58 protein-coding genes, 3 pseudogenes and 1 other annotated feature (1 of these 62 only partly in view) are annotated in these 56982 nt (G+C 66.1%); of the genes and pseudogenes, 34 read left to right on the top strand and 27 right to left on the bottom strand.

What is annotated here, in order from left to right:
* On the bottom strand, window positions 1-110 hold part of the coding region annotated (locus E5679_RS18720) for a Gfo/Idh/MocA family protein (RefSeq protein WP_138418720.1) (this coding region is incomplete at its 3' end). Its footprint begins 456 nt before the window's first position; 110 of 566 annotated nt are visible.
* 323 nt (window positions 111-433) lie between these two features.
* Between E5679_RS18720 and E5679_RS18715 the strand changes: the two genes are divergently transcribed.
* From E5679_RS18715 to E5679_RS18705, 4 genes are all read left to right on the top strand, one after another.
* Window positions 434-1462, top strand: coding sequence for a zinc-dependent alcohol dehydrogenase (locus E5679_RS18715; RefSeq protein ID WP_212747006.1), 1029 nt, complete (start codon window positions 434-436; stop codon window positions 1460-1462).
* Entirely contained in the window at window positions 1462-2208 is a 747-nt protein-coding gene (locus E5679_RS18710) for a ThuA domain-containing protein (RefSeq protein ID WP_138418718.1), read from the top strand. Before E5679_RS18715 ends, E5679_RS18710 begins: the two co-directional genes overlap by 1 nt.
* 450 nt (window positions 2209-2658) lie before the next feature.
* Entirely contained in the window at window positions 2659-2823 is a 165-nt protein-coding gene (locus tag E5679_RS20980; protein WP_171042461.1) for a hypothetical protein, read from the top strand.
* Window positions 2820-3062 (top strand): hypothetical protein, encoded by a 243-nt coding sequence (locus tag E5679_RS18705; protein ID WP_138418716.1) that lies wholly within the window; start codon window positions 2820-2822, stop codon window positions 3060-3062. Before E5679_RS20980 ends, E5679_RS18705 begins: the two co-directional genes overlap by 4 nt.
* Before the next feature lie 325 nt (window positions 3063-3387).
* On the opposite strand, the gene E5679_RS21650 is transcribed toward E5679_RS18705, so the two are convergent.
* Window positions 3388-3561 (bottom strand): response regulator transcription factor, encoded by a 174-nt coding sequence (locus tag E5679_RS21650; protein WP_138418714.1) that lies wholly within the window; start codon window positions 3559-3561, stop codon window positions 3388-3390.
* A 45-nt stretch (window positions 3562-3606) separates the two neighbouring features.
* Window positions 3607-4098 carry a hypothetical protein gene (locus tag E5679_RS18695; RefSeq protein WP_138418712.1) on the bottom strand — a complete coding sequence of 164 codons (492 nt, stop codon included), beginning with the start codon at window positions 4096-4098 and terminating at the stop codon, window positions 3607-3609.
* A 236-nt stretch (window positions 4099-4334) separates the two neighbouring features.
* On the opposite strand from E5679_RS18695, the gene E5679_RS18690 reads away from it, so the two are divergent.
* The 3 genes from E5679_RS18690 (at window position 4335) to E5679_RS20975 (ending at window position 6130) form a co-directional block, all read left to right on the top strand.
* Window positions 4335-5060 (top strand): hypothetical protein, encoded by a 726-nt coding sequence (locus tag E5679_RS18690; protein ID WP_138418710.1) that lies wholly within the window; start codon window positions 4335-4337, stop codon window positions 5058-5060.
* Between the two features lie 88 nt (window positions 5061-5148).
* Window positions 5149-5625 (top strand): SRPBCC family protein, encoded by a 477-nt coding sequence (locus tag E5679_RS18685; protein ID WP_138418708.1) that lies wholly within the window; start codon window positions 5149-5151, stop codon window positions 5623-5625.
* Window positions 5626-5983: 358 nt separating this feature from the next.
* A complete protein-coding gene (locus E5679_RS20975) occupies window positions 5984-6130 on the top strand; it encodes a hypothetical protein (protein ID WP_171042460.1) in 147 nt (48 codons plus the stop codon).
* Between the two features lie 60 nt (window positions 6131-6190).
* Here E5679_RS20975 and E5679_RS18680 read toward each other — a convergent pair whose 3' ends face one another.
* From E5679_RS18680 to E5679_RS18670, 4 genes are all read right to left on the bottom strand, one after another.
* Window positions 6191-6955, bottom strand: a complete 765-nt coding sequence (locus tag E5679_RS18680) for a metallophosphoesterase (RefSeq protein WP_138418706.1) — start codon at window positions 6953-6955, stop codon at window positions 6191-6193.
* 428 nt (window positions 6956-7383) lie between these two features.
* Complete coding sequence (locus E5679_RS20970) at window positions 7384-7578, bottom strand: type 2 periplasmic-binding domain-containing protein (protein WP_171042459.1); 195 nt, start codon at window positions 7576-7578, stop codon at window positions 7384-7386.
* 9 nt (window positions 7579-7587) lie between these two features.
* Window positions 7588-8034 (bottom strand): hypothetical protein, encoded by a 447-nt coding sequence (locus tag E5679_RS18675; protein ID WP_171042458.1) that lies wholly within the window; start codon window positions 8032-8034, stop codon window positions 7588-7590.
* 374 nt (window positions 8035-8408) lie between these two features.
* On the bottom strand, window positions 8409-8804 hold the full coding sequence (locus E5679_RS18670) for a hypothetical protein (protein ID WP_212747004.1): 396 nt from the start codon (window positions 8802-8804) through the stop codon (window positions 8409-8411).
* Between the two features lie 518 nt (window positions 8805-9322).
* Between E5679_RS18670 and E5679_RS18665 the strand changes: the two genes are divergently transcribed.
* Both E5679_RS18665 and E5679_RS18660 read left to right on the top strand, forming a co-directional pair.
* Window positions 9323-10090, top strand: coding sequence for a DUF2637 domain-containing protein (locus tag E5679_RS18665; protein ID WP_138418702.1), 768 nt, complete (start codon window positions 9323-9325; stop codon window positions 10088-10090).
* 70 nt (window positions 10091-10160) lie between these two features.
* Window positions 10161-10820, top strand: coding sequence for a DUF3841 domain-containing protein (locus E5679_RS18660; RefSeq protein WP_171042457.1), 660 nt, complete (start codon window positions 10161-10163; stop codon window positions 10818-10820).
* Between the two features lie 1094 nt (window positions 10821-11914).
* On the opposite strand, the gene E5679_RS18655 is transcribed toward E5679_RS18660, so the two are convergent.
* The 3 genes from E5679_RS18655 to E5679_RS18645 form a co-directional block, all read right to left on the bottom strand.
* Complete coding sequence (locus tag E5679_RS18655) at window positions 11915-12184, bottom strand: CopG family ribbon-helix-helix protein (RefSeq protein ID WP_249336229.1); 270 nt, start codon at window positions 12182-12184, stop codon at window positions 11915-11917.
* Window positions 12185-12235: 51 nt separating this feature from the next.
* Complete coding sequence (locus E5679_RS18650; RefSeq protein ID WP_138418698.1) at window positions 12236-12964, bottom strand: hypothetical protein; 729 nt, start codon at window positions 12962-12964, stop codon at window positions 12236-12238.
* Window positions 12965-13244: 280 nt separating this feature from the next.
* Window positions 13245-13658 (bottom strand): hypothetical protein, encoded by a 414-nt coding sequence (locus E5679_RS18645; protein ID WP_138418696.1) that lies wholly within the window; start codon window positions 13656-13658, stop codon window positions 13245-13247.
* A gap of 447 nt (window positions 13659-14105) precedes the next feature.
* Here E5679_RS18645 and E5679_RS18640 point away from each other — a divergent pair, with 447 nt between their 5' ends.
* The 3 genes from E5679_RS18640 to E5679_RS18625 all read left to right on the top strand — a co-directional run bounded on the left by E5679_RS18640 (window position 14106) and on the right by E5679_RS18625 (window position 19520).
* On the top strand, window positions 14106-17219 hold the full coding sequence (locus E5679_RS18640; protein WP_138418694.1) for a hypothetical protein: 3114 nt from the start codon (window positions 14106-14108) through the stop codon (window positions 17217-17219).
* Window positions 17220-17955: 736 nt separating this feature from the next.
* Window positions 17956-18303, top strand: coding sequence for a DUF6804 family protein (locus E5679_RS18630; RefSeq protein WP_138418692.1), 348 nt, complete (start codon window positions 17956-17958; stop codon window positions 18301-18303).
* 212 nt (window positions 18304-18515) lie between these two features.
* A complete protein-coding gene (locus E5679_RS18625; RefSeq protein WP_138418690.1) occupies window positions 18516-19520 on the top strand; it encodes a PASTA domain-containing protein in 1005 nt (334 codons plus the stop codon).
* A gap of 209 nt (window positions 19521-19729) precedes the next feature.
* Here the strand turns inward: E5679_RS18625 and E5679_RS18620 are convergent, their stop codons facing one another.
* The 6 genes from E5679_RS18620 to E5679_RS18590 all read right to left on the bottom strand — a co-directional run bounded on the left by E5679_RS18620 (window position 19730) and on the right by E5679_RS18590 (window position 24009).
* Window positions 19730-19945, bottom strand: a complete 216-nt coding sequence (locus tag E5679_RS18620; protein ID WP_138418688.1) for a hypothetical protein — start codon at window positions 19943-19945, stop codon at window positions 19730-19732.
* Between the two features lie 123 nt (window positions 19946-20068).
* Window positions 20069-20872: a Clp protease N-terminal domain-containing protein gene (locus E5679_RS18615; protein ID WP_171042456.1), complete on the bottom strand. Its 804-nt coding sequence runs from the start codon at window positions 20870-20872 to the stop codon at window positions 20069-20071.
* Window positions 20865-21356: a hypothetical protein gene (locus tag E5679_RS18610; protein ID WP_138418684.1), complete on the bottom strand. Its 492-nt coding sequence runs from the start codon at window positions 21354-21356 to the stop codon at window positions 20865-20867. Before E5679_RS18610 ends, E5679_RS18615 begins: the two co-directional genes overlap by 8 nt.
* A 49-nt stretch (window positions 21357-21405) precedes the next feature.
* Window positions 21406-22266, bottom strand: coding sequence for a DUF3592 domain-containing protein (locus E5679_RS18605; protein ID WP_171042455.1), 861 nt, complete (start codon window positions 22264-22266; stop codon window positions 21406-21408).
* Between the two features lie 241 nt (window positions 22267-22507).
* Window positions 22508-23278: a hypothetical protein gene (locus E5679_RS18600; RefSeq protein ID WP_171042454.1), complete on the bottom strand. Its 771-nt coding sequence runs from the start codon at window positions 23276-23278 to the stop codon at window positions 22508-22510.
* 485 nt (window positions 23279-23763) lie between these two features.
* Window positions 23764-24009, bottom strand: coding sequence for a helix-turn-helix domain-containing protein (locus tag E5679_RS18590; RefSeq protein WP_171042453.1), 246 nt, complete (start codon window positions 24007-24009; stop codon window positions 23764-23766).
* 91 nt (window positions 24010-24100) lie between these two features.
* On the opposite strand from E5679_RS18590, the gene E5679_RS18585 reads away from it, so the two are divergent.
* The 4 genes and pseudogenes from E5679_RS18585 (at window position 24101) to E5679_RS18570 (ending at window position 26512) form a co-directional block, all read left to right on the top strand.
* Window positions 24101-24445 (top strand): hypothetical protein, encoded by a 345-nt coding sequence (locus E5679_RS18585; RefSeq protein WP_138418675.1) that lies wholly within the window; start codon window positions 24101-24103, stop codon window positions 24443-24445.
* A gap of 104 nt (window positions 24446-24549) precedes the next feature.
* A pseudogene (locus E5679_RS18580) lies at window positions 24550-25351 on the top strand (DDE-type integrase/transposase/recombinase); the annotation flags it as partial.
* A gap of 223 nt (window positions 25352-25574) precedes the next feature.
* Window positions 25575-25880 carry a hypothetical protein gene (locus E5679_RS18575; protein ID WP_138418672.1) on the top strand — a complete coding sequence of 102 codons (306 nt, stop codon included), beginning with the start codon at window positions 25575-25577 and terminating at the stop codon, window positions 25878-25880.
* Between the two features lie 146 nt (window positions 25881-26026).
* Window positions 26027-26512 (top strand): hypothetical protein, encoded by a 486-nt coding sequence (locus tag E5679_RS18570; RefSeq protein ID WP_138418670.1) that lies wholly within the window; start codon window positions 26027-26029, stop codon window positions 26510-26512.
* Between the two features lie 640 nt (window positions 26513-27152).
* Here E5679_RS18570 and E5679_RS18565 read toward each other — a convergent pair.
* A pseudogene (locus E5679_RS18565) lies at window positions 27153-28380 on the bottom strand (IS3 family transposase).
* Window positions 27989-28102: a sequence feature (AL1L pseudoknot), on the bottom strand. Its footprint overlaps the pseudogene before it by 114 nt.
* A gap of 726 nt (window positions 28381-29106) precedes the next feature.
* Here E5679_RS18565 and E5679_RS18560 point away from each other — a divergent pair.
* The 3 genes from E5679_RS18560 to E5679_RS18545 all read left to right on the top strand — a co-directional run bounded on the left by E5679_RS18560 (window position 29107) and on the right by E5679_RS18545 (window position 34356).
* Window positions 29107-31578, top strand: a complete 2472-nt coding sequence (locus tag E5679_RS18560) for a type IV secretory system conjugative DNA transfer family protein (protein WP_138418668.1) — start codon at window positions 29107-29109, stop codon at window positions 31576-31578.
* Between the two features lie 1348 nt (window positions 31579-32926).
* Window positions 32927-33394 carry a DUF2127 domain-containing protein gene (locus E5679_RS21645; protein ID WP_420821089.1) on the top strand — a complete coding sequence of 156 codons (468 nt, stop codon included), beginning with the start codon at window positions 32927-32929 and terminating at the stop codon, window positions 33392-33394.
* 422 nt (window positions 33395-33816) lie between these two features.
* Window positions 33817-34356 (top strand): DUF805 domain-containing protein, encoded by a 540-nt coding sequence (locus tag E5679_RS18545; protein WP_138418663.1) that lies wholly within the window; start codon window positions 33817-33819, stop codon window positions 34354-34356.
* A gap of 876 nt (window positions 34357-35232) precedes the next feature.
* Here E5679_RS18545 and E5679_RS18540 read toward each other — a convergent pair.
* The 3 genes from E5679_RS18540 to E5679_RS18530 all read right to left on the bottom strand — a co-directional run bounded on the left by E5679_RS18540 (window position 35233) and on the right by E5679_RS18530 (window position 36687).
* Window positions 35233-35481, bottom strand: coding sequence for a hypothetical protein (locus E5679_RS18540; RefSeq protein ID WP_138418661.1), 249 nt, complete (start codon window positions 35479-35481; stop codon window positions 35233-35235).
* Window positions 35482-35583: 102 nt separating this feature from the next.
* Window positions 35584-35949: a hypothetical protein gene (locus tag E5679_RS18535; protein ID WP_138418659.1), complete on the bottom strand. Its 366-nt coding sequence runs from the start codon at window positions 35947-35949 to the stop codon at window positions 35584-35586.
* A gap of 84 nt (window positions 35950-36033) precedes the next feature.
* A complete protein-coding gene (locus E5679_RS18530; RefSeq protein ID WP_138418657.1) occupies window positions 36034-36687 on the bottom strand; it encodes a hypothetical protein in 654 nt (217 codons plus the stop codon).
* A gap of 496 nt (window positions 36688-37183) precedes the next feature.
* Between E5679_RS18530 and E5679_RS18525 the strand changes: the two genes are divergently transcribed.
* The 5 genes from E5679_RS18525 (at window position 37184) to E5679_RS18505 (ending at window position 41134) form a co-directional block, all read left to right on the top strand.
* Window positions 37184-37696, top strand: coding sequence for a hypothetical protein (locus E5679_RS18525; RefSeq protein WP_138418655.1), 513 nt, complete (start codon window positions 37184-37186; stop codon window positions 37694-37696).
* Window positions 37697-37759: 63 nt separating this feature from the next.
* Complete coding sequence (locus E5679_RS18520; RefSeq protein WP_138418653.1) at window positions 37760-38044, top strand: hypothetical protein; 285 nt, start codon at window positions 37760-37762, stop codon at window positions 38042-38044.
* Between the two features lie 209 nt (window positions 38045-38253).
* A complete protein-coding gene (locus tag E5679_RS18515) occupies window positions 38254-38982 on the top strand; it encodes a response regulator transcription factor (protein ID WP_171042452.1) in 729 nt (242 codons plus the stop codon).
* 11 nt (window positions 38983-38993) lie between these two features.
* Window positions 38994-40160 (top strand): sensor histidine kinase, encoded by a 1167-nt coding sequence (locus E5679_RS18510; RefSeq protein ID WP_171042451.1) that lies wholly within the window; start codon window positions 38994-38996, stop codon window positions 40158-40160.
* The gene (locus E5679_RS18505) at window positions 40157-41134 is read left to right on the top strand and encodes a hypothetical protein (RefSeq protein ID WP_138418648.1); all 978 of its coding nucleotides are present in this window, start codon (window positions 40157-40159) and stop codon (window positions 41132-41134) included. Before E5679_RS18510 ends, E5679_RS18505 begins: the two co-directional genes overlap by 4 nt.
* A gap of 43 nt (window positions 41135-41177) precedes the next feature.
* Here E5679_RS18505 and E5679_RS18500 read toward each other — a convergent pair whose 3' ends face one another.
* A complete protein-coding gene (locus tag E5679_RS18500; RefSeq protein WP_138418646.1) occupies window positions 41178-41774 on the bottom strand; it encodes a hypothetical protein in 597 nt (198 codons plus the stop codon).
* Window positions 41775-42122: 348 nt separating this feature from the next.
* Between E5679_RS18500 and E5679_RS20965 the strand changes: the two genes are divergently transcribed.
* The 7 genes and pseudogenes from E5679_RS20965 to E5679_RS18475 all read left to right on the top strand — a co-directional run bounded on the left by E5679_RS20965 (window position 42123) and on the right by E5679_RS18475 (window position 50176).
* Window positions 42123-42365 (top strand): hypothetical protein, encoded by a 243-nt coding sequence (locus E5679_RS20965; protein WP_171042450.1) that lies wholly within the window; start codon window positions 42123-42125, stop codon window positions 42363-42365.
* Window positions 42366-42496: 131 nt separating this feature from the next.
* A complete protein-coding gene (locus E5679_RS18495) occupies window positions 42497-43216 on the top strand; it encodes a class I SAM-dependent methyltransferase (RefSeq protein ID WP_171042449.1) in 720 nt (239 codons plus the stop codon).
* A gap of 247 nt (window positions 43217-43463) precedes the next feature.
* Entirely contained in the window at window positions 43464-44597 is a 1134-nt protein-coding gene (locus tag E5679_RS18490; RefSeq protein WP_138418642.1) for a hypothetical protein, read from the top strand.
* 243 nt (window positions 44598-44840) lie between these two features.
* Window positions 44841-44945: pseudogene (locus E5679_RS21640) on the top strand (zinc-ribbon domain-containing protein); the annotation flags it as partial.
* Window positions 44946-45278: 333 nt separating this feature from the next.
* Window positions 45279-46847, top strand: coding sequence for a hypothetical protein (locus E5679_RS18485; RefSeq protein WP_138418640.1), 1569 nt, complete (start codon window positions 45279-45281; stop codon window positions 46845-46847).
* Between the two features lie 333 nt (window positions 46848-47180).
* Window positions 47181-47900 (top strand): GDSL-type esterase/lipase family protein, encoded by a 720-nt coding sequence (locus E5679_RS18480; protein ID WP_171042448.1) that lies wholly within the window; start codon window positions 47181-47183, stop codon window positions 47898-47900.
* 536 nt (window positions 47901-48436) lie between these two features.
* Window positions 48437-50176, top strand: a complete 1740-nt coding sequence (locus E5679_RS18475; RefSeq protein WP_171042447.1) for an NPCBM/NEW2 domain-containing protein — start codon at window positions 48437-48439, stop codon at window positions 50174-50176.
* Window positions 50177-50520: 344 nt separating this feature from the next.
* Here the strand turns inward: E5679_RS18475 and E5679_RS18470 are convergent, their stop codons facing one another.
* The gene (locus E5679_RS18470) at window positions 50521-51075 is read right to left on the bottom strand and encodes a hypothetical protein (RefSeq protein ID WP_138418634.1); all 555 of its coding nucleotides are present in this window, start codon (window positions 51073-51075) and stop codon (window positions 50521-50523) included.
* A 517-nt stretch (window positions 51076-51592) separates the two neighbouring features.
* Between E5679_RS18470 and E5679_RS18465 the strand changes: the two genes are divergently transcribed.
* Both E5679_RS18465 and E5679_RS18460 read left to right on the top strand, forming a co-directional pair.
* On the top strand, window positions 51593-52165 hold the full coding sequence (locus E5679_RS18465) for a metal-dependent hydrolase (protein WP_249336227.1): 573 nt from the start codon (window positions 51593-51595) through the stop codon (window positions 52163-52165).
* A gap of 343 nt (window positions 52166-52508) precedes the next feature.
* Entirely contained in the window at window positions 52509-53420 is a 912-nt protein-coding gene (locus E5679_RS18460) for a hypothetical protein (RefSeq protein WP_138418632.1), read from the top strand.
* Here E5679_RS18460 and E5679_RS18455 read toward each other — a convergent pair.
* From E5679_RS18455 to E5679_RS18445, 4 genes are all read right to left on the bottom strand, one after another.
* Window positions 53348-53794 (bottom strand): hypothetical protein, encoded by a 447-nt coding sequence (locus E5679_RS18455; protein ID WP_138418630.1) that lies wholly within the window; start codon window positions 53792-53794, stop codon window positions 53348-53350. The two genes, E5679_RS18460 and E5679_RS18455, sit on opposite strands and share 73 nt — an antisense overlap.
* A 91-nt stretch (window positions 53795-53885) precedes the next feature.
* Window positions 53886-54173, bottom strand: a complete 288-nt coding sequence (locus E5679_RS18450) for a hypothetical protein (RefSeq protein WP_171042446.1) — start codon at window positions 54171-54173, stop codon at window positions 53886-53888.
* Between the two features lie 754 nt (window positions 54174-54927).
* Entirely contained in the window at window positions 54928-55095 is a 168-nt protein-coding gene (locus E5679_RS20960; RefSeq protein ID WP_171042445.1) for a hypothetical protein, read from the bottom strand.
* A 117-nt stretch (window positions 55096-55212) separates the two neighbouring features.
* The gene (locus E5679_RS18445; protein ID WP_171042444.1) at window positions 55213-55494 is read right to left on the bottom strand and encodes a hypothetical protein; all 282 of its coding nucleotides are present in this window, start codon (window positions 55492-55494) and stop codon (window positions 55213-55215) included.
* 156 nt (window positions 55495-55650) lie between these two features.
* Between E5679_RS18445 and E5679_RS18440 the strand changes: the two genes are divergently transcribed.
* The gene (locus tag E5679_RS18440; protein WP_138418623.1) at window positions 55651-56310 is read left to right on the top strand and encodes a hypothetical protein; all 660 of its coding nucleotides are present in this window, start codon (window positions 55651-55653) and stop codon (window positions 56308-56310) included.
* A 72-nt stretch (window positions 56311-56382) separates the two neighbouring features.
* Here the strand turns inward: E5679_RS18440 and E5679_RS18435 are convergent, their stop codons facing one another.
* Window positions 56383-56586 (bottom strand): cold-shock protein, encoded by a 204-nt coding sequence (locus tag E5679_RS18435; protein WP_138413956.1) that lies wholly within the window; start codon window positions 56584-56586, stop codon window positions 56383-56385.
* Window positions 56587-56982: the final 396 nt, after the last annotated feature.

Here is a 56982-nt window from a genome sequence, read left to right as displayed (position 1 = left end):
GGAAGTTCGAAGAAGCGCGGCGCCGTCCGCCACGCCTGCGAGTGCGCCGCGCCCATGAAGGCGTACCCGACCATGCCCACCCGCAGGGAAGGGCTTCTGCCAGAAGTCATAGATGTCTCCGGTGTTGTGGGTTGGGGTTCTATGAGCACCGTCACATCGATGCCGTCCGGGAAAACGTACCTTCTGCTCCGCTCATAAATCCAGACTTCTGGCGAAATTTTTTTTACGTACCAAAAGTGGTTCACAGGACGTTCTGCGGGTCCTAGGATCACTTTCTGACTGGTGTTCTTCCCGCTATCCCAGCCTCAACTCGCGGGGTTACCAGACATAAGTTGTCTCGGACAGCTTTTCCTTCGCCCTCGCGGTTCAGCTCTGGACAGCGGGGGCGTCCCACTGCGCCGCAGGACGGTGCATCAGCAGAAACGAGCATTCAGTGAAGGCAGCAGCGATCACCGCGCCCCGCCGCGTCGAGGTCCTCGACCAGCCGCGGCCGGCCTCAAGCCGCGACCTTGTCGTGGTCAAGATCCTCATCTCCCCCATGTGCACCGAGTTCAAGCACCGCCACGGCGGCCCCGCCCAGGACGTCCTGGGCCACGAGGCCGCGGGCATCGTCGTCGACGCCGGCCATTCGGGCCGGGTCAGCGTCGGGGACCGCGTGGCGGTCATGCCCCACTACGGATGCGGCACGTGCCCCCTGTGCACCGCGGGGGACTACATGTACTGCCCGAACCAGCGCGATGTGCTGGCCGAGACGAACCAGCCCTACGGCACCGCAACCTACGCAGAGTACGTCCTCAAGCCCGACTGGCTCCTGGCCCCCATCCCCGACGACATCCCCCTCCGCCACGGCGCCCTCGCCTGCTGCGGGCTCGGCCCCAGCTTCAACGCCATGCAGCGGATGCAGGTCAACGCCCTCGACACCCTCCTGGTCTCAGGCTGCGGGCCCGTCGGCCTCGGGGCTATCGTGCAGGGAGCAGTTCGTGGCGCCCGCGTCCTGGCGATCGAAACCCATCCCTACCGGGCCGAGCTCGCCCACAAGCTGGGAGCCGAACGCGTCTTCGACCCGCGCGATCCCGAGATGGTCGAGCAGATCCGCCAGGCAACCGGAGGCCGCGGGGTCGATGCCGCAGTCGAGACCAGCGGCGCGCCCGGCGCCTCCCGCACCCTGGCCCTCGCCACCCGCGCCCGGGGACAGGTCAGCTTCGTCTCCTGGGGCAACGACATCGACCTGCCACCCCTCGTTCCGCTTGGGCTGGACATCCACGGCTGCTGGCACTGGAACCACCTGCGGGACGCCCCCCTCATGTGGGACACCATCCGCAAGGCCTCCAGTCTCCTCGACACGATGGTCACCCACACCATGGACCTCGACGACGTAGCCGCCGCCATGGACATCCAGGACACCGGTGCCTGCGGCAAGATCTTCCTCCTCCCCCACGGAAAGACCAAGGAGACCGAATAATGACAAAGATCGTGTTCCTCGTCGGCGAAGGCGAGTACGAGTCAGACCGCACGATGCGGCCGATCGCCGACCACCTCGCAGCGGCCCTCGGGGCCGAGGTCGTCTACAAGACCCCCGACGTCCTCGAGGACATGCCGAACTTCCCCAAGCAGAGCTTCGGGGACCTCTCGGACCTCGACGACGCCGACCTCCTGGTCGTCTACACCCGGTGGCGGCAGCTCCCCGACGCCGAGATGCGCCACATCGTGGACTACTGCGACCGTGGAGGCCACGTGATCGGCCTGCGCACCTCGAGCCACGCGTTCCACTACCCGCCCGAGAGCGAGTGGGCCGAATGGAATGACGGATTCGGCCGCGACGTCCTCGGCTCGCCATGGATCAGCCACCACGGGCATTCCTCCAGCACCGACGTCACCTGGGCGAGCAAGGAAGGCCACCCCATCCTCGAGGGAATCCCCGAGTCCTTCCATCTGCGCGCCTGGCTGTACCGGACGGACCTGAGCGAAGGGTGCGTGCCGATCCTCTGGGGCGAGCCGGTGGATCCCGAAAACGAGCCGACACCGTCGGCTGTCGCCTGGACCCGGGAGCGCCCGAACGGTCAGCGCACCGTCTACACGAACATGGGGCACCCCTCCGACCTGCGCCAGTCCATCGTCAAGACCTTCCTCGCCAATGCCGCGAAGTGGTGTCTGCAATCCGGGGCGGCCGACGCTGATCACGACCTCAGCCGCTCCCTCAGCCGCTGAGGTTCGACCCCCCGTGCCGCGGTTCGGTGCCGTTCCGGGACAGCTCGGACGGCGCCGATCCCGGCGGACACAGAAAGGATCCCGCGGACACAGAAAGCTCGAATGCTGAGGAGCCGCAAGGACATGACGGTCTTCCCCGGCACCGGTCAACGGTGGCGCTACCGCCGCTTCCTGATGCTGAGTTCGACGCTCCCGGCGTCCCGGGTCTAAAGGAACTGAGGCTCTCGCCTACGACCGCCATCGACTGGGAGCGGCGTCCGAAGAAGCATCTGGCCACCGAAGACGGCCGGCGGCAGAAGGCACACCTCGAGGGCGTCCGGGAGGCACGCCGCTTCGCCGAGCGCGTCGCTACGCCCATGTCCCCGGCTCAGTCGCGGAGGGCGTTGAGGACTACACGCCACTGGGAACTCGTGGATGCCGGTGCTTCCAACGCTCAGGCCTGCAGGATGCTTGGCCAAAACCCCCTCGGTCGACCTGAACACCATCAGACATCTCGCCGAGGACCGTATCGACATGGTCGCCAACGCCGCCGGGAAGCACCTTGGCCTCAAGCCCCGATTCGTCCTGCCTCGGATCCCGCGCATCGGCCTCGCAACGGGTAGGGTCATCAGGTGAGCGGCTCAGACGCCGCCCTCCGCCCGGTCCGCAGCGTCCGCACCGAGAACCAGCTCGGCTCACTCGCCGCCGACTCGATCGTCTGCGGCACCCACGACCCCGGCCACGTGTTCCAGGCCGGCGGGAACGGCGACTGGTTCGAGCCCCGCAGCGAGGAGCCGTTCACGACCGCGGCGCTGTGGGAGTTCCTGACCGGCGCCTACGAGACGATCATCGTCGATGAGGACCGCGAAGGGTGAGTGCTCTACGACGCTGCCCAGAAGCACAAAGTCGCCCGACCCAAGCGCACCCTCGCACTTCTACGTCTCGGGCTTACGCGACCGACAGCCATGCTGGGTGACCCACGAGACCCTCGCCGAGGCCCTGCGCGCATCGAGGACCGCCTCGCCGAGGGCCCGGCGAGCAGGCATCTCAATATCGGGTGGCGGTTTGACGCTCAGCTCGACTTCCACTCGATCGAGGTCATCCAACCCGCCACCCTTCTGGATCAGCTCCCCTGGCGGGCTGGCGGAGGTTTTGGGGCCTTGAGCGGTTTGCCACAGGCGTAGGACGCCGCCGGGCTTGCTACCCGTTCAGCAGCCGGAGGGCGTCGATCCGGTTCGTACAGCCGAGCTTCGCGTAGGCATGTTCTAGGTGCTTCGCCACGGTTCGTGGACTGATACCGAGCAAGTGACCGACGGAGACGCCAGTGAGGCCCCTTCCGATAAGCTGCAAGATCTCATGCTCCCGCGAGGTCAACGAGTAAGGCTCACCGCGCTTACGGTCCTCGGCGTGGCTCCCACCCTAAGCCTGCTCGAGAAGGCGCAACACCGGCTGAATCCGTCGAGCCAACTCGACCTCAGCGTCAGAAAAGTCGTTCGGCCAACGGTTCATTGACCACCCGGTGAAACGATATGGGCTCAGATCGGACGTGAGGAATATGAGCTGCCGGTTGACCTCCAGCCTCGACAGTCCCTCCCGAAAGGCTCTCGTCTGATAGAGCTGGCTGTCCGAAACAAGGTCGCTGAGACGCCTCAGGCCATCGCTGGGCTCCCGCCGGAAGCTGATGACCGCCGGATGCACAGCGAACAGATCAAGCAGCATCTTCGGAATATCGACCCCGGTAAGCTCCGGGTACACTCGAACGTCCGAATACCTGGTTCGTGCGTCAACGTCGTTCCAAGCCGCGTGATCCGAAGGGAAGAGCCTCAGCAGCAGCTCGCTGGCGGCGCGGAGGTACTCGTCGCGGCCATCGAGGTGATTCAGCTGGGCAGCTAGGTCGGCGGCCGGTTCCATGGCTCCCCCCTTTGCTCGTGGGAAGGCTGTCAGGAGGGTAGGACGGTGGCGCAATACGCACAAGAGCGTATTCAGCAGAAGTTGCCGAGGCAGGATTATGGTCCTGTCCGGCGGGACACCCGTCAGACCACGGTTTCCAGAGAGGGGCAGCTCTGGGGAGGGCGGCGCTGGGCCTGCCTATCAGCTAGACCAACAGGCGGACGGTCTCGGCCGCCATCCCACCCCGGGAGCCCGCCATGCTCAAAGCTCTCCGCCGCGCCACGGCCATCACGGACGCGGCGTTGCTGTGCCTCTTCGCCACGCAGCCCACTCAGGCGTCCGTACCCACCCAAGACTCCGTGACGGGTTCAGGCACGGCGAACAACGGATCGGCGTCGTTCTCGATCAACGCCGTCAGCGGCCCCTCAGGGCAAAACCCCTCCGGGACCGTGTACATCACGACCGGCATCGGAACCCTGAACGGGAGCGTTACGTGCCTCGACGTCAGCGGCAGTCAGGCCGCGATCGGAGTCCTGGCAGATTCGACCACAACCGCTGAGGCCCCGGGTAGCGCCTTCCTGGTCACCGTCCAGGACAACGCCGTCAGCGGGACGCCGGACCTCATCCGGGTGCAGACGAACACCTACAGCTGCGACCTCATCGACCTGACCTTCGCAAGCCGCGTCAGCTCCGGTGACATCGCCGTGGTGGACGCCCCTGATCCCGTCGCGCTGACGAACACCCTGACGAAGGCGGTGCAGAACTCCGGCTTGGACAAGAACGTCGCCTCCCAGCTGCTCTCAACCCTCAGCGATGTCACCAGCGCCCTTGCCCAGTCACCGGTCGACACCGGGAAAGCCTGCAACGGATTGACGGACTTCGCCTCGTACGTGACCAAGTGGGCTGGCGGCAAGATCCCCCAGGCGACGGCCGATGACTGGCTGAAGCAGGCGTCACTGATCCGGCAGTCGATCAGCTGCTGACCTAGCACATTTGGGAACATCCCATGAACTCAGGGCTTGCCCGCATCCTCCGGTGGGATCGCCCCATGCCGAAAGAATTGAGCCAGCCATGCCAATCGTCGACGAGAGCATCGTCATTCCTGTCCCGCCGGAAGAGGTCTTCGACTACATCGTCGAGCCCGCGAACGTGCCGGCCTTCCAAGCTACCGTCCAGAGCTGCGAACTCCTCACCGACGGGCCTGTTGGTGTCGGCTCCCACATCAAGGGCACCAGTAAAGTCCTCGGCTTCAGCTTCGAGTGGACGGCCGAAGTCACCGAACACAACAGGCCCAGCCGGTGGGTGAGCAAGACCATCGCGGGCAAGCTCCCCTTCACCGTCACCTACACGATCACCGCGGAGGACAACGGAACCCGGATGAGGTACCACATCGAATCGCCAACCGGACTCGGCGGGGTATTCGGGAAGCTCGCCGATGCCGCGGTCACCCGGTCCTACACCCACCAAGTTCGATCGGACCTCGCGACTCTTTCGGAGATCCCCATCCATCAGCACGACCAGCACGGGCGTGGAACTGCCACGGGCTGATCCATCACACAGAGCACCTGGAGTTACTGTGGGCAGCACCCACATCGGCTGACGGCGCTCCGCCCTTCCACCTCGACTGCGGACAGCAGCGGCCGCCACCCCCCCCGCACACGGCGCGGAGTGGTCCGCGTCACGAGGGGCGCCCTTCTTACTGTTCTGACGGCCTCCCCGCTGCCTCTCCCGCTCTGGCCTTTCGCTGATGACCCGGGGCAACCGGCAGCTTTGCGAACGGGCAAGATCGCAGCATGGGGGAAATTGCCATCACGGGCACCCGCTCGCGCTATCAGCCCTTGTCGACCAAGTGATGCGAGCATGAACTCGTCCACCTGACGCGCCGGGGGCCGTCGTCGCCGCGATCGTGGACGTACAGCAGCTTCGTCAGCTCCTAGAGGACGCAGAGGAGCTCGCGGACATCCGAGCTGTGGGTGCACCATGGGACGAGGCGCAGCGCCTGGACGAGACGCCCATCCTGTGGAACGAGGCAGAGCGAGACATCCTCGAATGAGCGGCGACGCTCGAGATCCCTGCGGTTCAAGACGATCCACGGCCCGATCTTCGAAGCCAGTCATGTCGGGAATGTCAGCTGGATCTTCAGCGTTCTCACCTCGACCTCTCCGTCGGCGTCCACGCACACCTCCACGAGATTTCCCGCCCAGCTCTGCTCCGCAGCCAGGACCTCGACCATCGTGCTGCCGTCATCCCACTTGAGCTCGCAACGCAGTCTCTGGTGCCAGTGGCCGGCGAACAGTGCTTTGGGCCGGATCTTCTCGACAGTCTCCTGAAGGAGTATCCGTGTCTGGTTGGCCCGCTCGATCGTCTTCGGGGAAAGCCCGGACATGCCTTTGAGCCCGGCCACGCCCATCGGGACGTCATGTGTGAGCATGAGTGGCACGCCCCCAGCCGACGCTTCGATCAGCTGCTGGGCTTGCTCGGTAGTGGGTTCATCCTGAGGCCACCAGTCCCGGCCCTCGCGGCGCCAGGCTTTGTCGACACTATGCGCTCCGCCTAGGCCCGCAAGTCGGACGCCGTCGTGCTCGATCACGACCCCGTTCGGTAGATAGGAGAACCGGTCCGCGACTCGGCGTGTGCCGTCAGGGTTCGGGGGCAGGGTCTCGAGCGTGTCCCAATTGTCATGGTTCCCGCCGATGAACGTGTAGAGAATGTCATTCTCTTCGAGGAGGAGGCGCATCCTTTTCTCGGTGCGGCCCCGGTGCTGTCCCGGCCAGTCAAAAGAAGCATCCCCGACGCAGTACAGGCGGTGGATCCCAGCGTGCTTCAGCGTCCGGCACACGGCCCGGTAATGCCCCAGATGCCCATGCCAGTCGCCCATTACGGCAGCCCGCCAAACTCTTCCCGCCTCCGGGTCATTAGGCGTATACACGCTCGGGCCTCCGTCCAGTCAGTGAAGGCTTCAGGCTATCCATCCAAGGAGACAAACGAGGTCCGTCTCGGCTGGCCCGCAACGCCTTTCTTCCGCCGCTCAAGAAGATCTTGAATGCACGAGCTCCACTGGGCTCTGGCGAATCACCAGTTCCCTGTGCGCGTTGCACAGCTCCCGGCTGGACCACGGCTGCTCGAGCTGACGCCCAGCAGTCCAAGCCGGAGGCTCTCGCAGACGTCCAGCCCCCGGGCCCTCAGCCTCCAGCGCCCCGATACCGGCCGCAGCGTCCCGCGCTTCCTCCTCTGTCGGTTCGAGACCCCAGAGGTGCGGATCGAGAGGCACATCCTCCCCCGTCATCACGTCCCCATCTTGGGCGTTCACTCTGGCTCCGCCTTCGCGAGAGCACAGAGCCAGTCCGGAATCGGCTCATGGGTCAGGCGCTCGTTGATGATGATCCGAGCGCGGGCCGCCGCGGTCATCACCCTCCAGTCTGCGAAGCTCACGGACTGGAGGGCCGACCCAATGGGGTGATCTCGCTTGGTGATCAGCATCGGCCGCTCTCGGCCTTCCACAGCAGAGCCTCACCACACGTGCTCACCCAAGTCGTAACGGGCGGCCTCCAAGACCGCCTCAGGGTCCGCGCGCAGGAGGTCGACCGGGCGTGCGGCGTCCTCCAGCATCCCCGACCGGGAGCAGAGCCAGAACACCAAGTCCATGGGATCGACGCCCTCAACTGTGGCAACCTCAAGGAGCTGGCGGGTCACGGACAGCACACCGTTTCCCTCGAACTGGAACAGCGGGTAGATCCACTCGTCCTCTCCCCGTCGCCGGTAAGCCAGAATGCGTCCGCGTTCCCGGAGCGAGTCCACAAGACGGGCGTTTCCAGGATGTCCGATGCGGTCTGCGGCCTGGGCTTCGTCCAGCACACCGAACTCGGCCTCGATCGCTTCCAAGGTGCGCTTCTCCTGGCCGAGGGCGAATTCGATTTCAGGCGACAATGCCGATTCCTCCATCGGATCAGTCTGCACTCCCGCACGCCTTCTTGCGACAGTGGCTAGCTGAGGAGGGCTGGCAGCTCACCGTGCCTGGCCACCTGGCTCGGTGGTAGTGCTCGTTCCAGTAGCCGGCGGCGTCCGTGGCGATGTCGCCCATGGCGATCGCCGAGATGAACTTCGCGGCCGGGTCAGCTAGCTGCCGTCGAGCACAATGGCGGACTCGGGGCGCTCAGTATTGGCGAACTGCCCGCTGGTGCGCCGGCCCTTGGGCTGGCGGTTGCGGTAGTTCGATGCGGTTCCGGAGTTGTTCATGCCCGCCTGTGTGCGGCGGGTGCCGGAAAACGCGAGAAGCCCCCCGGATTTTTCCGGGAGGCTCCTCATGCGGACTGGGTCAGGGGTGTCGGGGCTTAGCCCTCCCCAGTTGCGTTTGTGTGCGGGAGGCCGAGGAGGGCAGTCCAGTCGGAGGCGAACTTCTGCTGGAGGGACTGCAGCTGCTCCCTGCCGGTGCACAGGGCGCTCTGGGCGTCCGTCTCGACCTGATCCTTGTCATTGTGGACGTACGACGACGGCGTCGAGTGGATGAAGGCGGCCGGTTGGGGCCAGAGGTTCCTGACGTCGCTTGCCCCGCCGATGGCTAATGGCTCGAGGTGGTCCAATTCGTACTTCGACGCGTCGGAGGCGGGGATCCCGTAGGCAGCCATGATCTTGATCTTGGCCGGGTCGGTGAGCGATGCGGGAGGCCGGACGCTGGAGGTGTAGCCGCCCTTGCGGCACACCGTCTCCTTCAGGTTCGCCTGAGTCACGGCACTGTCGACTGCGCCCGGGGTGCATTTGGGGTCTGGGAGGGGGCTCCTTCTCGGCGGTCCATCGGATGTGGCAGCTGTTCGGGGCCGGGATCGTCCCCTCCAGCCCGGCTTGCGTCCATCCGTGGCCGTTGGCGACGACGGGGCCCGAAGTGTCTCGTGAACCCTGCTCCTGTGAGACACCCGCCGAGGACCGCACTGTGGGCTGGGCCGGCTGTGGGGATCTGGGCGCACCCGGCAAGGGCCAGGAGGGCGCCGGCAAGGGCGAGTGCGGCGAGGGTTCGTCGGTGGTCCATACCGGTCATGTGTGCGGTCTCCTCGCCCCTCGTCGACGTGAGGTTCCGGTGGTCCACAAGGGTGGTCCACCCCTGGTCCATGGACCACCCCTTGGGTGGTCCGCTTCCGGTCCGCCTCCGGTCCGCTCGTGGTTTGTTCTGCTGGTCCTGTCGGTGGTCCACTTTAGACTGGTCCACCCGGGCATTGGCCTGCCCGGACCGCGTCGTGAGGAGGGCAGGACGATGGCCGCATCGAGGGTCGAGGCCGACAGCCGAGGGGTTGCGCTCACAGCTCTCGGGCTCGTGGGCGTGCTTGCTGCGGCAAGCTTCACGCTTTCCTTCCAGGGGCTCATCCAGGCTGCGGGTTGGGCTGGCATCCCGCCGATCCTCCGCTGGCTGGTGCCGGTCGTGGTCGACTCCACGATCCTCGTCTACGCCGTTGCAGCGGCCGTCCAGCGCGCCAGGGGCGAGGACACGCGGCTGTCCTGGGTGGCGGTGGCGTTCTTCACCACAGTCTCCGTCGCGGCAAACGCCGCCCACGTGCTCGCCCCAGACGGGGTGCCAGCCATGATGACCCCCGCGGTCGCGTTCGGTGCCGGGATCGCGGCGATCATGCCGCTGAGCCTGTTCTTCGCCACCGAGACCTGCGTCGCGCTGGTCGTCGCTCCTCCGGTCGGCAGTGTCGCCCAGCGTCGCAAGCGAGCCTTCGCGAAGCTCATGATGGAGCGCGGGGTGAACCAGAACGGACCGGAAGGGTGGGCCGCTTCCGGACCACTCGGGCGGACCACGGGTGGACCATCTGGGCGGTCCGCTGGACCACAGGGTGGACCACCCCATGGACCAGGGGGTGGACCACGTCGGACCAAGGCCGAAATAGAGGCCGAGGTGCGGCGTCTCAACGAACAGGACGGCCTCTCCCAGCGGGAGATCGCGCGTCGTCTGGGGATCTCCAAGACCACCGTCGCCCGGACCCTCGGAACGGCGGACAAGCACGTCCCCGCGACGGCCTGAAACCGTCTCACAACCCCTAAGGGTTCATGAGACAGCCCTAGTGTCGGCGGGTACGGGCAAGATGAGGATCGTGACCTTCCCCATCAGGAGCGCCCGTCGGGGTGACGCCGTACCGCCCGGACGCATCGGCTACGACACTACCGCACCCGTCCTCCTTCTGCACACCGTCCAGACCGAGGAGGCCCTCCAGGAGCTCCTCGACACCGGCCGGCTCAACCCGGACCCGGCCCGGGCGATGGAAGGCTACGACGACGCCTACGCGTGGCTGCTCAGCCACATGGAGAAGCGCCTCCCGACCCGCGGGAACGGCATGGTGTGGCTCTGGGCGAAGATCCGCCGCGACGACCTCATCCACAACATCCGCTACTCCGACGGCAAGGTGCTCCTGACCTGCCGGATCCCCCGCGAACGGGTCCTGCTGTCCCAGTACGACGACTGGCACCAGGTCCTCAACGAGTCCCCCAACATCCTGTCCCTCCCCGGTGAGACCCCGGACGAGTACGAGGTGAGGATCGAAGGGATCTACGACGACCTCCATGCCCGCCTGAAAGCAGCCGGCGCCCACCGCGTCCCCATCAGCGCCTGGCCTGAGGAACTCCGGCTGGAGGTCGAATCCAGCTGGGAGGCCATCTTCGACCCGGCCAACTACACCAGGCGCCGCTACTGGCAGGCCACTGTGCACGAACTGCTGGCCGAGGACGTCGTCGAGGCGGTCCGGCTCGAGAGCTGACCATCTCGCAGGATCCGGAAAGTGTTGCTCCGGCTCCTCATGCTCTTCGTCCTCGGAGTGGCCCGCGCTTCGGCTGGCTTCCTTGCTACCCCGACGCCGTGTGCCTGCCGAACATGCCGGGGCCCTGCCTGCGAATACTTCACCTGCTTGCTTCCGGCCCGGAGCTCGCTTGTTCTTCGGCCGACACTTAATGAGAAGATGCCAACGCCGTCGCGTTTCCATCGCCGGGGTAAGCCGTCTGAAGCGATGCACGTGCATGTTGGAAGGCCGGATTACACCGAGAGACGGGAGCCCGTTCTGAGTCTCGCTCATGCCTTTCTATGCGGCCCGGGGCTCGACGGCCGTGAGCTCCGGTTCGAAACATGAGCTTCCTCCCTGGGACGCCGCGCACATCTTCGAGCTCCAGCAGGGTCCTCCGAATACCTGTTGAACGCCGGCCACTCGGCCGCCTACGCATACCTCGCCTAAATGACCGCCTTCCTGAAGGCGAACTGGCCCACCGAGTACGGCACCGCCGACATCGCGATCAGTCCGTGCCGCGCACATCGGCCCGTCCGAAGTGTCGCAGGGTCGGCTCCGCAGGGCAGCACACCGTCGCCGAACGGGAGGCCAAAAAGACTGGAAGGACGGCCCCCTTGCACTCGATCACGCCCCCCGAGAACATGACGACCCCGATCGGCTCTCTGCCCCATCACTGCAGCAGCCGTGCGTGCTCGCCGTCGGCGCTTCCCCGTGAGCCTCGCCCTGGCGAAGGCTGCCCGTCCCGGCGGACGGAAGGTTGTGGACCCGATGCGGAGGTTCACCAGCTCCCAGCGGAACGAGGGGTTGCCCGGGCCAGTGGGGGTTGCCAGCGCGCGATGATCCCGTTCGTCCACTGCCCGCTAAGGCCCAGCACGGGCGACAATACTTCCCGCATTCGGAGGGTGAGCGGGGTCGATGGGGGAACTTCGTGGCCGCCTGCCAGCGGCAAGAACAACACCTCGACGGGCGACAAGGCCATAACGTTCTGGCACCGCATCTTGCTCGAGGCACGCCGCCGCCGCTAGGTCAGCCTAGATGTCCATGCCGGGGAAACGGTACGCCCCGCGGTGGGATCAGCCTATTTTCGTCCAGCGACCGCACCGTTCCGACTTGAACCCTTCCCCGGCGTAGACCGTCACCGGGACTCCGTCGGGCGCGAACTCGACGAAGTCGTTGGCGAGGGTCGCAACTGGAAGCCACACTCGATCATCTCTTCGGCGGCTCTTCTCAACCAGCTGCCACACCCCCTCAAGCGATAGGGCGCTCTTCGACGTGTGGCGCTCGGCTGCGAGCCTGTCGAGTTCGCGGTCGAGGTCTTCTGGGAGCCTGAGGGTCATGGCCATTCCCCGATGGTACCGCCCTGGTATCACCCGTCTGAGGCGTCGCGCCCGCTCTCAGTAGCCGTCGATGTTCCGGGCCCGCTGGCTTTGCAGGTGCTCTGCTTCCAGGGTTGAGGCGATGCCGCGGAGAGCGTCGAAGACACGCTCCGGGTCGATCTCGGGCTTGACGTGGTCGAACTCGTGGACGATCTGCTGGAGGCGGTACCGGTCCTCGATTTGGCGCACGGTGAGCGTCTCGTCGAAGAGCTCGACCTCGTGCTCCATGACTTTCTCGTGTTCCTCGGGGAACCGCGCCTTGTGGGGCGCGCACTCGTACATGCGGGCGGCACGGACGAGCTGGCCGCCGTCGAAGGCGTTCAGCTGCCGGGGCCTGGTGATGAAGACGCCTTCGAGCTGGGCGAAGGTCGCGGTCATCGCCTGGTCGCACTCGGCCTCCCACTCTGCGAGGTGCCGGTCCTTCTTGGGCTTGGGGTGGGTCTCTTCCCACTCTGCCCTGAACTGGGCGGCGAGACGCTCGTGCGCCTGCTCGTTGTCCTCTGCCCACTTGGCCCCGAAGGCCTTGTAGAGCTGTTCGATGACCTTGTCCGGCACCTCGACGGTCGACCAGAACTCGATGCAGTGGTCTGCGGTCTTGGGTGGGGCCGGGTTGGTGTAGGTGCCGTTGTCGGCATCGAAGAGCTTCACGGCCGCCAGCCTAACCTCTGGTTCGGCGTGGAGGCGGGAGGTGAACTCCCCTCCCTGCGGGACGCCCCTCCCGACCCTCTGCTGGGTCTCGCTGGTCATGCTGCTCGGTCTCCTCTAGCTCAAGTCACTTGGTCCGCGGGCCGGACACCGTGGTTGGCATCACGACGTCCTGTCCGCCTACACCACTGTGTGCGGCTCCGTCGCCGTTGGCTCGACCCGCTGGCGCCGCGGGGGTCTGTGCGGCGGTGACTCCTGCCTTGGCCTGGGCCGTGGCGGCCTTCTGGCCTCCCACTGGTCCTTCTTCTCCTTCGCGGCGCGCTGCTTCTCGAGCTCCTGCTTCTGCAGCATGGACTGGCGCCAGTTCTCCACCATCTGGTCCTTACGCGCAGCCTGAGCGGAGGGACGCAGGTCGTAGAGCTTCTTGGCGCCCTTGACCACGCCGTATGCCGGCAGCTCCGATCGCTGCGGCTGGGACAGCTGCGGTACCGAGAGCACCGACCGTCAGTGTGCCGCCGCCGACGACCGCCGCAAGCTTCCCGTCCTTGTCGAGGGTGCCCCTCAAGTCGTCCTGCCACTCCCGGACCGCCGAAGCCAGGTCTTCGTTGACGGCGTTGAGAGGTTGTCGGGCGCAGTGGGCAGTCGCAGCCTTGAAGCGACTGGTGGCGACCAGGACCCGAGCGGTGGTGTTGAGCCGCTTGCCCTTGGGAGCGGCCCCGACAAGGCTGGGCTCCTTGCGGTGCTCCTGGTCGAAGTTCAGCGCCTGTTCGTACTCGGCCGCCTGGAGATCCTTCATCAGCTTCCGCTCCTCGCCGGACATTTTCCCGCTGGCCAGCTGCGAGTTGGCGGCACCGGAGGTGACGAATGTGGTTGGATCCAGCTTCCTGGCGACATCGGAGCGCCCGTTGCCCCCTTGCTCGAGCCGTGCGCGCCGAGCGCCAGCCGACGCACCATCTCTGAACGGGAGCCATGCCCTCCATGCCGTCGCCCCCAGTGCGCGTGGGGTGAAGGAGAAGCGAAGGTGCATCAGAACATATACCGACTCTCCTTCACTAATCCTTAGTTAGATGTAGGGCAATGCGGCCAAGTGGCACCGATCCCAGGGATGACAAGGGATCCAGACCTTTGAGCGATGCGGCCAAGCCGCGGGCAATGGGGCCGCGCTGACCCGTTCCGGTCATGTTCCGCCCCGCGGTGCTGCGCTTCGGCACACCCGTGGGCGGCCGTGGCGCATAGAAGAGGCATGAACTACGAAAGAGACAGGGCCGCCACTGCGGCCAAAGAGGCCATCGACGGCCCGGTGACCAGTCTGGACGAGCTCACCGCCGGGCTCGGGGCCAGCCTCCCCGCGGCCGCCGAGCACGAGCTCCCCGCCTGGACCGAAGACTCCTACGACGGGACCATCACCGGCTCCGGCGCGTACAAGCTCGCCGACTCCGGGGTCGCCCCGCTCATCGCCGCCGCCCGCGGGTACGAGCGCATCGGCGAGAAGAACTTCAACACCCTCAAGGACCTCGGCGTCCGCACGACCACCAAGCAGGGCCAGCGCATGAAGCGCACCATGGGCGTCCCCGGGCGCGACGGGATGCTCATGCCCTGGTACAGCATCAACGACGTGGCCGCCAGCCAGAGCAAGAACACCCGGCTCGTCCCTTTCACCCACCAGCTGCGCCCGGGCGTCCCCGAGGACAACGAGCAGGGCAAGCCGATCAAGTACGAGTTCGTCTCCGGCATCGGCACCCCGCTGGACCTCCACCCCGCCATCCCGGCCGAGTGGATCGACGGGGCCGGGACCATCATGGTCGCCGAGGGCCTGCTCAAGGGCGACTCCGCGCTCTCCGCCTACCTCAAGGCGAACGGCGCCACGTGGGAGGACCTGGCCTACAGCGGCCCGGCCGAGGTCGCCAGGGACAGGATGCGCGCCCTCCTGGAGGCCATCCCGGAGAAGGACCGCGTGTTCATCTTCAACATCGGCGGCATCCACAACGACCGGCAGAACCCGATCGACTGGCGCTCCATCCTGCTCAAGGGGCGCCGGGCCGTGGTCGCCTACGACGCCGACTTCAAGAAGAACGCGCACGTGTGGAAGGCCGCCCGCGGCATGGAGAAGTTCCTCCTCGGCAAGGGCGTCTCCGAGGTCCGGTTCCTGGACCCGGACTTCGTCGAGGACGAGAAGCCCGGGGTGGACGACTACCTGGCCAAGGTCGGGGGCTGGAAGAAGCTCATGGCCACCGCCACGAAGGACATCGGCTCCGAGCCGGCCTCATTCGAGCCGGGCGAAGTGCAAGTGGCCGCGGACGAGGTCAGCGTCGAGGAGTACGCCCAGGGCCCGGAGGGGCAGGGGTACTGGAAGCAGGTCGTCAAGCTCGGCGGCCGGATCAAGCTGATCGAGAGCTGCCGGACCCCCACGGTGGACGAGCAGCGCACCCTCGACTTCGGCGCTGGCGTTCCCGAGCACTCGGGGCTGGAGGCCGCGGTCGAGGTCGAGGTTGCCTGGCTGGACGACTACGGACAGCCCTACAAGGCGGTCGTCAGGGGTCCCCATACTCTGCTGATGCAGCGCCCTGAGGAGTGGGCGCGTCATGCGAAGGCCTCGTTCCCCACGTCCCTCAGCAGGAATCCCCTCTGGCCCCCGCGCGGGGCAAGCGGAGACAAGTGGCTCGCTGCAGTGAAGCGCAACCGCGCCGCCGAGACGAAGGCGCAGACCCGGTGGATGCGGATGGGCTGGGTCCCGGTCGAGGGCGGCTCCCCCGTGTTCATCGCCGGGGACCAGGTCATCGGCGGCGCCGAGCAGTTCGACGCGACCGCCAAGCCCGGGGTCACGGCCGCTGTCATGGACGTCGCCCGCTCCTTCGGAGTCGGCCACGACATCCCCGACGCCGACTGGGCCGACCAGGGCTACCGCGACATGGTCGCCGAGGACATCCGCCAGGTCGTGCACCACTACGTGGACTCCGGGGCTTGGACCGACCCGGCCACCGGGGTCCTGGCGATGTGCCTGGGGCTGCGCCCGGCCCTGCCGATCCGGCCCTGCTCGACAGCGTACATCTGGGGCCCGAAGGGCAAGGGCAAGAGCTTCACTGCCTCACGGATCATGCAGTTCTGGGCCGCGAAGCCCGGCGACGACTGGAAGGACACCCTCCCGGGGCAGGCCTCGGACACGGCCGCGTACATGGAGAAGGCCGTCTCGATGGCCCCGATCTGGGTCGCGGACGACCTCGCCCCCTCCACCTGGCAGCGGGCCGCGGACGCGGGCGCCTCCAAGCTGGAGGACCTGATCCGGGCGGTGTTCAACAACGGCGCCAAGGGCCGCATGAACGCGGACATGACCACCCGCGAGGCGAACCGGCCGATCGCCCAGCTGGTGATCACCGCGGAGAACCGGCTCGCGACCGCCTCGGCGATGGAGCGCACCATCCCGATCAGCATGGGCGAGGGGGCCCTCGCCTCCACGACCGAGCCGACGGACGAGCTCGTCCAGCTGGGCTACGACGGGATTCCGGCCCGGCTGACCTCCCACATGATCCAGTGGGTCCAGTACCAGGGCAAGGTCCACCAGAGGCGGTGGGCCGGCTACCACGAGTCGGTCCTGAAGGAGTTCGCCGACGGTGTCCGCGAGGATGTGAAGGACCTCATGCAGGAGCGCGGGGCGGACAAGTCCAAGCTCGAGCGGATCTCCACCCTGGTCGGTGACGTGCTGCTGGTCCTGCCCGTGCTGCAGGAGATGGCGCACGCGGCCGGGGTGGACCGGGCGCTCGTGCAGCGGCTCTCCACCGTCGGGATGGGGATCCCGGTCATCCAGAACGCCATGCAGACCCACGACGAGAACCGCGAGGCGGCCCCGGGCGCGTCCCTGATGAAGGCCCTCCGCCAGCTGCTGGCCTCCGGCAAGGCCCACATCGGGTCCACGGACAACCCCAAGGGCGCACCGTACATCGGCACGAAGGGCGAGCAGGTCCACCAGAGCCTGACCAACTCGCTCCTGGGGTGGGTGCCCTCCTCGAACGGCGAGATGGGTCCGGGCGGGGAGTGTATCGGGCGCCTCCTCACCATCCAGAACAAGGATGTGGTCCTGTTCAACAAGGAGGTCGCCTTCAACAACGCCCGCCGGGCTTTCCCGGACCTGATCCCGCCTGGGCAGGGGTCTACGACGGCGTGGATGGCGGTCTGGCAAGAGGGCTTCGCCTCCTCACACCTCAATCCAGAACTCAGCAGGAGCGGAAAGTCAACGGGCCTCTACCGGGCTCGGATCGGCGGCAACCAGCTCCGCGGGGTACCCGTGAACCTCTCGACCCTCGTCGGATGGGGCCAAGACGCAGAAACGCAGGACGAGATGGCGGATTCCCTGGCCGCCTGAGCCAGTGCTCACTCGAAGGGCCCGGGCTGTCACGGTCCGGGCCCTCCCACTCGGGTCCGAACGAAGAAGCTGCGCCGCTGCGCGGGACACGCCTTCCGTCCGGCGCACTGGTACCCCGAACACGGCGTCTCCCGGCGACACCCCGAGACCACGACCGCATCCTCGTGCACCCACGGCAAGCGCTTGAATCTCGACCTCTACCCCCGCACGGCCATCCGACTCTCCTGGCATTCCGAATCGGATGACGGCCCCTCAGAGTCGCTTCGCCGGCACGGTTACAGGACAAAAGGTTGTCCGAGACCTACCCACCCACGACCTTTACGAGCTGGACCCGGCGGAGCTGGGACTGGTTGAGGACCGTTCGGACACCGTCAACAGCGTGGGCGCCCTCGTCTCCCTGGTCTGGGCAGAGCACTCCGTCGAGGTCCCGACACTCCGCCAGTACGTGCTCGACGTCGCCCTGGGCGCAGACGGCGAGCCGCTGGTGGTGGAGCTGAACGGGCTGCTCAACGCTGGCCTGTATGCCTCCGACCGCACCTCGTCGCTCGAGCGATGGCGAGCTTGCTCCCAACCGACCTCTAGCGAATGGTCCGTTCGCATTGAAAGCGACACGGAATGCTTCTCGTCCATATCAGCGGGCGCCACCCCTTGTTATGCCACCATGTTTCCGCGCGACCGATTGGCCAGCATGTTTCCGCGCGACCGATTGGCGTGTGTGAGCGGAGGGGGACCGTAAATGTCGATGCTCGAAGCTGGGCCCGAGGAATACAAGCCCGCAGCACTGCCGGGCTGGGTCGCAGGAATCATGTCCCTGCTCGGAGTGCTCTCTTTCCAGTACTGGTACTACGATCTCCTTCGCTGGATAGTGACCATCGCTGCGATCTGGGTCTGCACTATCGCCTTCCGGCTGCAGAAGCCTGGGTGGGGAATCGCGTTCATCATCGTCGCGATCGTCTTCAACCCGATCATCCCGTTCACCGCAAACAAGCAGGCGTGGGCCGTCCCCGACGTCATCACTGGCGTCCTGTTCATCCGTGCCGCCTTGACCTTCTGGGAGAGGAAGGGGCCGAACGCGAGCGGGTAGCGGCACGTGGGGAGGTCGCTCCGCACAGGGGACCGAAGGGCTTGGGCCGTTCCGTTCGGCCCGAGCCCACCACCCGTCATCCGACGTCTCCGCGTCGTGAACCGAAATTCAGGCTCGGGAGAATAACCTGAGTTCGGCGGCCTGAGACCGGGCACGCAGAATGCGCACGATCTAAAGATCTTCAGCGCGGGGGAAAGCCTTTAGAGGGGGACATGAAGCGTCATTGGATTGCTGCCTGGGCCGCTCCGTTCATCTTGGTCCTCGCCGGGTGCGGCGGAGGTGAAAGTTCGGCCAGGACAACAGCGAAACCTGTGGCAGCAGCGTCGATAGTCGTTCCGGACGTAACCGGGCAGTCCGCCCGCGAGGCGGCTGCAACTATGGGCAAGGCGGGCCTGCAGGCTGACCTATTCGGATCGGATGGGCAAGGCTGGACGGGCTCCCCCGATGACCCTGCGAAGGCTTTGTCCACCGATCCCGCCGCGGGAACCCAGATGATCCCCCATGGGAAGGTGAAGATCCGTCTGGACAGGAAGTCGCAGCAGGACTGGGCGGCCCAGCCTCCAGCTGCCCCGGCGGCCAGCAGCCCCTCCACGGCCGCCAGCCTCACCAACAGGTACTCGGTAACTTGCGGCTACAGCAGCGACCGCAAGTACAGCTCCTACAAAGACGTGTGGACGAGCCCCGAGTACCAGGCGTCTGGCTACTGCGAGACTAAGATCGACGGCAAGGATCCAGTACCAAGGGCAAACGGCATCGCTCTCCTGCCGCAGGAGCAAGCCATTGTGAACGTCGTGGCATTGAAGGGCGGCGACGTGAGCAACCCGGCGAGGACGTTTGCGAACATCTACTCGCTCTGCGCGAGCGTTCCGAAGGACTACGCGGACCACGTCGTCGGGATCAGCGGGAACGTCCAGAAGCCTGGGATCGAGGGAGCCCTGGCGCTCTGCCCGGACACACCCCACGCAGCGCTCCTGCAGCAGGCCCTCACTTCGGTGAAGATCGACAGCGGCAGCTACGCCGTGGGCAAGGACATGCTTCCGGGGACGTACAGCACCGCACCTGGCGTCAGGCAGTGCTATTGGTCAAGGTCGAACGGAGCCGGAGACATCATCGCCAACAACTTTATTGACTACGCGCCCAACGGCGCGACCGTGACTGTCTACGCCGGCGAGGGGTTCACCTCCGACCGCTGCGGGGTGTGGACCAAGGTCCCCTGACAGGCCAGCAGGGAAGCCCCGGTTCTCCGAGTCGGAGTCCGGGGCTTCTCTCATTCGTCCGAAGAGCCGAATCGGCGGTGGAGCGATCTATCCCGATCACTCCCACTTGACGATGATGTCGAGGCTGACCCCGCGTTCGAGGAGGAGGGCTGTGAGCTTGTCGTAGTCGTGGTCCGTGTGGGGCGATGCGGTCTGCCTCGGCGGCGTCTTCAGCGCTGAGCCCGAAGTTCCCCTCGAGCTGGTCGGCGCCGGGGATCTTCGGGCCCTCGTACAGGGCCAGGTCCCGCTGGAGGCGGAAGTACGTCGAAGTTGTCGACCCGGGCGGAGGCGTCGTAGACGACGTCCTGGATCTTGGCCAGGACGGTGAGCGCGTCCGGGCGGCGCAGGACCGCAACAGTCTCCCCCACTCCGGCGGTCTCGGGCACCCAACCTACTGAACGTGGTGCCCTCGTCCTCCATGTACGGGTGGGTGACCTCCGCCTGCCCGAGCCGCCCCTCGATGCGGCGGGTCTCGTCTTCGTACTCCCGCCACGCCTCGTCGAAGCTGATCATCCCGTGCTCGCCTCCCACGGCTTGATTCTGGACTCGAGCGGGACCGGCTCCCATTTCCGGGAGGTGCCGATCCGGATGGCCCGACCCCCTGACATCGCCCAGACGTCGTCTGCCGCTGGAGCCATCACTGCCACCTCGTGTCCGACCGCTTCGGGATTCGGGCCGCACGCCATGAAGGCGGCGGCGTAGTCGAGGAAGAAGGGGCTGACGGCAGTGCCGGTCGGTGTGACGACTGCGAAGGCCTCGCCCGGGCGCAGCTCGACCTTCACCTCGGCGACCTCGCCGCCCCTAGCGACCTCTGCCTCTTCCCGGGTCGGGTCCACGATCTCGCCCCTCTGGAACAGGATGATGGGAGCTCCGAGGAAGAGTGCCCCGGTGAGCTGGGCGACCTGGGTGCGCACGGCCTCATGGCGCACACCCAGCTCGACGAGGACCTCGGCGCCGATCCCGTCTCCGGAGGGGAGCAGCCCGAGGAGGAGGTGCTCGGTGGCGACGTCGTTGACGCCCTGCTCGAGGGCCTCCCGCATGGCCGGCTCGAGGGCGCGCTTGGATGCGGCGGTGAAGGGGATGTGTCCCCCGACAGGGGTTGCGCCTTCTCCGGTGCAGGCGATCACCTTCTCGCGCAGCTGGTCGAAGTCGACGCCGAAGACGGCCAGGAGGTCGCGGCCGAGGCCGGTGTCCTCGCGAGTGAATGCGAGGAGGAGGTGTTCGGTGCCGATGCTGTGGTGGTTGTATCGGCGGGCCTCCTCTTGGCATAGGACGACGACGCGGCGGGCTTTGTCTGTGAATCGCTCAAACACGTGAGCCTGCTTTCGCTGTTCCGAGGACTCGTGCCGGGAAGTGCATGTCGCGGCTGAGCATGTCGGTCCTGATCGGGGTGTGGTTGGTGCGGAGCCAGTAGGTGACGCCGGGCTCGTCCCAGCGGTCGTTCTTGCCATAGATGCAGCTGCCCGGGGTGAGGATCGATTCGCCGTCCGGGAGGGCCTCGGCCTCCTCGGGGGTGTTCACGGTCTCGTGCGGGATGAGCGGCAGCTCGAGGGCGGTCTCGATTTCGGCGTTGCCGACGGCGATGTGGTGTCCGCCGCGCGGGTAGGTCTCGCTGCCTTCGACGACGACGGCGTCCCAGCTGTGCTGGTTCTGTGCGAAGGGCACGACCATGAGTCCGGTTCGCGGCAGAAGCAGGATCAGGCCCTGGGCCTCGTGGGAGTAGCGCTGCTTCATCAGCTGGGAGCAGTAGGCGTTTGTCGAGACGTCTTCTGCGCGGGGGTCTGGTGTTCGGGTCATGGAACACCATGTGTGCGGACATGAGCCTCGCCGCCTCCGGGCCAGTCTCTCAGAGGTCGGGGAGGTCGAGGGCGCGGAGTTCGAAACGGTTCGGGACGGTGATGGCAGCTACTCTCGGCTGGGTGTCGTCAGGTGTGGCGATCAGCGCCTCCCGCTGCCCGTTTGCCACCAAGGCCATCTCCACCCGGTCTCCCAGATTTGGGCCGTTCCTCCACGGAGAGGTGCCGACGCCCCGGATGTTCGCGACGAAGACCCTCGGTCTGCCCTTGGTGTCTTCGGCTTCGAAGACCAGCGGCATGTCCGTGCTGGTTTCGGGTGGGGCGCTGCCTCTCATGATGGCGGTGATCTGGCGCCATGCCAGCTTCTGTGCCGCGAGCCTCCGGGTTCGGGAGTAGATCGTCGCAACCGCAGCGAGGAACGAAAGCGTCGGAGTGATGGCGCACAGTGCGCCGAAGCCTGTGGCGTTGGGCAGCTCTGAGCGCGCCGAGACGAACCCCTGCACGACGACGTCGCGGGCATCGCTCGGGTTCACGGTCACCTGCACGGTGTCCCCGACGCGGGGCCCCCACGGGCACTTGATCCAGAGGTCGGCGTTCTGCCGGTGCAGCTCCCCCGCAGCCTCGTACGAGAGGTCCAGCCGGCACTGGTACTGGTGCTCCGCGAAGAAGTCGGTTCGGGCAAGGACCGTCGCGGTCGCCGGCCGGAAGGCGCCGTCGAACGGGGCGAGCGCATTCACCAACAGAATCGGAGCAACAACCAGCTCGACCAGGAGTGCGGCAGCCAGCCCGACGATGAGGCCGAACAGGAGCCTGTTGGAGTTGCTGCCCTTCCAAGTCGAGGGGTAATCCGCGGTCGGGGCATGGGCCTTCAGCACCAGCCCGTCGGGCAGCTCGACTGTCTCGTCCCCCACGGCCAGAGCCTAACCCCAGCGATCGGCTGAGGGGAGGAGACGGAGCAGGGCACGTCCGCACACATGTTGGCGCAAGGGGGATGCGCTGGCGGCGGCCTCCCGACGGGGGATGCCGCAAAGCCAAGTCCCACTCCAACACCTAAACCAATCGGAGCGGGCGCCTCCGCTGCCGCCGACGACTGTGTGAGGCAGATGGTCTCGGCGTCGCGTTCCGCGGCGTCCCCGACGCCGCCGAACGGCTTCACCGTGGGGGGACAACTCCCACACGGTCACCATCAACACTCAGTCCTAGTACGGCATGTCGGAGAAGATGGCCAGCTGTATCCTGCAGGGCATCAAGGTCCCCGACAGCATCATGAACGAGATCAACCACACGACGGCCCTGATGGGCCGTCAGACCGATGAGTGGGACGGCAAGAAGATCACCTGGTCCTACCACCCCGACAATTGTCTGAACGCGGTCATCATAGAGCCCCAATAAGCGTGTCCCCCACACGGAGAAGAGCCCCTCGAACCTGCAGCCGAGGGGGCTTTTTTCGTGTCTAGGCGTCTGAGCGCATCCCGAGTTTTTTGTTAGACCGAGGATCTTCTCAATTGCCTTCACGAGGTCACGCTGGGCATCCAGGACCTCGAAGACCTTGAGCTCCCTGTTGTAATTCTTGGCCTTCTCATCTGGGGTGGGGATGCAGGCATCTAGAGGGTTGTCGGGCTCTGCGGCACGGGCTTGGGCACCCCACCAATGGTCATATGCGCGTTGGACTACCTGATCCATGAGGATCCTGCAGTGCGACGGTGCACGGGCGGACCACTTCGGGATGTTCTCGTTGATCCCGCTGTTCCGCCGACGGGTAGCAAGGGCTAGCTCCTTCATCCTGGGCTCGACGTCCATCAGCAACTCAACATAGGACTCGTAGCGCTTCTCACGCCAATAGTGCTTGAGCTCGCGCCGGCTTTGGCCGAGGAAGACGAAGATGGCGGAAACTAACGCCGGCGGCGATGGCACCGCCGCCAACGAGGCTTCCCCAGAAGGAGGCAATCGCGGGATCCATTAGACCCTTGACTTGGAGGAGCTGCCAGCCCTTGGGGACCTGGGCCTTCATGAGCTCGAAGGCCTCTAGGTATGAGGGCGCGTCGACCTCGATCTCCTTGGGTTCCGTGGGGCGGATCGTGCCTACTACCTTCACGGAGTGTTCCTGGCCTTTGCGTTCTGCGAGCCAACGACAACGAATGAGCCCAGGATGACCACCCCGCCCAACGCAAGGGAGAGGATGGCGAGCTGAGGCCGCGGTCCGAAGTCCTCACTGCGGCAGCCCCCCGCGGGGACCCAAGGCGCACCACAAGGCAGGGCCTACGCGGGGGTGGGTTCCGAATACGTGTTGCTGAGCGCGCTCGGGCCGCCAGGGAAGCCGTCGAAGTGCTTCGTCTGTGGGATCAGTCCAAGCAAGAGGCCGGCGACGATCAGGGCCAGCCCTATGAAGGCCTACTGTCCACGATCGCTCACGCCTCAACCCTTCTCATCGCGCGTGCCATCAGCTGGTCGGGCGGGACGCCGAGTGTGTCGGCGAGTTTGGAGTACGTCCTCAGAGTCATGCTCCGGTGACCCCGCATGTACCGGCTCATGGTGGCCCTCTCCATGCCCATCGCATCAGCGAGGTCTTGCTGGGTCATGTCGCGCTCGAGCAGCTCGATCCGAATCTGCTTGCCGAGCGCTGCCTCCAGCGCGTCGGTTCCCCCGTCCTTCACAGGGGTGAGCCTACCCGGCGAGCTTTTGTCGGCCTCGCACCTGTCTGCGTGGCGTTGAACTGGCATGCGGAACGCATGCAAGACTTGCGACATGAGTGCAAATTTGGACAAGCTCGCCGCCCTTATCAGTACGCAGATCTCGTTCTATGGGTGGACCCGGGAAACCCTCGCCAAACGCACTGGTGCTGGCGTGCGGACGGTCTACGGATGGCTCGGTGCCACCAACGAGCCGACTCCCACCTTCCGGCCGAAGCTCGAGGAAGCCCTCGGCTGGGCTCCGGGCAAGGTCTCGGAGCTGCTCACTTCCGACATCGCGAACGAATACGAGCTCGAGGACATGCAGCCCCCGGCCCCCGAGCCCAAGTTCGCTGCCGCGGACCTCACTGACCAAGAGCTCATCGCCGAACTCGCCCGCCGTCTGAAGCAGCGCGACTAGTTGTACCTGGCGAGGTTGGTTGCAGGCGCGTCGCATTGACGTAGGGAGAGCCTCCAGATGGGGTGTGGCTTGTCGAAGGCTGCACCATCAACCCGGAGGCTCTCATATCCCACGGTAATGCCCGTCTGACCTTCCACGGTCGCCTGCTGATCGTCCGGCGCCACCTTCAAGGAGTCCGGCGCCACTTCAAGGATGGAAACAGCCCATATCGCCGCCGCCATGGGCGTCTCGCGCAAGTGCGTGAAGACCTGTATCGATCGTTATGCGGCCAAGGGCGAGCCCGGCCTGCACGATCGCTCGTCCCGCCCGCGCATCTGTCCTCGCCATACGGCAGACGAGCTCGAGCAGAAGATCATCGCGTTGAGGAAGCGAGAACGCGGCGGCCCCGACTGGATCTCGGCCCAGACGGGCGTGCCCGCCCGGACGGTCTCCCGGGTGCTTGCCCGCAACGGCATCCCGCACCTGGCGGCATTGGACACGATCAGCGGGGAGGTGATCAGGGCTTCCAAGGCTACAGCCCACCGCTACGAGCGCCAGCACCCGGGCGAACTTGTCCACATGGACGTGAAGAAGCTCGGGCGGATCCCCGACGGTGGCGGCTCGCGTGCCGAGGGCCAGACCCGCCCGAACCACCAAGCCGCACCGACAGGGCGCCGGATCGGCGACGACTACGTCCACTCCTTGGTCGATGACTTCTCCCGGCTCGCCTACTCAGAGATCCTCCCGGATGAGAAGGGCACGACCTGCGCCGCATTCCTCGAACGCGCGATCGCGTACTTCGCCGCCCTGGGGATCGGCCGGATCGAACGGTTGATGACCGACAATGCCTGGGCCTGCCGCTACTCACTGGGCGACGTCTGCGCCGGGCACGGGATCCGGCAGAACTTCATCCGCCCGCACTGCCCGGTAGCCCCTAGCTCCGGCGCGGTTGGCTGATGCTCACCTTGCTGCCGCCGCCCTCCCAGCTCGGGGGGCCCACTGCTAGCCTCACTCCCACTTCAGTCGATTGTGTCTAGGGCTGCATGTGGCGGGTATCTGGCCGGGGCGGCGGGATGTTCGGGCTCCACCGGATCCTCGAGGAACGCCGCGGGCAAGTAACCGAGTGAATGAATTGAACTAGGAGGCAACGATGAAACTGGCCACGAATTCGATGGCAGGCGCGGCTCTCGCGGGATCACTGCTCCTCTCTGGCGGCCTCATGGCACCGGCCAACGCAGCCAACCAGCAGCAGAGCGGGTTGGTCAACGTCGCCGTCGGCGACGTCAGCATCCTGAACAACGCCAACGTTGGTGTCGCTGCTCAGGTTGCCGCGAACGTCTGCGGCGTTGCCGTGGGCCCAGTCGCCGTGCTCGCCCAACAGACGGCCCGGACCGGCGACGCGTCGACGGTTTGCACGACTCCTACCGGACCTGTAACGATTACGCAGGCCCAGTAGCCGGACGCACCCGCTGTTCCAACCTGGCTGTCAGTCTCCATCAGGGGGCTGGCAGCCCTCTTGTGGGAAAGCCTCGTCCTGGTCGAAACCCGGAGACGCCGCGTCCCTCCCCAGCACGTTCCCGGCTCGCACATATGATCGGGCGCGTGAGCTCCACCCCGCCCCGCCCCAAGCGCCTCCGCGAAGACTTCGGCCTCGACGCCGCCTGGCTCGCCGCCCGCATCGAGGCGAGCCCGATCATCCTCGGGGTCGGGACCGGGCTGCCGGCGTTCGAGCGCACCATCCTCCACGAGCGGCCCGACCAATTCGCCGTCATCCTCTTCCACCCCGCGGACGGCGTCCGGCGCGTCGTCGAGGTCCAGCTCGGCGACGCCGACCAGGAGCAGCTCGCCCGAGCCCTCCAGCATTGGGAGGACGAACGCGTCCGGCTCCCCCGCGTCGAGCACCGGGTGGCGATCGCCGCCGAGCGCATCCCCGACGACGTCGCCCAGTCGGCGTCGCGCATCCAAGCCCATGTCCCGCTCGAGGTGGTCGAGCTGCACGCGGAGAAGACCGGCAACATCGTCGCCGTCCACGGCGAACCCGTCACGCTTCCACACCTCGACGGCGGACCCTCCGAGGCCGAGTCCTGACGTCTCCCCGCGCCGAGCGATACCCCCACCACGAAGAGCCCCTCCCTCTTGCGCGCCGACCACCGGGAGGCGCGGGTGCCGGGCGCTAGCCCCGACTGCCGCCACCGTCCAGCCGAGGGTGCCCATATTAAGAAGCTCAGTCGCTGCGCGACCTCGCGTGGGGGTGCTTCTTGTTGCCCGTTCCGTTCCGCGTGGTTGGTTGCGCGTCGTGTTCCCCGTGATGTTTCCCGGGGGCCGCTGCGCGGCCTGCTGGCCCGTGGTGCGTGGCGTGCCGGCGCCCGGTCCGTGCTGCGGGCCGGGCGGCGGTGCGCTGCGCGCCCCTTGCCCGCGGGGGCCGGGCCTTCGGCCGGGCCCCGGGCTGTCCATGGCGGGTCTGCCCCTTCGGGGCGGGCTGGTGTCTTCCCTGTCAGCGGCCTGCGGCCGCGGGTGCGTGGCGTCCCCTCATCGTGCCTCGGGTCGCGGTTCGTGATGGGGTGCAGGCGGCTGCGCCGCCGGGTGTGCGTGGGGTTGGGTTGTTGGTGTCGGGCTCGCACTGGTGTCGGGCCGTGGGCTGGGGCTTCGCCCCCGCCGGGTGGGGGCCCGTCGCGTTCCGGCTGCTCGTCCTGCGGTGTGTCAAGCTCCGGGTTTGGTGGAGAGGTCTCTAGCTGGTTTTCATGACTTCTCGTCCGGGGGCTGACCGTTCGTGGGCTGCTTCGTATTCGGCGGGTGGGACGTGGCCGAGCTCGCCGTGCAGGCGGCGGTGGTTGTACCAGTCGACCCATTCGGCGACGGCGACCTCGAGGTGGTTGATGTCGCGCCAGGGGCCCCTGTTGCGGATCAGCTCGGCCTTGAACAGGGAGTTCAGGGCCTCGGCCATGGCGTTGTCGTAGGAGTCCCCGCGGGAGCCGACGGAGGCGACGGCCTCGGCCTCGGCGAGGCGCTCGGTGTAGCGGATGGCCCGGTACTGGAGGGGTTCAACCGGTGGTCGGAGTGGTGGACCAGGCCGGCCAGGTCGGCCCCTGCCTTCGTCCTGGCCCAGATGCCCATCTGCAGGGCGTCCAGGGCGAGCTCGGTGTAGAGGCTGGTGGCGACCTGCCAGCCCACGATCCGGCGGGAGAAGACGTCCAGGACGAACGCTGCGTAGACCCAGCCGGCGAAGGTTCGCACGTAGGTGATGTCCGCGACCCAGAGCCTGTTCGGGGCCTCCGCGCTGAAGCGGCGCTCGACCAGGTCCTCGGGGCGGGCCGCCTCGGGAGCCGGGCGCGTGGTGCGCGGGCCCTTGGCGCGGCTGATCCCGCGCAGCCCCTCGGCGCGCATGAGCCGCTCCACGGTGCATCGGGCCACCGCCACGCCCTCGCGCCTGAGGGCGGCGTGGACCTTGCGGGCCCCGTAGACGCCGTAGTTATCCGCGTGCAGGGCCCGGATCCGCCCGGCCAGCTCAGCGTCCCGGACGGCCCGGGCGGAGGGCCGGCGGGCGCGGTGGGCGTAGTAGGTGCTCGGGGCAATCTGCAGGACGCGGCAGATCGGCTCGACCCCGTGCTCGTCACGGTGCTCCTCGACGAAGGCGCACATCACCTCGACGGGCGGTCGAGCTCCGCCGCGAAGAAAGCCGAGGCCTGCTTCAGGATCGCGTTCGCCCGGCGCAGCTCGCGGTTCTCCCGCTCAAGCTCGGCGATCCGGGCGGCGTCAGTGCTGGTCGTCCCGGGCCGCAGGCCCTCATCGACCTCGGTCTCGCGCACCCACGTACGCAGCGCCTCGGGATGGATTCCCAGCTGTTCCCCGATGCGCTTGTACGCCCCGACCCGGGTCGCTGGATCCGCTCTGGCTTCCAGAGCCAGGCGTGTGGCGCGCTCCTTCAGCTCGGCAGGGTACTTCCGCGGCGTCGACATGAGAACAATCCTCCCGGGTCATCAATCCCTCCATCAAACCCGGTACGGTTCAGTGCGCCCTCCGTCTCGTTCCCCCGTGGGCGGACCCTGGTCCGCCCGGGCACCCCCGGTCCCAGCCCGCTCCCCCGGGGCGAAGCCCCTCATCGGCGGGACAACCACGTCACGCCACCACGGTCCGCCCACCAGACCGCACCCCATACCGCTCCACCAGCCCGCCCACGGGCGGGCCCACCGGCACCCACCACGGCAAGCCGAACAACGGCCCCGGCCAGGCACCCACCCGGGGGCGCAGCCCCCATTGAAGACTCTTTGGACCCAGCCCCCACATCGGTGCCAGCCCAGCTCATCCCAGCCACCCCCTCGGCACGTCAACGGGCCGCACACCACCATGTGAGGGCAGGGCGCGAAGCGCCCGCACCCCATGTCGGAACCCCGACACGCCCGGCGGAACGACACGCCGGGCCACGGCGACCGGGCACCCGGCCCGCCGCACACAAGCAGGCATTGAGGGAGGACCCCAGCCACCGGCTGGGGAGACCCCATCGTGCGATTCCGACCATCAACTGGACAGACAGTAAGCCCCTGTGGGGCTGGGGGTCCCGGCTTCCTGCGTTTCGGGCGAAGCACATTGCGGTGTTGGGGATCCTGTCCGGCGTGAACTCAGGGTGCCGGGCCAGGGGGCCGTGGGGCGTGCTCTACGCATGGTGGGGTGCGATGGAGACGCACATGATCCGGCTCACGCGCGCCGGGAACCTCGAGACCAACCCCCAGCAGTTCGGGCAGCGGACCGCCGCGTTCGCCTCCGCGGTCGCCCGCGGGCAGGCGGCGACCCTGCTGACCCGCCGGGACGCCTCCGGCATGCACGGGGCGGTCCTGCTGGACGAGAAGGCGTACGCCGCGAACGCCGCCCTGCCCCTGGCGCAGGCGGTCGGCGCGCACGCCGAGCGGGCCGAGCTCCCGGACGACCTCGCCGACGCCGCAGTGGTCGGACGGCTCGTGCACCGCAACAGCGTCGTGCTGCGGGAGACCCAGGCCGGGATCGACCCGGGGGAGCTGCCGAGGCTGCTGGCCAACGCCATGCCGGAGGGGTCGTGGGTGGCGGTGACGATGCGCGCCCCGTCGAACCGGGAGCGGAAGCGGCACGTGCCCTGGCTGGCGCACCGGCTCGGCACCGCGGTCCCCACCCACCATTCCCTCTCCGGGAACGCGATGGTCGTCTCCGTGATGGCCGGCGGCCCCTCGGAGGACGAGGTCGCCTCGATTCTGGCCCAGCTCGCCGCCGCCATGCCCGGGTTCGACCTGGACACCGAGGTCGTGTTCCCCCGCACCCGGTCCCGGCTGCGGTTCGGGGCGCCCATCGCGGCGCTCCTGGCCCTGGCCGCGATCATCGGCGTCCCGATGGTGCCAGACACCATGTGGGCTTACGCGCCGTCGGCGCACGGTCTCGCCCAGCCGGCGCTGTTCGCCGCCGCCGTCGTCGCAGGGCTTCTGGGTGCGGCCGCCGCCAGCGGGCGCATCCCTTCCGAGGACACCCGCCTCCGCCGTGCCCTGGCCGCAGCCGCGTTCCCTCCCCCAGCCTCCCGGCGGACGGCCCCGGCCCCGCCGCGGAAGGAGTCCACTTTGAAGAAGGTCGACTCCCACGGCAACCCGTACGAGAAGCGGATCGCCGCCTCCGACGGGGACTACCCGCTCGCCCAGGACACGTTCCTGATGGCCCCGAACGCGTTCGCCGCGATCGTCTCCCCGCACGCCGGCGCCATCTCCGGCGCGGCCTCCACCGCCGCCCGCTCCGCTCCCCCCGCGGTGCGCGCCCCCATCGGCCCGGTCCTCGGCCCGACCGAGGACGGGGACGTTCACCTCTCCGCCGCGGCACTCCTCTTCGGCACCGCGATTGTTGGCCAGCCCGGATCAGGAAAGTCGCTGCTGGTGCGGTCGCTGTTCGGGTGGCACTGCCTCGAGCGGGTCAAGCCGTCCGGGAAGCCGGGCCATCCGGGTGCGGCGAACGCCCTGGTCGCGTTCGAGTCCAAGGGCGACGGAACCCGCAAGTACCTGCGCTGGGCGCACGCCCTCAGCGACCGGCTCCTGATCGTGGACGCCGGCGACCCCTCGACCCCCGGCATCGACCTGTTCGCCGTCCCGGGCGACAACACCGCCAAGGCCGAGTTCTTCGTCAACGCCATGCGCTACGCGTTCGGCGAGGACAGCGTCGGGTGGCGGTCCATGCAGACCCTCATCCCGGTGTTCACTGCTGCGCTCTCGGTGGACGACGAGCTGCTGTCCGAGGCCGAGCAGCTCGACCTGCGCCTCATCGAGCCGGGCCGGTCCCCGGTGTTCTACGCGAACGTCCTCCTCGCCCAGCTCGGCGACGCCGCCGGGGTCTCCCTGGCCAACGCCATCCACCAGCGGGCGGTGAAGCTGCGGGAACGCGGAACCCCCGACCTGCAGCTGGAGAAGGCCTGGAACGGGCTCCTTCCCATGTACGACTCCAACATCACCCCCGCCGCCCGGCGCGGCCTGTTCGACGCCCCGTCCTCGAAGGTGAAGACCCTCCTCGACCTGGACGAGTGGTGGACCCCGACGCGCCGGAAGGTGTCCTGGGCTGAGGTACTGGAGGGGCACCGCTCCGTGGTGATCAACACCGGCTCCTCGGAGACCGGGCGCATCCTGGAGGAGGCCACCAACCAGATGATCTCCTCGATGCTGATGTACGGGCTCCGGCACGCGATCCTGCGCACCTGCTCCGGCTGGCTGGAGCAGGGACGGTCGGTGACAGTGTTCGCCGACGAGCTCTCCCTCCTGGCCGGAACATCCCCGGAGATCATCGCCTGGATCCGCGACCAGGGCCGCTCCTACGGGGTCCGCGCCGTCTTCGCGACCCAGCGCCCCGAGCAGCTCGGGTCGTACCTGCGGAACAACTTCCTCACCTACGGGACCCTGATCTCCTTCGCCCAGACCGACCCGACCACGGCGCGGGAGATCGCGGAGAACGCCGGCAGCGACTGGAGTGCCGCGGACGTCCAGCACCTCGAGCCGTACCACGTGCTCGTGCGCACCGGGGTGGACCAGCGCCGCCAGCCGGCGTTCACCGTGCACCTGCCCGAGTGGGAGTCCGACATCGAAGCGTACGCGGCAGCGCAGGGGTATGCGGAGAAGCCCGCAGCCGTCGCCGCCAAGCCGTGGCTGGAGGTGGAGGCATGATGGTGGACGCCGTGCACGCCAACCTGATCCCCTCGGCCTGCCCCGACCCTGAGCTGGCCACCCCTGGGCGGATGGACCCGTACTGGGACCGGCTGTGGGCTCCGGGCTCGCAGGCCGCCTGGTCGAACCGGTCCCTGCTGGAGGCCCGCGCAGCCCGGCGGGAACGGTCGGTGAACCGGCGCTTCCTGATGGAGGAGGCGGAGGCGCTGCGGCTGCTGGATGTGAACCGCGGCCGACGCGATCGCCTCGGGCTGTGGGGCGCCCTCGACTCGTACCGGACGGTGACTGCGGAGCAGGCGGCAGCGTTCGCCGGCGCGCCCCTTCTGCTCGACCCGGCCTCCTCGGCGGTCGCCGCCTCGGTCGCCGTGGGCCTGATGGATGTCGGGACGTTCCCCTCTCCCGGTGCCCTCGGCGCTCCGCTCCCGCGGTGCGATCTACCGGCCCTCGACCACGGGCGCGTTCGAGAAGCACATCGTTCCGACCCTGACCTGGCCGGAGTGGGTCGCCGTGACCGCCGGCTATCCGTGGTCCGGCGGGTCCCAGTTCGACCGGCACAACATCCTCGCCGCCGAGCTCGCCCTCCGCGCCGCCGAATACCTCCCCGAGGTCGGTGCCGTGCTCGGGGAGAAGCTCTCCACCATGGACCTCTACGCCGGCTCCGGGCTCGGGAAGGAGTGGCCGGCGACGGACAACCGGCGCGCCGACGGCACCCTGGTCCGCAACGACGGGCTCCGCATCGCGATCGAGGTCACCGCCACCGCCTCCGCCGCGCTGGAGAAGAAGGTGCGCCGCTGGGCGGAGCTGCTGCGCGAGCGCCCCCTGGAGACCTCCGGACTCGTGGTGGTGTTCGTCGCCGCCCCGCACCCGGACCGGCCCAAGGGCACGGGCTCGGACCCGGTGCACGGGCTCTACCGCCGCATCGCGAAGGTACTCTCCGCGTTCCCCAGAACGGGCGCGGACTCCCCGGCCGCGCGCATCGGCGTCGTGTCCTGGGACGAGTGGTTCCCGGCGAGGCACGAGCTCTCCGAGGACTTCTTCACCCTGGCGGCCGACTTCGCCCTCGCCGACGGGGCCGGGCGTGAGCGGTGGGTGCGCCGCGGACGCGAGGCGGCCTTCTGGTTGGGGAGCCCGCCTCGGGCGGGCAACACGATCCTGACTGCCGGTGCCGAGGCTGCCCAGTTGCGCGTCCTTGTCGACGTCGGGCAGAAGCTGACGTCCCCCATCCCGGCTTTCACCTCCGACGCCCCCGTGCGCTTCGCCACCGGTCGTCCTGTGTCGGAACCGGTTGTAGCATCCGACGCAAAGAGGAGGACCATTGCAAAGCAAGTCACCGGCCCGCCGGACTGGGGTGGAGCGTACTTTCCGGGTCAGCATCGCCCTCAAAGGCCTGGACGGGGTGCTGGAGCTCGCCGGCGGAGTCCTGCTGCTCTTCGTATCGCCGTCGCAGATCAGCTCCCTCCTCAGGCTGCTGACCCAGCACGAGCTGTCCGAGGACCCGCACGACCTCATCGCGAATTCCCTGATGCACCTGGCTGGGACGATGAACGGCTCGTCGTCGCTCTTCGGGGCGCTGTACCTGCTGCTGCACGGGGCAGTGAAGATCGTCCTGGTGTGGGCGGTCCTCCGGGACCGGCTGTGGGCCTACCCGTGGATGATCGCCTTCCTCCTTGTCTTCAGCGGGTACCAGGCCTACCGCATCGTGGTCAGATTCTCATTGGGCTTGGTCCTGCTGACGGCCTTCGACATCTTCATCGTCTTGCTCACGTGGCACGAGTACAGGTCCAGACGGGCTCAGAGCGCTAACACCCCTCGGTGAACCATGCTCGAGCTCGAGCTCGTCATCCTCTCCGAGCGGGGCCGTGGGCCCCTGAGTTGCGATCTGGGCTTTGCCGCACACATGGTTGCTCATGCCCGCCGCCCCCAGCGCCCAAGAACCGAGCATGCTGGCCGTCTGCGACTGCTCCGCCAACCACCAGCATTCGACTCGTTCGATGTACGGCTCCTTGCGCCGAACAGCGGCATGAGGTCAGAGGCTGCCCGCTTCGTGACGTACAGTCCGCACATGCGCCCAGTCTCCCACCAGCGCATCGTACGCGGGCGCACGCAGGGGATTAGCCGTAGCAGATCCACCTGTCCCCCGTATGGAGGACAAGGCACCCAGGCACGATCCCATGAGGTTTTCATGCTTCAACTCACCCATAAAATCGGCTCGCCACCATAACGCAGCAAGGGGGAATCATGTCCGCTCCGCAATACCCGAACTCGAATTATCCCGCTCCCGAGTACCCGTCCCAGACACCGCGCGGCTTCAACTCCGCACCGCCCCTGTGGGCGCCCTACTACGGCGCCCCGTTCAAGGACGCCGTCCAGCGTGTCTTCAAGAAGTACGCCACCTTCTCGGGCCGCGCCAGCCGGGCCGAGTACTGGTGGTGGGCCCTTGTCAGCGGTGTCGTTGGCATCGTCCTGAACATCATCACCTCAGTCGGCATGGTCAGCTCCAGGAGCTCCTACGGAGGCTACAGCTATTCGACCCCCACCCCTGGTCCGATCTCGATCATCGGCTACATCCTGCTGGTCGTCTGGGGCGTGGCCGTGATCGTCCCGAGCCTCGCCCTGACCGTCCGCCGGCTCCACGACGTGAACATGAGCGGATGGATGATCCTGCTCGGGCTCATCCCGTTTGTCGGCGGCATCGTCCTTCTGGTCTTCACCCTGCTCGGCCCGAAGCCAGAGGGCCGACGCTTCGACAGCCCGACCGCGCCCGCCTACGGCGCCTGATCTTCCCAGAGGCCTCCGGCCTAGAGCCCCGCACATCGCCATCCTCGGCGGTGCCGGGGCTCTTCGGCGCCGGTCCCCAACCGCCATATTGCTTTCCCAGCTCAGAAATGAACCCCTCCAAGAAGGACTTCTCCTCAGGGGCTGACCAACCGTCGCCGTGTATGACCTCCGTTCCAATTTGCACACTGCCTCGTTCTTGGCGGCCGTCGACGAATACTTCGCCGAGAGCGTCTGGTGACGCCCAGCCCTATCGAGCTGGGAAAGCCGGATCCCATATCTGGATCTTCGCGCGCTCGTTGCTGTCTCCGACCGAGGCTCAGGCTCCAGCCACTTGGCTCAGGCCAAGCACGGTCGCCGCCGATGCCTTCTCATCCGAGAACCGGAAAATACCCACATCCGCATTACCAGCCGGTCCAGTCACAGTGTTGTACGCGAACTCGATCGGCGCGGGAACTCTGTTAGCTCGCGGATTGCGTCTTTGCACCCTTGGCTCGTCCGATAAGTTCGAGGGAGGCTGCCGAGGAATGTCCCGTCGGCCGCTAGGCCCCCATTAGGCTTCTCATTCCTAGGGTTGTAGCCGTACAGTAGCCCGGGCCCAAACCGGAAATCGCCCTCGACGCAGACTTTCAAGAGCTCAACGAGGGGCGCCCCCATCAATCGGTGCGCCATCCGTCGATGGCGTCGCAACGACCGGCGCGTTTGTTGGCGCGGCCGATCCCGAACCATCGGCAGTACCCACGCAAGATGAGAGCATCACCGCCAGGCCTAGGACCCCCTGCGGCAGTACCTAGCCTCGCCCGGTCTGCCTTCTGTGGGTGCGCCCTTATCTGAACCCTCACATTCCCGACGCCGACGGCTGGCAGTCTGGCCCGGCTGCTAGTCCTGAGTGTCGACTACTTCGGCGGGTGGAGTCGTCGTCTTCGTGGCTTGAGTGGCCCCTGCATCCGGGCGTCTCGTAGGCATCCTCTTCGCCACGACCAAGGCCACGAGACCTGCGATCCCGATGATCGCGATCACCGGGAGCTCGCTCAGGTAGAAACCGGTCCGAAGCCAGATCCCGGACCAGACGATCAGCACGATTGCTACAGCGTAGAGGGCGTACTTACCCATGTTCTTCTCGATCAACGCTCTTCTCCCTGCTCTCTGTCTCTTGTTGTTTGGCACATCTCGCGTCTTTTTGAGACGGCAAGGCATGCCCTGGGCGGATGCTGGCGCTCCCAGCCCGCTTCATGACGTCATAGCCGCTGCGGAAGCGGTATTTGTCGGTAGTACGCCTGCGACAAGCAGTACGACGACCAGCACGAGGCACGCGAGGAACACTGCCGCGGTCCAGCCCCAGAACCTGATCTCGGCCCGCTCGATCCTCCTGACCGAATCAAGCCGGTGGGAGGAAAGAAGGACGAGATGGTCAAGTGGGGTGCGCTCGGTCCTGACCAGGAGATTGGAAACTGCATCGATCGTCGCGTCGTCGAGGAGAGCGCTCGTAACGGCACCGTCACTTTCCACGACGAACTCGCGGATCCTCGTCCCATGGCGGGCCAAGAGGATGTCCTCGCCGAGGCTGCTCCTCCTCCGCGTGTCCCACCCCTTCATACGATCGAACCTTTCCCCACCTTGACCCAGCCCACTACTGAAGCGGACGCACTGTCCAAGAAGTCATTGCCACCTACGCGGGGGCTACGGGGTCGGCAATGAAACGCCCTTCACGGAAGCGCCATTCGAGTCCCTAATATCCGCGCCAAAAGCGCTGGCTGACAGTGTGAGCGCAGTGACGTCGGTCATGTTCCCCTGAGGGTGGTTCGGTGTGTAGACGCCGCCCACGTAGAAGACGACTGGGACTGGGCCCCAGTTGTTGCCGTTCTGAAAGTTGGGGCTCATGATGTACCCGCCCGAGCCGATGTCGTTGCATACCGGGCCGTTGCCGTAGCCGATACCCATGACCACCATGCTGGTGTCGACCCCCGGCGTCGCAGCGCTCATCCAACCCCCTTGGCCGGTGTTTGAGATCCACTGCCAGTTCATGTCCTGGGCAGCAAAGCCGTTGCTTTCGTTGACGATCGAGAGCGTTCCGTAGACCACATAGGAGGTCTCGGAGACGACCTTGACGTCGGTCATTCCCCCGACGCTCATAGTCTTGTCCCCGCACGGGTCGCTGCCCTTTCCGCCGACGGAGGCCCACTCACTCTGCAGAGTCGACTTGTCGTGACCGCTCTGGCCCGGGTAAAGGGTCAGAGTCGCCTTCTGCGAGTAGCCCTGGCTGTTCTTGAGAGTCAGCGTGTAGGTCTTACCAGCGCCAAGCGGCTTCGAAGTGAAGACAGGTGTGGGGGCCATCGTGGCCGTATAGACCGGAGTGGGGGCGGCAGCCGGCGTGTACGCCGTAGACGGAGTACTTGAAGCGGACACCGCGCCGGAACAACCCGCCAGCACGCCGGCGGCCAAACACCCCGCGGCGATCGGGAGCAGTCTTTTGGCTGGGCGCCTGCTCGAACGTTCCATTTTCTCCTCCGAGGTTCGTGGCCAACTGCCCGCCTGCAGCTCGACGCCCAAACGCTATACAGGCCGAAGGACTTGCCCTCCCAACTAGCTCCGATGCGCGAAGCGCTGTCCACCGAACGGAGGACACCTCTCAACGGGGCGCACTGGTACCAGGCCTCCGCGAGAGAGAACGGTCTGGATGCAGGATCACACCCGTTTCATGCGAGCCCGTCCACTGTTCGGAGGACAGCCACCGTGCGCCCATGAGATTGGTGTTCCTCCCCAGACATCCCTCGTGCTGTCGTGGACCAGCGAGCAGCCACAGCTGCCGCAAAGCACCGAGGGAGCCAAAGTGAACCAAGGACTCGCCGCAGCTGTCTTCGTCGGGGTTATTGCAGCGCTTGTGGTCGTCCTGCCCAGGATCGATCGGGGCCTCAGAGCTGGGACTAAGGCACTGAGACGGAAGTTCGATTCAGTCAAGCCGGCAGAAGACGGACATATTCTCCACGAGACCGTCGAGTACCGTACGTCGATTCGCCCCCAAGTGGCGCTGCGCTCTGTGGAAGCCGCTTTCTCGGCGGCTCCTAACAGGCGAACCCTGCCAGGGGATGTGCGCCTTACGGAGAAGACCCCGGTCTGCCTGCGTTACTCGATCGGGAACAGGACAGCCAGCTTCCTCGAGACGGTGGTGGCAGCAGCGCCGTGGGGAGCCGGATCAGCGGTGACTTTCGACGTCGTCAGGTGGCTGGAAAGCGACGGCGGCCCGACGGCGAACGAGAACCTGAGGTGGATGCGCGAGGACCTCGAAGCCGTCCTCAAGTCCGCCGACCCGCGCCTCGAAGTGTTCGTCCGCGTCAACGACTGACAGACCGGACCAAAGGAATCAAGCCATCCGCGTCCGTGGTGGCCAGAAGGAAGGAAGTCCCAAATGATGAAGACGAAGAAATGGAAAAACGTGGCAGCAGCCGCCGGCGCGGTCGCGGCTCTCACTTTCGCCCTCACAGGCTGCTCTGGCAATGCCGGCGCCAACACGAAATGCTCGGACTTCAACAAGATGTCTTCCGACGACCAGTCGAAAGTAATCGAGCAGCTGCTCAAGGACAAAGGCCAGAACAACGCCTCCGCCCTGAAGGTCGGCGCCTACAAGGTTTCAGCGAAGGCGTACTGCGCTGTCAAGAGCTCCGACTCCACGCTCACGGGCCTGAGTGGATAGCTCTAGCTGAGGGCGTCAACCGAGGCGCTCGAGTACCTCATCCAATCTGAAAGTGAAACTATTCATATCTTGACAAGTTTGAAAATCGGGTTTGCATGGATTGTCTAGAAATAAATCCACCAACTGGACGTGATCGGGGCCGTGCGCCCCTAGACTTCCTCGCAGGACAGGGAGCGCGCCAGAGGGAGCGCCGGGACTATGGGGGCAGCATGGCGATCCAGCCTTTTCAGGCGACCTATCGGGGGCGGCGTCTCGGCGCTCCAGCCCCGACCAGCCCGGTAAGGCTGGGCATCGTCGACGACCATGAAGCAATCCGCATGGGCGTCGTCGGAGCGGCCATCCTGGATGCCGCTCATGCCGAACAGCCCGTGCGCGTCACGAAGGACGCTCCCACGGTCGACGCGCTCATCGGCGCAGGCGAGGGCGTGTGCCAGGTCGTCGCTCTGGACCTCTCTCTGGGCGATGGCTCCAGTCCCGGGATGAACGTCCACAGGCTGAGGTCGCACGGGTGCAAAGTGGTCGTCTTCTCACTCGCCGACGATCCGGACGCGCTCAGGGATGCCCTGTCCGCCGGCGCAGTGGGCTACGTGCGCAAGGCCGAGCCGACATCCAAGCTGTTGGACATGGTCCGAGACGTCCACGCCGGGCGCCCCGTGATCTGCCGCGAATTCGCCGCAGTGCTCGACGACGACGTGGACTTCTCGCGCAGCGCGCTCACTGAGAAGGAACGCGAAGCTGTCGGGCTGTACGCCTCGGGGCTGAGCATCGACGCGACGGCCGCGCGGATGGGCTGCACGTCGGCGACAGCCAAGACCTACGTCGACCGGGCGAAGGCCAAATACCAGGCCCAGGACCGGCCGGCGACCCAGAAGGTCCACCTGTTCATCAACGCGATCAAGGATGGCATCCTGCCGCCGGTCATCCCCGGATCCCACTGATGGATCCGGCCGTGCGTGACGACAGCCACCGCGCGGCCGCCGAGAGGGTCATTTCGAGGTCCATCGCCGTCTTCGCGGTCGCGCTCTGCGCCCAAGGGGCGGGGGACATCCTCGACGACCTGCCGGAACTGGCGCCGTGGTGGAACCTCGTGTTCGGCGGGGCCGCCGCGTTCACGCTCGTCTGGATGGTCGCGGCCAGTGTCAGGGGCCGAGTCGACCGGAGGGCGCTCGGTGGCTTCTCTGCCGCCGTAGCCATCGGCCTGCTGGCGTGGCCAGCGGCACACCCCGGGCCCCAAGTCGGGCCCCCATGGCTCTGGCATGTGCTCTCCCTCGGAACCGCGTGCCTCGCCGGCGCCGCAGGCATCAAGGCGGCAGCAATCTACGCGCTGTCGACCTCAGCCCTGTTCGCCGTGGTCCGGCATTCTCCGCCGGGGGGCGCGGCCAGCTTCGCGGTCGCCGGCGAGGACGGGGCTTACGCCGCGATGGTCGGCATCGCTGTGGCAGTTGCTATACAGGCCATCCGTGTAGGGGCGCAGCGCGCAGATACGGCCGAAGCCCAGGCGGTCGCCGCGTACCGGGAATCCGCCGGCGCCAGGGCACAGCTCATTGAGCGGCACCGGCTCGGCGCAGTGCTGCACGACTCGGTGATGACAGCCCTCGTCTCCGCCGCCCAGGCTGTGACGCTCGCGCAGCGCCTGGGTGCCGCGAAAGCCGCACGCGAAGGGATGAGGAGGCTCGAGGAGTATACGGCCACCGAGCCGGCCCGGAGCCCGATGCCCCTCGGTGAGCTGCCCTCCCGCCTTCAGGCCGTCGCCGAGAACCCAGCCTTCCTGCCTGTGGACATCTTCTCGACACTGCCTCCGGACGGCGAGCTCTCGCTGCCCGCATCCGCTGCCGATGCGCTCGTGGAGGCCGTCTTCACGGCGCTGGACAACGCCAGCCGCCATTCCGGCGCATCCCGGGCAACGATTTCCGCCCGCGTGCAGGACGGGAGGCTGCTGGTCGAGGTCGCCGACGACGGACGAGGCTTCGACCCCTCGGAGGTGCATCAGCGTCGGCTCGGAATCCGGCTGTCGATCGTCCAGCGGGCCTTGGATGCCGGAGGCCGGGCAGCCGTTGAGTCGGCCCCGGGCGAGGGAACCAGGGTCGTGCTCGAGTGGGAGGTTCACCGACAATGACCCGCTCCATCCCGACGACCTTCATCGTCCTGCTCGCGGCTGCCTTCGCCGTTCTACAGATCGTTCTCGGTGTGGCCTCGTTGGACGGCACCTCACAGCCCGAGGCGAGCGTCTCAGCGATGATCGTCTATGCAGTCCTCATGACGCTCGTGCTTCTGCCAGGCGGGAGGAAGCTTCCGGCTTCGACGTCGTGGTCTGCCGTCGCCGGAACGGGTTTGATCACATTTCTTGTCCAGTTCGGACTGTCCCGGAGCGGCTGGCCGGGGTACGCAGCTTGGCACCCGGCGGCCCTCCAATGCCTGCTGATCGTGCTCGCGATGCGCGGCAGGCCGCGCCTCGCCGCTCTTGGATGCGCCCTCTTCACCGCCCTGACGATTGAGTGGTCTTCGACGACCGAGCCCGGCATCGGAGAGGGGGCGCGCATGTCGCTCGCCCCTGCCCTGTTCGTCGCCACAGCCATCGCGCTGGCACGGTTCCTGGACCTCAACGACAGCCGAGCCGAGAAGAAAACTAGACAGGCGCTTGCCTTGCTCGACGAGGCCGCACGCGCGCGCGCCCACAGTGTCGAGGTGGCCGGCTGGGTGCAGGAAATGAGGGATCTGGCATTGCCGTCGCTGGCGCTTGCCGCGGACCCGGACAGCGAGCTCCCCGCGCACCTCCGTCACCGCATGCTCGAGACTGAAGCCGCTCTCCGTGATCGTGTTCGGGGTGGGTCGCTCGCGACTGATGACGTTCTCGCCCGCATCTCCAAGGCGCGGGCCCGAGGGATCACGGCCCACCTTCTCGATGACCGCGGTGCGGTGATGGACCCGCGCGACACGCTGGCCCTCGTCGAAGCGCTCGACGAACTCCTTCCCCGCATCGAGCGTCCAGGAACCCTCACTGTCAGGGCACGGCCCGTTGGCAAGAGTCCGTCCATCACTATCGTCTTCGCCCCGTCAGGGGCCGGCGAGTCCGCCTACATGGAGATCTGAGGCAGTCTCAGGAACAGGAGAAGGTTTCTGCGGGATGGCGGCCTCATTCTGCAACTGAATCCGGACCGCCGCCGAGTTTCGTTTCGAACATGCGGGCGTCTGACACAACGTCGATAGGTGTGGAAGTGACCGTATACGCGACCATGACGATGTTCTGTCGTCGGACTATTATTCCCGAAGCTCCGCTCCCTCCGTGATCCCAGGCAACGGCGTTTGGATCTGGCGAAGCCCTGAGCCGCCAGCGGACCGATTCGGCGGTGCCCCTGTAGTTTTGAGTGCTGTTTCCGCAGCCGTGAAGTGCTGCCACCACGCCGTCGAAGTATGTGGTCGCCTTCTGCTCGTCCTGGAAAAGGCGAATGCCGGCGAGGTAGCCACCGGGCGAAGGGGGCACCACCGCTCCTAGTGCCGGAGGGGGCGCTGACGGGGACTTGACGTTGCCCATGTAGCCTGGATCGTGCGAGTCGAGATCGTCGTACCCGAACGGTGTGCCGTCCTCGAGGCCGATCAGATTCGCGCACGACTCCGGGCTGAACTTCGTGTTGTCCTTCGAGTCTCGCAGGACGCCTAGGGGTCCATTCGATGGGTCGCTCGCTGAACCGCTGACGGATGTCCACGCCGCGCGCAGGTCCTTGTCCGTCAAGGGGCTGTAGCTTGTGCATCCAGTTGCAGATAACGAGGTGGTGCCCACTGCGAGTATGGCAAAGGCACGAGTTGCCGCCCCGCGTTTGCGATTCTTTCGTGCCCAGATTGCGCTTCTCATGATTTGCCCTTCCTTGCCAGCGTCCATTCGCAAAGAGTGTGGGTGCCCTCCAGAGTGCCCAGGACGAGCTTGGCCCTCAGTTTTCTCTGCTTGTCCTCCGTGCAGGTGACGTGCGTCCCCCGAATGGCCGACACTGCCGTGGATCTTCGCCGCATGTGGGGCCCGGCCCTGCAACACGGGTCTAGAACGGAGCGCATAAGGGCAATCCGCTACAGATGGGGCAGAGGGATGACGAACGACAATTCGAAGATGACCGGCTGGGAGGTCGCCGACAAGGTCGCTCACGGGGCCGGCGCTGCTGCCCACGGCATCGGCTGGTTCCTGACCAAGGCCTGGGGCGTCATCCTGCTGATCATCGGAGTCATCTTGCTGATCGCCGTTTTCGCGAGGGGCGGCTGGTGGGCGGGGCCCCTCTGCATGGCCTACGGGATCTACCTGCTGCTTCCGGGCAGCAAGTGGGTCATCTGGTGAACCCATGGAGATCATCTACGGGATCATCTTCATCGGCATCATCGCTGCAGTCGCATGGGGGCGAGAGTACGTCCGCAAGCGGGCTGAACAGGACAGGGCCAACCGCCAGCGCCCGAGCTGAGAGGCGGCGCGTGCATGCCTTCTGGTCGCTCTACGCAACCGTTTATGACGCGATCTGGGCCTCGCCACTGACCGAGGCCCTTGCCGCGGCTGCCGAAACCCACACAGGTCATGCAAGCACTGTCGTAGACCTGGGGTGCGGGACCGGGCTCATGACGAGCCGGCAAAGGGCACACGTCCTTGGCGTCGACAGGTCCCCCGCCATGCTCAGGCGAGCCATTCAGAGGAATCGAATCGACCAGGGTCTTCTTGTGGGGAGGATCGAGGCGACAGGGCTACCATCGGCATCTGCTGAGTGCGTGCTCTTGTGCAATGTCCTGCATCTGCACCCCGACCCGAGAGCGGTCCTCCGGGAGGCCAAGCGCCTTTGCCGACCGGACGGAATCATCTTCGTGTGCTGGCCTCTGGACGGTATCGATGCCTTGTCCGTCTACCGGATCGATAGAAGCCTCGGACGCGCGCTGATCAGCGCCAAGACCGCTCACACCCTTCGTGGACTCATAGGCATCGCTGCTGCATTCACAGGTACTCAGCGGTATGCCGGCGAAGCTGTCGAGCAGGCGATCTTCGGATCGAGCGAAATAGAGATCTTGCGTGATCAGATGATGGCTAATTGCCAGCGAATCGTCGTGATTCGACGGCAAAGCCCGCCTACTCCTGCCATACAGCCCGCCGGCACCGACCATCGGCAGACCGCCAGCCGACCCGAAACTTCATGGTCGCAGGAATAAACGACGTGCCAGGCAAACGCCGAAATCAGATAGGAAATTGATGCGACCAAAAGCTGGCAAGACCGTCCCATGGTTGGCAGCCATAGCCTCACCCATTCTGGCGCTGGCTGCTTGCGGTTCACCGCAAGCAACGGGAGCCACAACTCCGCCTCCAAGCTCCCCTGCTCCGGCCTATTCAGCAACACCCACTCCCACTCCTACACCCACCGAAACACCCCGAGCCTTGGTTTCCCCAGGGACGCACGTCATGGGACACTTCCTGGTCCCTTCCCGCCCAACTGGCGGCTACGGGAAATCGACACAAGTATTCCTGCCGGGGAAGGGGACGTTCGATGTACCGATTTCAGCCCTTTCAGCTGGCGTCCAAGGCGAAGTCCAGGGCTGGAACATCGCAGGAATAGGCCCCACGGAGAGGCCCCTCCTCGCCGTCCTGATGGACTTGCGAGTACCAGCCTCGGGTCTGGACCCAGAGAAGAAAATAGCCGTCCTCGAGACATACGATCCGGTCAGCGGCAAGGTGGGAGACTCACACCAGATCGCGGAGGCGAAGTCGGACGAATCGCTGCCCTTTGAGATTCACGGCTCCAACGACAACGTAGTCGCGACGGTCGTCGAATCGGGCGGGCAGACATCAACCGTTGGTTTTGACGCCCGCTCGGGAAGTCAAATGTGGACAAGCCCGGGCTCGATCTATCAGCGCGACGAGGCCCCGCCAAGCGGCTTTGTCGTCATCATGGACTCACATGAGAAACCGTCGCCATACTGCCACAAAACCTCCATCGTGAACGTCTCAGACGGCACACCCCTCAAGGGATACACGCAGGGGCCCGGAGCGTACGGGTTCTGCACCATCCACCCATCCGTTACATTCCCGGACCCGAAGCACGCGATATACCGGGAGCAGGTCAACTCGGACACATACAACGACTCATGCGTCACGATCCCGAACGGCCTCGCGTGCGCAATGGGCTCCCTCACCAAGGGCGATCTCGCCGGCGAAGAAGGCTTTCAAGGGGCCGACACCAACTACAACGCAACGAAAATCTTCAGCGTAATTGACGCAAGCACAGGAGCTCAGAAATGGTCCCTGCCTCCTGAACGGGCCAATGCCTTGAGAGCAACCTTCAAAGCCCTCAACGGCAAGTACCTCTACATCGAAACGACGGATCAGAAGCTGGTCGTCGACGTCAGCGGGAACACAACCACTCCTAACCCCACTGGGCACTACCCAATTGCATCCCTCGATGGATGGACAGTGTGGGAAGACGGGCTCGTCGCCCAGCAAGGAGGGGCAGCGATTCGAGACGCGGACCTGAGCACCGCAACGAGCTCCTCGAGCAGCCGAGGCTTCGTCTCCGCGTCCCCATCGGCGAGTTTGTAGACCCGAGAACAGTGAATCGTCGTCACAGCTCCCTCCAGCCCCTTCCACCTGCCATCCTGAGCCGCGGGCAAACGCGGAACCGCTCGTCCCATCTGCCAACCGTGTCCACTTTTCAGAGGACGAGCAGGACCTTCCGAACCGCTGCGGATTGAAATCGGACCTGGCCAAAGCGGATAGATAAGAAGAAAGTTCTGGGCTGGCTGCGCCGATCTCGTACAGCCAGGATTCGAGGGGGACATCGCAATGACCACAATCCACGACGACTCCGCCACCACGAGGCGGCAATTCTGTACTTCCTGTGGCTCGGAAGCCAGCGAGGCCGCTCGATTCTGTGGATCTTGTGGCTCGCCCCTTCAAGCTCCCGCTCTCAAGGCTCCCCCACTCCCAAGCCAACCTCCGCAGGCTTTATCCCCCACAGAGTCGGGCGCGGGACAGCAGCCGCCCTCCGCGTTCGAGAGCCGAAGTGACAACACAAAAGGCTGGTCTCTACCGAAAGCGAAGCTGCACCTATCCCGCAGGGTGATCCTGATCTCCAGCGCCAGCCTTGTTCTCCTCGCCCTAATCATCACAGGGTGGGTGATCGCGTCCAACATCCTCCGCGGGGGCGCTGATTCTCCCGAAGCGGTTGTGACCTCGACAATCGAATCCATACAGAAAAAAGATCTTCTAGGCACGCTCTCGATGGTTTCGCCACGAGAGCGTGACGCACTCGCGCGGGCCCAAAAGGCCGTTCAGGACAAGATCTCAACCTCCGGCATCGTCGACGCTGCCAAGAGGAGCAGCAACGAATCCAGCGCTGACGCCGGGACCGGACTCGACTTCGACGGTGTCGACATCAGCATCACAGGAGTCAGCACTCAGGTCACCAAGGTCTCGGACGACGTCGCCTTGGTGAAAGTTCCTCAAGGGCAGATCGACGTCAAGATCGATCCCAAGGCCACGAAGGGGCTCATCCGCGCGTTCGTCGATCACTCGGGCAACTACAACCCCACAGAATCCAAGACGGACCTCTCCAAGATCGGCAACCTGACACTTGTGGCGGTACGAAACGACGGCCGCTGGTTCATAAGCGGCACGATGACGCTCCTGGATGCGATCAATTCGAACCTCGGCCTCCCCCGAGGCACAATCCCCACGACACTGCCTGAGGGAGCGAATTCCCCTCATGAAGCGGCAACAAATGCAGTGAATTCGGCGCAGAGCCTCAATCCTGCCCAGCTGGCTGCCAACCTCGTGGACGACGAAGCCCGCGCAGGATACCTCTACTCCCACATCCTGGACAAGGCTGACAAGACCTACTTCCACGCGGCTGTCACTGCCGCGGAGTTCACGGACGGGCAGCAGGACGCGTCCCGAGGCCAAGCCGTTGTCAGCCGACTCGAAGGCACCATATGGAACGGTGCGCGGTTCTCATTGAACGACCGATGCGCAAGCGGGACGAACTACAACCAATGCCTCCAGCCATCGGCGTTCCTGCAGCAGTACTACGGCGCCCTCGACCCGCTCTCCTATTTCGCCAAGGACGGGAAGTTCGCCCTCACGACCGTGAACGAGCACGGCAAATGGAAGGTCAGCCTCCTCGACAGCATCGCCGATCACGTCGTGAGCATCGCCAGCGGTCTCAGCAACGACCAAGCCCTCCGGCTCGCTAACCTTATGCAGGGGCAGAACGCGCAAGGGTCCGTCCAGCTCGACCAGGCCACCGACGTGAAGTTCAACGATGCCGGGTTTGCGGTGCGCACATTCAAGGTCGACCGCCGCTCCGTAATCTCGAACGCCTCAGAAGGCGGCACGGGCGCATCGACACGCTTCTACGCGAAGGACGGCAAGACCGAATACGGGCAGGGCACGGCTGTCCTTGATGCAGGGGAATACGTGGCTGTCTTCACAGCCCTGAAGCCTGGCCAGGTCACGGCGACTGTCAAGCTCGCACACCCGGTCAATGAGGGGGTCTTCACCTCGTGCGGCTGTAGCCAGGGCTCTCTTAGCGCCGATTCCCCAGTTGGCGTCGAGGCAGTGGGACCCGGAGGGGCAGACCTGACGATCACCCAGTCTGCAAGCTTCGACAGCCGGGCGTACTACTCCGTACTTGTGGACGGCCACAGGAACAACCTCGGCTACGGATCCACCAAGATCCACCTCGACCCGGGAGCCCACCAGGTCAAGCTCGACGTCCAGGAAACAACACTCTATGGCTACTCCTCCTCCCGATCGTCGTACGCGTACGCATCGGCGTCGTTTGACAGGTGAGCGAAAACGTCAGCATGATCCCTCGGGCCGCGACAGATTAGGGAGGCTGTGCGGCCCGAGAGGCGTCTTTAAGTGTGTGGCCATCCTTGCCGTCGCCACCCTCGCGTCGGCCTGCACAGCCCCAGATCCATATCGGGCTTCGGGCACAGCTCCCCTACCGTCTGCACCGTCTAGCCAGGCACCGATTCCCAGCCTCGTAGGATTGCGGATCGCGTTGGCAGGAGACTCAATAGCGTCGGGCGAAGGCGCAGGCGCCTATCTGCCGCCACCGATCAGCCGCATGCCCGGTGCCACAGGAGCACGCTAGGACTCCTCGCCGGCACCGGCGCCACTGTGGCAGATTTCGCATGCTCTCGGGCAGTCACGGCGTCGATAGCAGGCCCGCAGGGCGACGAGCTCTACAACGATCCGCCGGAGCCGCCGCAGATCGACCGCATACGCGCGTTCAGTCCTGACATCGTCATCCTCTGGATCGGCGGTAACGACATAGGCTTCGCCGACCTACGCAATCAGTGCGTGCTCAGCGCCGAGGACTGCACGGCCGACCGTGTTCGCACTGAACGCGCCCTTTCTGAGGCCCGAGCCTTGGAACCCCGGCTGAAGGCACTCTATGAATCGATCGTCACGGGGAGTCGAGCATCGCTGTATGTCCCTGCGTATCCCCAGATCTTCGATCAACCAAGCGGCGGCGACTGCGGGTCACTGGCCTCCGACGAGGCTGCCTTCGGGGCCGAGCTGATAGAAACTGTGGACAACGCGATACGAAAGGCGGCTGCGGACGCCGCTGTTGATGGATACCGAGTCAAGTTCGTGGCCTCCACCCAAGAAGCGTTCGCCGGTCATGGTGCCTGCCAACCGGACCCCCTCGTGCATACAGTGACCTTCGGCGGCCTACTCGAGGCAGAACGGCACGTGGCGGGCGGGCAAGAGCTCCTCCACCCTACTGAGGCCGGCTACGAAGCGCTCACCTCCGAGGTGTCGAGTGCCATCGCAAAGTCTTTGTCAACACCGAATCCCCCTTCGAGAGAGAGCAATCCTGCCATCCTCCGATGAGCGGTCCGGTGTCCCCCGAACAGCCGACGCCAAACGCCAGTGTCACATGGCAAGCTTGCATGCACTGGTCGTATCGGGCGATCTGGTTATGTGGAAAAGCGTCGCCGATTGATCCTCGCTGGTGCCGGCCTGATAGTCCTACTCGCAATTGTTCTAGCAGTGGGATCGTTCCTCTTGAGCCGGCCCGCCGCCAGTGCGCCTGCAGAGGCAATCTCGGCGACGCCGCCGCAGTCGCCTTCCCCCACCGAGACCCTGCGGCCGGTTCCCCAGGAGATCAGCGACGCGATCGCCAGGCTTCCTTCGGACCCCTCAGGAGAAGTGGCATCATCGAGCCCGTTCCGTTCGCGAGCAGCCTCAGGGATTCCGTCAGATTCGAAGACTCAAACAATTCCCAATTCATGGGACCAAGGCAGCGATACGACGGGCAGTGTCGCGGTCGAGCTTTCACCAGCCCAAGGCGGAGCAACACGCTACACGGTGCTCATGGTCCGGGAGAACGGCAATTGGAAGGTCTTCGGCACCCTTCAGGAGGGCCAGTGAAAACGTCAAATCGCATCACTGCGGCGGCCTTGGCGCTCCTGCTGGCCACAGGAGCGGGAATCAATGCGGCCCTTGCCGATGCAACCCCGGCTCCTGGAAGCTTCCTGTACGAGGGATGTGACGAGCAATTCGGAGTCTATCCAGCTCCCGTGAAGGACAAGGACCCGAGCGGCCAGCCCATCACGCCGAAACCAGACGCCGACGGCAAGGCTATGCCCGTAATACTCGTCCACGGCTGGACGGGAGGCCCTAACAACTTCGAACAGCCAGCCAACCTTTTCGGAGATAGTTTCGACGGCGGAAAGCCGTTATCGATAGCCACCTCCCTGACGGGCAGACTGCAGTCGATCCCAGGAGTGGCCGTGTACGACTTCGACTACAGCCAGTACGCTAGCCGCTGGGTAACCGACTCAAACATTGGGCCGAAGCTCGCATCGGCCATCGAGTGCCTCACGGGACACTTCGGCAGGAAGGCCGCCGTCGTAGCCCACTCCATGGGAGGCCTTGCGACCCGCTTCGCCCTCGCGCAGAAGGACAGCACGGGGCAGCCGATCTCCGCACGGGTCGCAAGTGTGGACACTTTCGGTACGCCAAACACCGGCTCCGACATCGCTAGAGCGCTAGCCGCTGTGGGCGGTGCATCACAGATTGGCGTGCTCACTGGCGACGACAACCTCGCCACGGGAGCGCTGGCAGCAGCTTGGTTATTCCTCCAGGCCTGCGGGCGCGTCTATACGACAGGGGGTAAGATCGGAGGCCCATGTTCGGCGATCCCACCGTTCGTCGGCAGCCTAGATTCCGACGGTGGACGCGCACTCCGGACCGGATCAAGCGAACTTGCTGCGCTGCCGCAGTGGCCGGCGGGCATGCCTGTTCATGCAGTAGACGGAACGATCAACGTGCGCGGAATAGACTTCTTCACCCTCGCATCCGATCCCGCGATCAACATTGGCGACGGCCCAGTGACAAATGATTCTGCACTTTCGGGATCGACAAGCACGAACAATGACCCCTGCGCAGTGCAGCTGTTCGGGCGCTACGGGTCCGTCCAGTACGCCCGAGACGGCGACGTCCGCAGTGGCAACCCTCTCGATTTGTTCAGCCCCGGCGGCCTCCCCTGCTCTCACGCGAACCTCATGCGTACACTCAACGGCGTCAACCCAGTCGTCGGGAGCGTCAGAGCCGAGGCGGGAAACGCTGCCTCGGTGGCTCTTCCGGGCTCAGCCGCCGCGTCATCCCCTGCCACAGCCTCCTCCACTTCCAGCCCCACGGACACCGCAGGTGCTGGTCAGAAGTGGTTCGGCCTCGATGACGAGGAGACTCGGGCAATAACATACGACGGGGGCCAATACGACATGAGGACGGCCACCATCCGCACGACCAAATACCCGAAGAGCATGGTGTACCGGTACCAAGGGAAGCTCCCGACGGACATGCGACAGAACTGGGTTGACTTCGCGCTCAATGGCAAGTGCACCTCGTTCGAAACGGGGATAGGAATAAGCACGCTGGCGAGCAGCCCAACGAGCAGCGCAACGTTCACAGTGTTCGTCGACGGTGCACAGAAGGCCCAAAGTTCGATCGGCTATTACAACGAGCCGCAGAATCTGCACCTCAATGTCACCGGTGCTACCAGACTCCGGCTCCAACTCGACTTCCCCGGCTATAACGCGACTCTCGCTGCCTGGGGGAGCCCTCGGATCTACTGCTCCGAGAACCCATCACCAGGACCATAAGGTTTTAATGCCAGTTACGCTCTTCCCGTTCTTTACGTTTACAAAAGAATGTCCGCGGGGACTGGCATCGTGCAGCGCGCGCTGGCTGCCGGCGAGGTCGATCCCGGGCGGCCATGCTTGGGGGTCCTTAACGCCGACGCCGAATTGGAAGCTCAGCGGCATCCGCCGACGCCTGCTCCCCTTGCAAGCAGCCTGGCGGGAAGGTGCTGGTGGCAGGTTCCGCTGGCCGAGAAAATCGCGGCCAGAGTTATGCCTGGCGGGACTTTTGGCTCACCGTCACCGGACAGGCGTCGCCAATGCATCCAGACGGGTTGCCGCCCGGGCCCCGGCCGTTTGCGGTCGCCCTACTGGAGAGCAGCGCCAACTTTGGCGGCTGCCGTGCGTGCGGCCATCGCAAGATCCTGGTCCGACACATGCATCCCCGACACCTGCACGACCGCTTTTTTGACTGGCACGATGACGACGGTACTCGGGGTGCTTGCCCTGTCGGTCCAGGCGATGGCCTGCGGGGGCAGCCCCTGGAGGTCCTTGCGCATCATCGTCCAGTCGGTCTTCTGCGCATCGGTGAAAGACTCGCACTCGGGAAGCTTTCCGGCAGCCTTCCGGACGTAATCAGCAGCCCCTTGAGCATCTTCAAAGATCCGAATGGCCTGTTGGTAGAGCGACTTGTCGGTGTTGGCCTGGAAATCTATGGCAGGAAGATTCCAAGAGGGATCGGAGGCCGTCTCGTCGCCGAAGGCGGGGACTTGGAAGTACGCGAACCGACATGGACCTGGAAGAGTGTCATGCGAGACCCAGTCACCTAGGGATCGTTTCAAGTTCACCCGCAACCCTGGCGGAATGCTGGTAGCCGCGGAAAGATCGGCTGCCGTTGGCATCATCGAGGCAACAGCCGTCATCGACAGAGTGCTTGTTGGAGTTGGGGTGGGGACAGGCGTCCTGGAGGGAGCACTGTCTGGACGGGCAGCTGTGATTGAGGGTGTCGTGCTTCCCACCGGGCTAGCCTCGTCCTGTTTCTGGGTCGAGCCGCATCCCATCACGCCCATCGCCACAAGGATCGCGAGTGCCAAATAAGCCCGATGTGAACGCATTCAGTCCCCTTTATTGAACGTGTCTCCCCCTTGGGCCTGCTCGGCACAAGTTATTCGTTCACATCGTCTTCTGCCTCCGAGACTAAGAGTCCCAATCCAAGCGGCTGACCGAGCGTACGTCCCCTCTTTGGAGGACAGGACGGACTTGGCGCAGCCTGAGCAATGATGCGCAAGTAGTGCCCAGAGCAGCAGCAGCCGACCGCCGGAGGCTACCGAGCGGGTGCGGGGCCGGGCCGCAGACATACAGGTCAAAGACACCGTTTGACCTGAGGAGACCCGCCCCCATGATGGGTGCCCACCACGCCGCCTGCGGTGCCGCCGCTTGGTGGCCGCGACCACGCAGCTGCACGTCGACCTGACCGCGCTCACCGAGAAGGCGAGGCTCGGCCCTGCCGGGTTCGACATCGGCCTCGGGCTGCTGCACGTCTCGCCCGTCGGGGTGGTCACCGGTGCGCTCGTCACCGCGGGGGCGGCCCTCATCCCCGACGCCGACCACCACTCGGCCACCATCGCCTACTCCCTCCCGCCGGTCTCCAACGCGATGTGCGGCGGGATCGGGGCGGCCGCCGGCGGGCACCGGCACGGCACCCACTCGGTCATCGGGATCGCCGCGTTCACGGGCGTCGCCTGGCTGGCCGGGCTGTGGGCCATGCACACGGACTGGTTCGGGCAGGTCGGCATCGGGGCGGGCATCCTGTCCGTTCTGCTGGCCGCGTTCGCCGCGAAGGCGCTGAAGATCATCCCGGACTCCATGCGGAAGTCCCCCTGGGTCGTCGGCCTGGCGCTGGGGGCCTTCATCGCCCTGTTCGCGCCCCAGGAGGAGGGCTGGTTCCCTCTCGCCACGGGCCTCGGGTCATCGTGCACATCCTCGGGGACATGCTCACCACCGGCGGGGTGAACCTCGTGTGGCCGCTCACGGTGAAGCCGCCGAAGGCGATCACCCAGCTGCCCGTGATCTCGTGGATGTGGAAGCCCAACGGCTACTTCAACCGTCCCCGTCCTGGGGAACGCCGGGTCGTGGCGGGAATGGCTGCTGCTGGTCCCGATCGGCGCCTACGCGGTCTTCGGCGTCGGGACCACCCTGATCGGGACGGGCAAGGCGGGTCTCTCCACGGTCGCCGTCATGACGGGACTCCCAGCGATCCACTGAGGCGCGGCGCGCACCATTGGGCCGCTCGACGACGTTGTGCATGGTCTAATCCGGATTGCACGCGAAAGATCAGCCCGAAGAAGAGGTCGCAGTGAAGGTCTTCAACACGCCGCCAGGCTGGCCCCAGATGCCGTCGGGCTGGCTGCCGCCATCCGGCTGGACCCCTGACCCGAGCTGGCCGAAAGCTCCGCCCCTCTGGGTCTTCTCGGTCGACAGCCATCTTCGGATGAGCACTGTCCCCTTGGACGAGGACATCAACCTCGGGCATCCAGCCGCAGTCACCCGAGACCAAGTCGCGAGAACCGCCCAGAGCGCCGCGGACTCCATCGCCTGGTGGATTGCGTGCCTTGCCGCTGAGACCAGACAACCGGCCGCCGTGGCCCATCTCAAGAATGGCGAACTCGCAGGCAAGGCCATTCAGGCAGCACGATCACGGGTCTACGACCGAATCATCACCGAGGCTCGGGATTGGGTGAACGGCCTGCCGTTTGGGTCGAGCGAACACCTCGCAGCGATCGAGCATTCGCGAATGCTCCTCGAGTGCAAGGACGCCTTCGCAGGCGCCGCGGAACGAAGGATCTCCGATGTCCTGAACGCCGCCACACGGACCGAGGAGCCACCGCCTCGGCCTCCCACGCCGCCTAACAGGCACGGCGCTGCGGCACCCAAGCCACAACCCAGCGCTCAGGCTACCCCACGACCGGCCGCCGACCCTGCGTCCCGCATGCTCCTGGAGGCGATCGCCAACTACGAGCAGGCGGCCCGGAAGCTTGCGATCTGGACGTGGGTCCATGGAGCCATCTTCACGGTCGGTCTCTTCATCACCCTCGCCGGGTACTCCTCAGCCTCGAAAACCGGGGGCTCCTACATCGCCTTCTACGGAGCCATCGTCTGGGGCGCGATCGGATGCATCAGGAACGGATACCGCTACTACAAGGTGAAGGACATCATCGTCGACTTGCAGCGGAAGCTTCCCTGGTCACAGCAGCACACGAGGGTGTGATCGCAGCCCGCTTCAGCTGCAGGGTGTTTTGACTGAGCGCCGCCCAATGAGCTGCTGCACTCAATCGGATGGCTGCGCCCGTCCTTGAATGCCCTCTTGAGCAACTCGGGCACCTGCTGGTCCATCCGCTCATTCTCCTCATCGGTGAAGTCAGCGATCCCGACGTACACCATGACCCTTCCGCCCCGCGGCGGGGTCCGGTGCGTCAGCACCTTCCGTCCGATCTTCTTGCCAGCGGCCCGCCCGGCCTTGCGGATCTCCGTCACACGGTCGACATCCCACTCCTCGACCCGCTCCAAGTACTGGGTGTCGACCATGAGGCATCCTTCGATGCGCTTGATGAGGTCCTCGCCTTCGACCCGGTCCTCGAACACCTGTGCCTCCACTAGGTCGCAGAAAGTCCCCGCCGGAGCACACCGGCGCTGAAGACTTTGAGCCCATCGTCGACCGACGACGCATCGGCCGTCAATCAGCTCGGCGTGCCGCACGCAGGATGTCACGATCACCCTCATCCAGAACGGTCAGCCCCCGGGCAGGCCGATCGGCAGCCAGTTCGCCGCCACCAAGCACGCCGAATCCGAGGTCACCCTCTTCGGGCCGGTGATCATCGCGCCCCCGGCGCCACCGGCACGCCCCGCTTCCGCATATCTGCTTGAGCGGCCCTGGCAGTAGGACGCCGAACTTGAGCTGTACAGAGACGAGATACACGAGGCCCTTCCGGCCGAGGTCGTCGAGCCCCGGAAAACCGACCATGGCCCCCGGCGTCATCTCCTCCGACGGGGGCTCCCTCTGCCTCGACGCAGACGACTGGGGGCATGTTCAAGGCAGTGTGGTCCGGGGTCAGGGAGTGACATGCAAAGGACCTAACGACGAGGCGGCTGTGGCTGTCCGAGGCGAGACAGGTTTTGCAGGAGGCTCTCACTCGATCCCAACCGATCAGCTTCTCCTCGCCGCGCACAGGAAGCGAGGAGGCCGATGCTGTGGATTGTTCGGCTGCCTCCATTGGCTCATCGCCCACTGCCGCCGATGGGCTCTTACACGCACGCTCTCATAGATACGAACGGGTTCAGCCGAGTTGGCCGCATTGCCCTGCTGATATTTGATATGTCTTAAGAAGGAGATCTATATATATTGCGGTCAACGGGTCTCAGTCCTCCAGGGCCTTCACCCCCACCCGCCAAATGCGGCCACTGCGGGCAAGCACCCTTCGACACCGGTGGGCGACGCATCGGGCGGATGGCTGCAGATGGTTCGAGGAGTACCGCTCGAATGAACCGTCGATCGTACCGTCGCCCACCGAGAACGGCTGGAGGCCGGCATTCCCGGCTGCACCTGTGGCGGCCAGTACTCGGGCTACTCCTTCATGCCGGTCGAGCACGCCCGCCACCTCGCGGAGAAGATCGTGCCGGAGATCATCGCCGGGATCCTGGGGCAGTCCTCGCACGGGCTGCCGGAACGGGTCTCATCGCAGGCCTGACTGCCAAGCAGCGCGAGGGCGAGGAGGCATTCAGGCGTCGGAGCGGCCCGAAGTGGGCATGGCGGATTCGGCGAGGGCTTTGACCCAGCGCGGGGTGTATCGTCCTGAGACCCAGTCGGAGGCGGTGCGTTCGGCAGCGGCCCACGCGGCCTGCTCGAGCTCGCGCTGAGGGTCAGGCCGCGGCGGCGTCTCGTCCACGGTTCCCCTCCCGTCTGTGAAAGCTGGCGCGCCCACACCGGACAAGGGACAGGCCGGCGGGGCGCCCGACCAGCATGCCACGCACTCCCGACAGGTGTGGGCCCCGGCACGCCCGGCTCAGCGCATGCCGGCCCAACCGGGCCCGATGAGCTCCCGCAGCTTCGATCCCCGAGCGCCGGAGAGGGCGCCGCGCCTCTCAGCGGCCTGCTGTGCCCTCAGCCATGACCCGAGCCTTGCTTCGTCCGCATCCTCGGCGCGCACATCGGGCATGCGCCGCCGTGCGGCCAGGAAATCGCCCAGCACACGGAGGCACGCGCAGAACTGCTCATCGTCCTGCTGCCGCGGCTCTCCCAAACCGGAGATCTGTCGGGCGAGCTCCCGCCTCATTGCTTCGTCCACACTTCTTCGCCCCCAATTGACGGTCTCGTACGGTGGACCGGATTGTACATGTCCAATCTGACAGTCGGCCCTCACCTGCTAACGTGCGGCCGAATGCCGTCGAGTGTTCTCTGTGAAGGCCGAATCGCAGTCGCCCGAGAGGACAACGGAGGACATGTGTCGTTCCTGACCACGCTCATCACCAGCAAGATCACCGCCGGGGCGCTTGCCGCCAGCACCATCGTTGGCGGGACCGCTGCGGCAGCCTATGCCGGCGGTCTCCCCGAGCCGCTTCAGGAGGGCGCCCACAGCCTGATCGGCGCTCCCGCCCCCAGCACGGCACCCCAGCCGGCGATCGCTGCCACCCCCGCGGACACGACGAGCGCGACGGTGTCGCCAAGCCCAACCGACGCGCCCACAGCGGTGCCGACGGCGACGCCCTCGCCCACGGACACGGCCACCCCGACGGCGTCCCCGACCGGCACTGCCCAGCCCACCAGCACGGCGGAGCCGACCGAGACGCCAGAGCCCACCGACCCCGCGACGGAACCGGCCCGCCCGTCCCCGACCGGCCCGGCCGCGTTCGGGCTGTGCAACGCCTACGCCCACGGCGGGCTCGGCGGCGAGGACCTCTCCGGGCAGTGCGAGGGCGTGACCCAGCCGGGCAACTCCGCATCCCACCGCCAGGACGGCAAGGCAGGGTCCGGTTCAACGGCACCAACCCAGGCGGCCCAGCCGCAGCCGGCCCCGACCCAGGCCGCCGAGCACAAGCCATCCGAGCAGCACGGCACGGGCCAGGACTCGTACCGAAACTCGAGCTCCAGCGGCCGCCGCTGAAGCCAGCCCTCAGACAGCGGAACGGGGCCTCTCACTGGGAAGCCCCGTTCCGGGTTTAGCCGCGCCGTCCGTTCAGAGGGGGCGGATCTTCTGGGCCTGCGGGCCCTTCTGGCCCTGCCCGACCTCGTACTCGACCTTCTGGCCCTCGTCAAGGCTCTTGAAGCCGCGCCCGTCGATCTCCGAATAGTGGGCGAAGAGGTCCGCCGACCCGTCATCGGGGGCGATGAAGCCGTACCCCTTCTCCGAGTTGAACCACTTCACGGTGCCTGTAGCCATTGGTGCTGCCTTCCCTGCTGGCGCCGTGGCCGCAGTCTTCACGGCCGGTTCCCACGCCAGTCCTTCCCGGCCAGCCTATGGGTGCGTTGGGCCACGGGCCAAGGCAGGTGCTCATGCCGACTTGGGATGTGGTGAAGGCCTGCCGGCCAGCAGCCCAGGGATCTCCAGGCCTTCCCAGGGCCGCTCCCGGCTGGGCAGCTGGAGGTCGGCGGGGCTGGCGAGAAGATGCCGGACTCTGCCCGAGGCGGTGCGCCAGGCCACCCTTGTCTGCGACTCGTGAAGACTGACCCTCTGGGGTCGCGTGAATTTTGACCCCCTCCGCGACGCTTGGAGGGTGTTGGGAGTGGAGGATTGGGCCGAGATCCGTCGTCTGCATCGCGCGGAGGGCGTGCCTAT

Origin of the sequence: Sinomonas gamaensis, from assembly GCF_005876955.1 — a bacterium.
Lineage (GTDB): Bacteria > Actinomycetota > Actinomycetes > Actinomycetales > Micrococcaceae > Sinomonas > Sinomonas gamaensis.
This window is presented reverse-complemented; position numbering and strand designations above follow the sequence as displayed.

Excerpts from the sequence above, each read along its gene's own strand:
- E5679_RS18710 (WP_138418718.1), top strand. The coding sequence starts at position 1,462 with ATGACAAAGATCGTGTTCCTCGTCGGCGAAGGCGAGTACGAGTCAGAC.
- E5679_RS18695 (WP_138418712.1), bottom strand. The coding sequence starts at position 4,098 with ATGGAACCGGCCGCCGACCTAGCTGCCCAGCTGAATCACCTCGATGGC.
- E5679_RS18690 (WP_138418710.1), top strand. The coding sequence starts at position 4,335 with ATGCTCAAAGCTCTCCGCCGCGCCACGGCCATCACGGACGCGGCGTTG.
- E5679_RS18685 (WP_138418708.1), top strand. The coding sequence starts at position 5,149 with ATGCCAATCGTCGACGAGAGCATCGTCATTCCTGTCCCGCCGGAAGAG.
- E5679_RS18680 (WP_138418706.1), bottom strand. The coding sequence starts at position 6,955 with ATGGGCGACTGGCATGGGCATCTGGGGCATTACCGGGCCGTGTGCCGG.
- E5679_RS18665 (WP_138418702.1), top strand. The coding sequence starts at position 9,323 with ATGGCCGCATCGAGGGTCGAGGCCGACAGCCGAGGGGTTGCGCTCACA.
- E5679_RS18655 (WP_249336229.1), bottom strand. The coding sequence starts at position 12,184 with ATGGCCATGACCCTCAGGCTCCCAGAAGACCTCGACCGCGAACTCGAC.
- E5679_RS18650 (WP_138418698.1), bottom strand. The coding sequence starts at position 12,964 with ATGACCAGCGAGACCCAGCAGAGGGTCGGGAGGGGCGTCCCGCAGGGA.
- E5679_RS18645 (WP_138418696.1), bottom strand. The coding sequence starts at position 13,658 with ATGAAGGATCTCCAGGCGGCCGAGTACGAACAGGCGCTGAACTTCGAC.
- E5679_RS18640 (WP_138418694.1), top strand. The coding sequence starts at position 14,106 with ATGAACTACGAAAGAGACAGGGCCGCCACTGCGGCCAAAGAGGCCATC.
- E5679_RS18630 (WP_138418692.1), top strand. The coding sequence starts at position 17,956 with ATGTCGATGCTCGAAGCTGGGCCCGAGGAATACAAGCCCGCAGCACTG.
- E5679_RS18625 (WP_138418690.1), top strand. The coding sequence starts at position 18,516 with ATGAAGCGTCATTGGATTGCTGCCTGGGCCGCTCCGTTCATCTTGGTC.
- E5679_RS18610 (WP_138418684.1), bottom strand. The coding sequence starts at position 21,356 with ATGACCCGAACACCAGACCCCCGCGCAGAAGACGTCTCGACAAACGCC.
- E5679_RS18585 (WP_138418675.1), top strand. The coding sequence starts at position 24,101 with ATGAGTGCAAATTTGGACAAGCTCGCCGCCCTTATCAGTACGCAGATC.
- E5679_RS18575 (WP_138418672.1), top strand. The coding sequence starts at position 25,575 with ATGAAACTGGCCACGAATTCGATGGCAGGCGCGGCTCTCGCGGGATCA.
- E5679_RS18560 (WP_138418668.1), top strand. The coding sequence starts at position 29,107 with ATGATCCGGCTCACGCGCGCCGGGAACCTCGAGACCAACCCCCAGCAG.
- E5679_RS18545 (WP_138418663.1), top strand. The coding sequence starts at position 33,817 with ATGTCCGCTCCGCAATACCCGAACTCGAATTATCCCGCTCCCGAGTAC.
- E5679_RS18535 (WP_138418659.1), bottom strand. The coding sequence starts at position 35,949 with ATGAAGGGGTGGGACACGCGGAGGAGGAGCAGCCTCGGCGAGGACATC.
- E5679_RS18530 (WP_138418657.1), bottom strand. The coding sequence starts at position 36,687 with ATGGCCCCCACACCTGTCTTCACTTCGAAGCCGCTTGGCGCTGGTAAG.
- E5679_RS18520 (WP_138418653.1), top strand. The coding sequence starts at position 37,760 with ATGATGAAGACGAAGAAATGGAAAAACGTGGCAGCAGCCGCCGGCGCG.
- E5679_RS18515 (WP_171042452.1), top strand. The coding sequence starts at position 38,254 with ATGGCGATCCAGCCTTTTCAGGCGACCTATCGGGGGCGGCGTCTCGGC.
- E5679_RS18505 (WP_138418648.1), top strand. The coding sequence starts at position 40,157 with ATGACCCGCTCCATCCCGACGACCTTCATCGTCCTGCTCGCGGCTGCC.
- E5679_RS20965 (WP_171042450.1), top strand. The coding sequence starts at position 42,123 with ATGACGAACGACAATTCGAAGATGACCGGCTGGGAGGTCGCCGACAAG.
- E5679_RS18490 (WP_138418642.1), top strand. The coding sequence starts at position 43,464 with ATGGGACACTTCCTGGTCCCTTCCCGCCCAACTGGCGGCTACGGGAAA.
- E5679_RS18485 (WP_138418640.1), top strand. The coding sequence starts at position 45,279 with ATGGTTTCGCCACGAGAGCGTGACGCACTCGCGCGGGCCCAAAAGGCC.
- E5679_RS18470 (WP_138418634.1), bottom strand. The coding sequence starts at position 51,075 with ATGACGGCTGTTGCCTCGATGATGCCAACGGCAGCCGATCTTTCCGCG.
- E5679_RS18450 (WP_171042446.1), bottom strand. The coding sequence starts at position 54,173 with ATGGTCGGTTTTCCGGGGCTCGACGACCTCGGCCGGAAGGGCCTCGTG.
- E5679_RS18435 (WP_138413956.1), bottom strand. The coding sequence starts at position 56,586 with ATGGCTACAGGCACCGTGAAGTGGTTCAACTCGGAGAAGGGGTACGGC.